At 64.5% G+C, this 52,717-nt stretch carries 46 protein-coding genes and 1 tRNA gene (1 of these 47 only partly in view); 24 read left to right on the top strand and 23 right to left on the bottom strand.

Going from position 1 to position 52,717, the window contains the following annotated elements; translation table 11 throughout:
- Positions 1-23: 23 nt before the first annotated feature.
- Positions 24-254: a hypothetical protein gene (locus tag ABD050_RS05675; protein WP_343888259.1), complete on the bottom strand. Its 231-nt coding sequence runs from the start codon at positions 252-254 to the stop codon at positions 24-26.
- Between ABD050_RS05675 and ABD050_RS05670 the strand changes: the two genes are divergently transcribed.
- A complete protein-coding gene (locus ABD050_RS05670) occupies positions 247-1,008 on the top strand; it encodes a class II aldolase/adducin family protein (RefSeq protein WP_343888257.1) in 762 nt (253 codons plus the stop codon). The two genes, ABD050_RS05675 and ABD050_RS05670, sit on opposite strands and share 8 nt — an antisense overlap.
- Before the next feature lie 33 nt (positions 1,009-1,041).
- Here the strand turns inward: ABD050_RS05670 and ABD050_RS05665 are convergent, their stop codons facing one another.
- A complete protein-coding gene (locus ABD050_RS05665; protein ID WP_343888256.1) occupies positions 1,042-1,842 on the bottom strand; it encodes a DODA-type extradiol aromatic ring-opening family dioxygenase in 801 nt (266 codons plus the stop codon).
- A 92-nt stretch (positions 1,843-1,934) separates the two neighbouring features.
- Between ABD050_RS05665 and ABD050_RS05660 the strand changes: the two genes are divergently transcribed.
- From ABD050_RS05660 to ABD050_RS05630, 7 genes are all read left to right on the top strand, one after another.
- Positions 1,935-2,480: a (2Fe-2S)-binding protein gene (locus ABD050_RS05660; protein ID WP_343888255.1), complete on the top strand. Its 546-nt coding sequence runs from the start codon at positions 1,935-1,937 to the stop codon at positions 2,478-2,480.
- Between the two features lie 113 nt (positions 2,481-2,593).
- Positions 2,594-3,634: an RcnB family protein gene (locus tag ABD050_RS05655; RefSeq protein ID WP_343888254.1), complete on the top strand. Its 1,041-nt coding sequence runs from the start codon at positions 2,594-2,596 to the stop codon at positions 3,632-3,634.
- Between the two features lie 84 nt (positions 3,635-3,718).
- Positions 3,719-4,399 (top strand): prolyl hydroxylase family protein, encoded by a 681-nt coding sequence (locus tag ABD050_RS05650; protein ID WP_343888253.1) that lies wholly within the window; start codon positions 3,719-3,721, stop codon positions 4,397-4,399.
- A gap of 31 nt (positions 4,400-4,430) precedes the next feature.
- Positions 4,431-5,708, top strand: coding sequence for a glycosyltransferase (locus ABD050_RS05645; protein ID WP_343888252.1), 1,278 nt, complete (start codon positions 4,431-4,433; stop codon positions 5,706-5,708).
- A 66-nt stretch (positions 5,709-5,774) separates the two neighbouring features.
- Positions 5,775-7,538, top strand: a complete 1,764-nt coding sequence (gene recJ / locus ABD050_RS05640; RefSeq protein ID WP_343888264.1) for a single-stranded-DNA-specific exonuclease RecJ — start codon at positions 5,775-5,777, stop codon at positions 7,536-7,538.
- A 40-nt stretch (positions 7,539-7,578) separates the two neighbouring features.
- On the top strand, positions 7,579-7,974 hold the full coding sequence (locus ABD050_RS05635; RefSeq protein ID WP_343888251.1) for a VOC family protein: 396 nt from the start codon (positions 7,579-7,581) through the stop codon (positions 7,972-7,974).
- A 54-nt stretch (positions 7,975-8,028) separates the two neighbouring features.
- A tRNA-Glu gene (locus tag ABD050_RS05630) sits at positions 8,029-8,104 on the top strand.
- 203 nt (positions 8,105-8,307) lie between these two features.
- Here ABD050_RS05630 and ABD050_RS05625 read toward each other — a convergent pair.
- The 7 genes from ABD050_RS05625 to ABD050_RS05595 all read right to left on the bottom strand — a co-directional run bounded on the left by ABD050_RS05625 (position 8,308) and on the right by ABD050_RS05595 (position 16,550).
- The gene (locus tag ABD050_RS05625) at positions 8,308-9,501 is read right to left on the bottom strand and encodes an IS256 family transposase (protein WP_343888249.1); all 1,194 of its coding nucleotides are present in this window, start codon (positions 9,499-9,501) and stop codon (positions 8,308-8,310) included.
- Positions 9,502-9,735: 234 nt separating this feature from the next.
- Positions 9,736-10,713 (bottom strand): Csu type fimbrial protein, encoded by a 978-nt coding sequence (locus ABD050_RS05620; protein ID WP_343888248.1) that lies wholly within the window; start codon positions 10,711-10,713, stop codon positions 9,736-9,738.
- 5 nt (positions 10,714-10,718) lie between these two features.
- On the bottom strand, positions 10,719-13,229 hold the full coding sequence (locus ABD050_RS05615) for a fimbria/pilus outer membrane usher protein (RefSeq protein ID WP_343888247.1): 2,511 nt from the start codon (positions 13,227-13,229) through the stop codon (positions 10,719-10,721).
- 44 nt (positions 13,230-13,273) lie between these two features.
- Positions 13,274-14,038, bottom strand: a complete 765-nt coding sequence (locus ABD050_RS05610) for a fimbrial biogenesis chaperone (protein ID WP_343888246.1) — start codon at positions 14,036-14,038, stop codon at positions 13,274-13,276.
- Between the two features lie 132 nt (positions 14,039-14,170).
- Positions 14,171-14,764 carry a hypothetical protein gene (locus ABD050_RS05605; RefSeq protein WP_343888245.1) on the bottom strand — a complete coding sequence of 198 codons (594 nt, stop codon included), beginning with the start codon at positions 14,762-14,764 and terminating at the stop codon, positions 14,171-14,173.
- 56 nt (positions 14,765-14,820) lie between these two features.
- Positions 14,821-15,420 carry a hypothetical protein gene (locus ABD050_RS05600; protein ID WP_343888244.1) on the bottom strand — a complete coding sequence of 200 codons (600 nt, stop codon included), beginning with the start codon at positions 15,418-15,420 and terminating at the stop codon, positions 14,821-14,823.
- A 740-nt stretch (positions 15,421-16,160) separates the two neighbouring features.
- Positions 16,161-16,550, bottom strand: a complete 390-nt coding sequence (locus ABD050_RS05595) for a response regulator (protein WP_343888243.1) — start codon at positions 16,548-16,550, stop codon at positions 16,161-16,163.
- Between the two features lie 211 nt (positions 16,551-16,761).
- On the opposite strand from ABD050_RS05595, the gene ABD050_RS05590 reads away from it, so the two are divergent.
- Positions 16,762-16,950 carry a hypothetical protein gene (locus tag ABD050_RS05590; protein WP_343888242.1) on the top strand — a complete coding sequence of 63 codons (189 nt, stop codon included), beginning with the start codon at positions 16,762-16,764 and terminating at the stop codon, positions 16,948-16,950.
- A gap of 27 nt (positions 16,951-16,977) precedes the next feature.
- Here ABD050_RS05590 and ABD050_RS05585 read toward each other — a convergent pair whose 3' ends face one another.
- On the bottom strand, positions 16,978-19,011 hold the full coding sequence (locus ABD050_RS05585; protein WP_343888241.1) for an elongation factor G: 2,034 nt from the start codon (positions 19,009-19,011) through the stop codon (positions 16,978-16,980).
- 130 nt (positions 19,012-19,141) lie between these two features.
- Positions 19,142-20,185: a rod shape-determining protein gene (locus ABD050_RS05580; RefSeq protein ID WP_343888240.1), complete on the bottom strand. Its 1,044-nt coding sequence runs from the start codon at positions 20,183-20,185 to the stop codon at positions 19,142-19,144.
- Positions 20,186-20,451: 266 nt separating this feature from the next.
- Between ABD050_RS05580 and ABD050_RS05575 the strand changes: the two genes are divergently transcribed.
- Complete coding sequence (locus tag ABD050_RS05575) at positions 20,452-20,856, top strand: hypothetical protein (protein WP_343888239.1); 405 nt, start codon at positions 20,452-20,454, stop codon at positions 20,854-20,856.
- Positions 20,857-20,905: 49 nt separating this feature from the next.
- Here the strand turns inward: ABD050_RS05575 and ABD050_RS05570 are convergent, their stop codons facing one another.
- Positions 20,906-22,963 (bottom strand): M13 family metallopeptidase, encoded by a 2,058-nt coding sequence (locus ABD050_RS05570; protein ID WP_343888238.1) that lies wholly within the window; start codon positions 22,961-22,963, stop codon positions 20,906-20,908.
- A gap of 168 nt (positions 22,964-23,131) precedes the next feature.
- Between ABD050_RS05570 and ABD050_RS05565 the strand changes: the two genes are divergently transcribed.
- The 6 genes from ABD050_RS05565 to ABD050_RS05540 are packed head-to-tail and all read left to right on the top strand — an operon-like array spanning position 23,132 to position 28,902.
- Entirely contained in the window at positions 23,132-24,733 is a 1,602-nt protein-coding gene (locus tag ABD050_RS05565) for a carboxyl transferase domain-containing protein (RefSeq protein ID WP_343888237.1), read from the top strand.
- Positions 24,734-24,771: 38 nt separating this feature from the next.
- The gene (locus tag ABD050_RS05560) at positions 24,772-25,251 is read left to right on the top strand and encodes a nuclear transport factor 2 family protein (protein WP_343888236.1); all 480 of its coding nucleotides are present in this window, start codon (positions 24,772-24,774) and stop codon (positions 25,249-25,251) included.
- Between the two features lies 1 nt (position 25,252).
- A complete protein-coding gene (locus ABD050_RS05555) occupies positions 25,253-27,196 on the top strand; it encodes an acetyl/propionyl/methylcrotonyl-CoA carboxylase subunit alpha (protein ID WP_343888235.1) in 1,944 nt (647 codons plus the stop codon).
- Positions 27,193-27,660 (top strand): GNAT family N-acetyltransferase, encoded by a 468-nt coding sequence (locus ABD050_RS05550; RefSeq protein WP_343888234.1) that lies wholly within the window; start codon positions 27,193-27,195, stop codon positions 27,658-27,660. Before ABD050_RS05555 ends, ABD050_RS05550 begins: the two co-directional genes overlap by 4 nt.
- 10 nt (positions 27,661-27,670) lie before the next feature.
- Positions 27,671-28,450, top strand: a complete 780-nt coding sequence (locus ABD050_RS05545) for an SDR family oxidoreductase (protein WP_343888233.1) — start codon at positions 27,671-27,673, stop codon at positions 28,448-28,450.
- Positions 28,450-28,902 (top strand): MaoC family dehydratase, encoded by a 453-nt coding sequence (locus tag ABD050_RS05540; protein ID WP_343888232.1) that lies wholly within the window; start codon positions 28,450-28,452, stop codon positions 28,900-28,902. The genes ABD050_RS05545 and ABD050_RS05540 overlap by 1 nt, the downstream gene beginning before the upstream one ends.
- A gap of 349 nt (positions 28,903-29,251) precedes the next feature.
- Here the strand turns inward: ABD050_RS05540 and ABD050_RS05535 are convergent, their stop codons facing one another.
- Positions 29,252-29,932, bottom strand: a complete 681-nt coding sequence (locus ABD050_RS05535; protein WP_343888231.1) for a TetR/AcrR family transcriptional regulator — start codon at positions 29,930-29,932, stop codon at positions 29,252-29,254.
- Positions 29,933-30,108: 176 nt separating this feature from the next.
- On the opposite strand from ABD050_RS05535, the gene ABD050_RS05530 reads away from it, so the two are divergent.
- The 4 genes from ABD050_RS05530 to mdlC all read left to right on the top strand — a co-directional run bounded on the left by ABD050_RS05530 (position 30,109) and on the right by mdlC (position 36,475).
- Positions 30,109-31,272: an MFS transporter gene (locus ABD050_RS05530; RefSeq protein ID WP_343888230.1), complete on the top strand. Its 1,164-nt coding sequence runs from the start codon at positions 30,109-30,111 to the stop codon at positions 31,270-31,272.
- 64 nt (positions 31,273-31,336) lie between these two features.
- Complete coding sequence (locus tag ABD050_RS05525) at positions 31,337-33,703, top strand: TonB-dependent receptor (RefSeq protein ID WP_343888229.1); 2,367 nt, start codon at positions 31,337-31,339, stop codon at positions 33,701-33,703.
- Between the two features lie 147 nt (positions 33,704-33,850).
- On the top strand, positions 33,851-34,906 hold the full coding sequence (locus ABD050_RS05520) for an amidohydrolase family protein (RefSeq protein WP_343888228.1): 1,056 nt from the start codon (positions 33,851-33,853) through the stop codon (positions 34,904-34,906).
- 15 nt (positions 34,907-34,921) lie between these two features.
- Entirely contained in the window at positions 34,922-36,475 is a 1,554-nt protein-coding gene (mdlC, locus tag ABD050_RS05515; RefSeq protein ID WP_343888227.1) for a benzoylformate decarboxylase, read from the top strand.
- 227 nt (positions 36,476-36,702) lie between these two features.
- Here the strand turns inward: mdlC and ABD050_RS05510 are convergent, their stop codons facing one another.
- The 8 genes from ABD050_RS05510 to ABD050_RS05475 form a co-directional block, all read right to left on the bottom strand.
- Positions 36,703-37,056 carry a HesB/IscA family protein gene (locus tag ABD050_RS05510; RefSeq protein WP_343888226.1) on the bottom strand — a complete coding sequence of 118 codons (354 nt, stop codon included), beginning with the start codon at positions 37,054-37,056 and terminating at the stop codon, positions 36,703-36,705.
- Complete coding sequence (locus ABD050_RS05505; protein WP_343888225.1) at positions 37,056-37,520, bottom strand: SUF system Fe-S cluster assembly protein; 465 nt, start codon at positions 37,518-37,520, stop codon at positions 37,056-37,058. Before ABD050_RS05505 ends, ABD050_RS05510 begins: the two co-directional genes overlap by 1 nt.
- 8 nt (positions 37,521-37,528) lie before the next feature.
- Positions 37,529-38,743, bottom strand: a complete 1,215-nt coding sequence (locus tag ABD050_RS05500; RefSeq protein WP_343888224.1) for a cysteine desulfurase — start codon at positions 38,741-38,743, stop codon at positions 37,529-37,531.
- Positions 38,740-39,492, bottom strand: coding sequence for a SufD family Fe-S cluster assembly protein (locus tag ABD050_RS05495; protein ID WP_343888263.1), 753 nt, complete (start codon positions 39,490-39,492; stop codon positions 38,740-38,742). The genes ABD050_RS05500 and ABD050_RS05495 overlap by 4 nt, the downstream gene beginning before the upstream one ends.
- 145 nt (positions 39,493-39,637) lie before the next feature.
- Complete coding sequence (gene sufC, locus ABD050_RS05490) at positions 39,638-40,381, bottom strand: Fe-S cluster assembly ATPase SufC (protein WP_343888223.1); 744 nt, start codon at positions 40,379-40,381, stop codon at positions 39,638-39,640.
- Positions 40,382-40,575: 194 nt separating this feature from the next.
- The gene (gene sufB, locus ABD050_RS05485; RefSeq protein ID WP_343888222.1) at positions 40,576-42,039 is read right to left on the bottom strand and encodes a Fe-S cluster assembly protein SufB; all 1,464 of its coding nucleotides are present in this window, start codon (positions 42,037-42,039) and stop codon (positions 40,576-40,578) included.
- A complete protein-coding gene (locus tag ABD050_RS05480) occupies positions 42,039-42,452 on the bottom strand; it encodes an SUF system Fe-S cluster assembly regulator (RefSeq protein WP_343888221.1) in 414 nt (137 codons plus the stop codon). Before ABD050_RS05480 ends, sufB begins: the two co-directional genes overlap by 1 nt.
- A 99-nt stretch (positions 42,453-42,551) precedes the next feature.
- Positions 42,552-43,409, bottom strand: coding sequence for a helix-turn-helix domain-containing protein (locus tag ABD050_RS05475; protein WP_343888220.1), 858 nt, complete (start codon positions 43,407-43,409; stop codon positions 42,552-42,554).
- Positions 43,410-43,658: 249 nt separating this feature from the next.
- On the opposite strand from ABD050_RS05475, the gene ABD050_RS05470 reads away from it, so the two are divergent.
- From ABD050_RS05470 to ABD050_RS05460, 3 genes are read left to right on the top strand one after another with little or no spacing between them, the layout of a single operon-like run.
- On the top strand, positions 43,659-44,705 hold the full coding sequence (locus tag ABD050_RS05470; protein ID WP_343888219.1) for a quinone-dependent dihydroorotate dehydrogenase: 1,047 nt from the start codon (positions 43,659-43,661) through the stop codon (positions 44,703-44,705).
- A 33-nt stretch (positions 44,706-44,738) separates the two neighbouring features.
- The gene (ggt, locus tag ABD050_RS05465) at positions 44,739-46,457 is read left to right on the top strand and encodes a gamma-glutamyltransferase (protein WP_343888218.1); all 1,719 of its coding nucleotides are present in this window, start codon (positions 44,739-44,741) and stop codon (positions 46,455-46,457) included.
- A gap of 52 nt (positions 46,458-46,509) precedes the next feature.
- The gene (locus tag ABD050_RS05460) at positions 46,510-48,291 is read left to right on the top strand and encodes an AMP-dependent synthetase/ligase (protein ID WP_343888217.1); all 1,782 of its coding nucleotides are present in this window, start codon (positions 46,510-46,512) and stop codon (positions 48,289-48,291) included.
- On the opposite strand, the gene ABD050_RS05455 is transcribed toward ABD050_RS05460, so the two are convergent.
- Positions 48,292-51,210 (bottom strand): M16 family metallopeptidase, encoded by a 2,919-nt coding sequence (locus tag ABD050_RS05455; RefSeq protein WP_343888216.1) that lies wholly within the window; start codon positions 51,208-51,210, stop codon positions 48,292-48,294.
- A gap of 212 nt (positions 51,211-51,422) precedes the next feature.
- On the opposite strand from ABD050_RS05455, the gene ABD050_RS05450 reads away from it, so the two are divergent.
- Positions 51,423-52,310: an aspartyl/asparaginyl beta-hydroxylase domain-containing protein gene (locus tag ABD050_RS05450; protein ID WP_343888215.1), complete on the top strand. Its 888-nt coding sequence runs from the start codon at positions 51,423-51,425 to the stop codon at positions 52,308-52,310.
- Between the two features lie 383 nt (positions 52,311-52,693).
- Here ABD050_RS05450 and ABD050_RS05445 read toward each other — a convergent pair whose 3' ends face one another.
- A protein-coding gene (locus ABD050_RS05445) for a hypothetical protein (RefSeq protein WP_343888214.1) crosses the window boundary here: on the bottom strand, positions 52,694-52,717 show its 3' portion. 171 nt of this gene lie beyond the right edge of the window; 24 of the gene's 195 nt are visible here — the last part of the coding sequence; its start codon lies beyond the right edge, outside the window; it ends in the stop codon at positions 52,694-52,696.

Raw genomic sequence — 52,717 nt, 5'->3', positions numbered from 1 at the left:
CGTCCCAACTCTTCCCAGTCTCGTCAAACTCGCATCAGCCTGACGCCCGAGAATCTGCCCCAGTTACGCCAGCACCCAACCAACTGATTGAAAATATTATATAAAATTCGAAATTTTCGCCAATTAACAGCCAGAAAAAAAAGATTCGAAATAACAGCCAGGATCAGCCAGCTTTTCCCCGCCCGGATTGCCTGCCCGGCCACCGCATGCGATATTGGTTGCAAAGAGAAACCCGGAGAGAGCGCCATGGCCACCGCAGTCCTTCGCAACAGCCAGATGTCCGAAGCCGAATGGGAGGCACGCCAGCAGCTCGCGTCCTGCTACCGCGTGTTCGACATGCTCGGCTGGTCCGAGATGATCTACAACCATATCACGCTAAGGACCCCCGGTGAGGAAGGCGCCTTCCTGATCAACCCGTTCGGGCTGCATTTCAGCGAGGTCACTGCCTCGAACCTCGTCAAGATCGATATCGACGGCAACAAGCTCGACGACAGCCCCTATCCGGTCAATCGCGCCGGCTTCGTGCAGCACGCGCTGTTCCACCGCCATCTGCCCGACGCGCATTGCATCATGCACACCCACACGACGGCGGGGATGGCGGTCAGCTCGGTCGAGGGCGGGCTTCGGCCGATCAATTTCTACGCCTGCAATTTCATCGGCCAGATCGCCTATCATGATTTCGAGGGCGTCACCGTCCGCGACGAGGAAGGCACGCGGCTGATGGAGCATCTCGGCGAGAAGCGCATGATGCTGCTCAAGAACCACGGCATCCTGGTGATGGGCCGCACCCTGCCCGAGGCGTTCATCAAGCACTGGGCATTGCAGCGCGCCTGCGAAATCCAGGTCGCGACTCTCGGCATGGGCACACCGATCGAAATTTCGCCCGAGGTGGTGGCGGTCCACCAGCGCGACCTGCACATGGCGCAGGTGCCGGGTGGGCCCGGCAAGGCCGATTTCGAAGCCATGGTGCGGCTGGTCGACAAGATCGACACGAGCTGGCGGAACTAGCCCTGCTCCTCCCCGCCAGGCGGGGGAGGAAAGCTAGCCGAAGCGGTATCCCGACACCGCCCATCCCAGCACATGATCGCGATAGTCGCGCACCGCGCGATCATCGCCCCCCGCTCCGAGCGCGACCATCAGCGGCAGCAGATGCTCGGCCTCGGGATGCGCGAACCGGGCGTGCGGCAACGCCTCCCACCGCGCGACGCGATCGGCCCGCGCCGCCGGATCGGCGTCCGTCACGGAATCGGCGAGCGCCGCATCCCATTCATCCGCAACCGGCGTCACCTGCGGCCCGCGGGCGCGGAGATTGTGGAAGCTCATGCCTGACCCGACGATCAGCACGCCCTCGTCGCGCAACGGCGCGAGTGCCCGCCCGATCGCGATATGCGCTGCCGGATCGAGATCCTTGCGCAGCGACAGCTGCGCGAGCGGGATATCGGCCCCCGGCACCGCGACCATCATCGGGATGAACACCCCATGGTCCCAGCCACGTTCAGCCTCTTCGCGCACGGCAAAGCCGGCGCCGGCGATCAGCTCGGCCGCGCGGCGCGCCACATCGGGCGCGCCGGGCGCGTCCCAGCGCAGTCGGTAGGTGTGCTCGGGAAAGCCGTAATAATCGTAGAGCAAAGGCTGGCCGCTCCCGACATTGACAGTCACCTCCTCCTCTTCCCAATGGCCGGAGACGAGCAGGATCGCCCTTGGGCGCTCGGGCAGCGACTCGATCAGCCCGGCGAGATAGGCCTGCATCGGTCGCCACATCGGATCGGGCGGGCCGCCGGCCGGGTCCATGAAGAAGCAGGGACCGCCGCCATGCGGAATGAAGAGTGTTGGAAGGGTCATGGCGGGAATATCGTGCGCGGCGGTGCGGGTCGCAATCGCGCTGACGGAAACGCGCCGTTTCGAAACGCCGCGCTTTGGCATATGCTCGGGCCATGACCAGCTTCACCGTCAACAACAACCCGGTCCATTACAAGATGGACCCGAACACGCCCCTGCTCTGGGCGCTGCGCGACGCCTCGAACCTGACGGGGGCAAAATATGGCTGCGGCAACGGCGAGTGCGGCGCGTGCACCGTCATGATCGACGGCGAGGCCGTCCGATCCTGCCAGACGACGATCGCTGCGATCGAGGGCACTGACGTCGTCACGATCGAAGGACTGTCGCGCGAACGGACCCATCCGGTCCAGCTCGCCTGGATTGCCAATAACGTGCCGCAATGCGGCTTCTGCATTCCCGGCATGATCATGGCCGCGGCGGTATTGCTGAAGAAGAACCGCAATCCAACCGAGGATGACATCAAGACGGCGCTCACCAATCTGTGCCGCTGCGGCGTCTATCCGCGCATCATCGAGGCAGTGATGCGCGCCGCACGCATCCAGCGCGGCGACGAGACAATCGACGCCGGCCCGTCGCCCGGCATCGACCCCGCCGCAGCCGCAAGACTGGTTCCGGCGCTCACGCCGACGGGCGGCAAGTAAAATGAATCCTTTCGCAACGCTGACAAGCCAATTCAGAAACTCGTCATCGCGAATAAGGCACAACAGGTTCATCGATTGGGCCGATCTCGTGCCCACGAACCGGAAGGACTGAGATGCGTACTTCTTTCATCATCGCGCTTCTGGCGGCGACGGCGATCATACCGGCGGCCGCCTCGGCGCAGGATTGGCACCATGGCGACCGCGGTGGTCGAGGCGAGGGCCGCAGCGAAGCACCCCGCGGCGATGGACAACCGCCGGCCCGGCCGCAGGCGCCGCAGCAACAGGCGCCGCAGGCACAGCCTGCCCAGGTCCAGCCGCGGACCTTCGAGCGTCATGACAATGGCGGTAATGCCCGCGGCGGATGGCAGGGCGGCGGCGCGTGGCAGGGTCGCAACCAGATGCAGCAGCAGCAGTTGCAGGCTCAGATCCAGCAGCAACAGGCTCAGGCCCAGGCTCAGGCTCAGGCCCAGGCCCAGGCCCAGGCTCGAGCCCAGCAGGCCCAGCGAGCCGAGCGTCGTGGCAATGGCGGCCCGGGCTGGCAGCAGCAGGGTGGCGATCGTCGCGACGGCAACTGGCAGCAGCAGGGCGGCGATCGTCGCGGCGGCAACTGGCAGCAGCAGGGTGGCGACCGTCGCGGCGGCAACTGGCAGCAGCAGGACGGCGATCGTCGCGGCGGCAATTGGCAACAGCAGGGCGGCGATCGTCGCGGCGGCAACTGGCAGCAGCAGGGCGGCGACCGTCGCGGCGGCAACTGGCAGGGCCAGCACGGCAATGGCGGTGACTGGCGCAACGATGGTCGGCGCGATGGCGGCTGGCGCGATCGCGACCGCAATCGCGGTGGCAACTGGAACCGCAACTGGCGCCAGGACCATCGCTACGACTGGAGCAGCCGGCGCATCCACAATCGCAATGCCTTCCACCTGCCGCGCTACTATGCGCCTTACGGCTGGGATTATGGCTATCGCCGGTTCGGAATCGGCTTCGAGCTGAGCTCGATCCTGTACGAGCAGAATTACTGGATCGACGATCCGAGCTACTACGGCCTGCCCGATGCCTATGGGCCGTATCGCTGGGTGCGCTACTATAATGATGCGCTGCTCGTCGACATCTATACCGGCCAGGTCGTCGACACGGTCTACGACATCTTCTGGTAAGGCGCGGATCCGAAAGCGAGGGGCTCGGCGATCGCATCGCCGGGCCTCTTGTTTTTTGCGGCCGCGACGGCAGATTGCGCGCGCATGGCCCTGTTCGCAAAGAAACCAGGCGGCGCATCCGCCGCCCGCAAGCTCGTCGGTGAAACCGTCTCGCGCCGGTTCGACGCCAATCCGGCGATCAAGCGCGCCAAGACCGACGCGGCACAGGTCTATTACCATGCCGATTTCCTCAGCCCGACGGCGTGCAACGCGCTGATCAGGCTGATCGACGCGAACCGCAGGCCCTCCTCGCTACTCGTCGACACCTCAGGCCCCAATTTCCGCACCAGCGACAGCTGCGACATGGATCGCTGGTCGCCCGTGGTACGGCCGATCGACGAATCGATCGCCGCACTGCTCGGCATCGATCCGGCGCATGGCGAGACGATGCAGGGTCAGCGCTATGCCCCGGGCCAGCAATTCCGCGCCCATCATGACTTCTTCCATGAGGGCGAGACCTATTGGGAGGCGATGATGGCGTCCGGCGGCCAGCGCACCTGGACCGCGATGGTCTATCTCAACAATGTCGAGGAAGGCGGCGCGACCTGGTTTCCCCAGGCGGGCATCCGCGTCGCGCCGAAGCGCGGCCTGCTGCTTGCCTGGAACAACATGAACCCCGACGGAAGCCCCAACCAGCGCACTCTTCATGAGGGCATGCCAGTGGTGAAGGGTACGAAATACATCGTGACGAAGTGGTTTCGCGAGGGTAGCTGGCTCAAACAATAAGGCGGCGCGAGCCGAGCGTTGACGAGCTTCCATGCGAAAAATCGTTCTCACGACCGTCGGCACCCTGGGAGACTTGCACCCGTTCATCGCCATCGGTCTCGCACTCAAGCGGCGTGGCTATCACCCTGTGCTTGCGGTGGCCGAAGACCATGTCGCCAAGACCCAGGCGGCCGGGCTCGACGCGGTGGCGGTGCTGCCGAGCTTCGACGTGATCTGGCAGCGAATGGGGCTGAGCGAGGATGATGCCGTCAAGCGTGTGATGGCCGACCAGACCTATATGCTCGAACAGGTGCTGCTCCCCTGGCTTGGCTCGAGCACCGACGCGCTGGACGCAGTGGTGGAAGGCGCGAGCGCCCTGGTAGGCTCGCTGTTCGTGTTCGGCGCGCCCATCATCGCCGAGAAGCGCCGGGTGCCGCTCGTCTCGGTGATTCTCCAGCCGATGGCGATCCTCTCGGCGCACACCCCGCCCCAGACACCGGATTTCTGGATGCTGAAGGGCGCGCCGGCTGGCACGATCGGCGTGCGGTGGAACCGCATGGCCTATTCAGTCATGCGCCGGATCATGCGTCGGCGTTACGGGCGCAAGATCGACGATGTGCGAGCCAGCCACGGCCTGGGCGCGGCACGCGACCCCTCGATGTTCGATGTGAGCATGGAGACGGCGCTGACCCTGTGCTGCTATTCCCCGCTCTTCGGGCCGCCGCAAAAGGATGCGCCGCCGCGCAGCGAGATCATCGGCTTTCCGGTCTTCGACAGCCAGAACGGCAATGCCGATGCACCCGACCCCGAGCTTGAGGCGTTCCTGGCCGCGGGCCCGCCGCCTCTTGTCTTCACGCTGGGCTCGTTCGCCGTCTATGCCCCGGGGGATTTCTACGAGGAGGCGGCTGCCGCGGCCAGGAAGCTGGGGCAGCGGGCCGTGCTGCTGACCGGCGAAAAGACCTCGCTTCGCTCGGGCGGAGACCTGTTCGTCCGCGCCTATGCGCCGCATTCGATGCTGTTCCCGCGCGCGGCGGCGATCATCCACCATGGCGGCATCGGCACGACCGGCCAGGCGCTGCGCGCCGGCAAGCCGCAACTCGTCGTGCCGCATATGGGCGACCAGGCGGACAATGCGCATCGGATCAAGAAGATGGGTGTCGGGCGCACCCTCGCCGCGCGGCGGTTCACGGCAGGCCGGGCAGCGCCGATCATCGCGTCCCTGCTGAACGATGGCCGCTACCGCGCCGAGGCGGAGCGGATCGGCGCGGTGATCGTCCATGAGAACGGCGCCGAGGCTGCCGCCGTCGCGATCGAGAAGCTCGTCGGCTGATCTTCCCCAAGGGCCTTGCACCACAACCCCTGTCCCACGACCCCCGAACTGTGCAACAGCCACCGCATGAACCCGGTCCTCAACGTTTCGCGCTCGATCCTCGGCCAGCCCTGGCGCTGGCGAATGCTCGAGGCTGATGCGCGCGATCCGGGGTTCGCGCCCGATGATCTGGTGACTCAATTGCTCCTGGCCCGGGGCTGCCCGCGCGAGGCGCTCGAGGCGCACAAGGCGCCGAGCATCCGGGGCTTCATGCCCGATCCCTCGATCTTCCGCGACATGGACCGCGCCGCCGAGCGGCTTGCCCATGCGGTCCAGGCCGGCGAGCAGGTGACGATCTTCGGCGATTATGATGTCGATGGCGCGACGTCCGCCGCGCTGATGATCCTGTTGCTGCGCGATCTCGGCCTCGAGGCGCGCGCGTACATCCCCGACCGGCTGATGGAGGGATACGGCCCCTCGGGTGCAGCGCTCGTCCGGCTGAAGGAGGAGGGCGCGAACCTCATCGTGACCGTCGATTGCGGGGCGCAGGCATTCGAAGCGCTCGAGATGGCGCGGGTTGCCGGCGTTGACGTGATCGTCGTCGATCATCACAAATGCGCCGCCGCCCTGCCCTATGCCCATGCGCTGGTAAATCCGAACCGGCTCGACGAGACCGAGGGTGCCGAACATGGCCATCTTGCCGCGGTCGGGGTCGCCTTTCTGCTCGGCGCAGCGCTGATCAGGCTGTTGCGCGCCCGGGGCTGGTTCACCGAACGGGCGGAGCCGCGCCTGCTCGACCTGCTCGACATCGTCGCGCTCGGCACGGTCGCTGACGTCGCGCAGCTGAGGGGCCTCAACCGCGCCTTTGTCAGCCAGGGGCTTAAAGTGATGGCGCAGCGCCGCAATATCGGCCTCAACGCGCTGATCTCGGCCTCGCGCCTGACCCGCGCGCCGACCGCGACCGATCTAGGCTTTGCACTCGGTCCGCGGATCAACGCGGGCGGGCGGGTCGGCAAGTCCGATCTCGGCGTTCGCCTGCTTACCACCCGCGACCCTGCCGAGGCCGCGAGCATCGCCGCCGAGCTCGACCGCCTCAACGAGGAACGCCGCGCGATCGAGGCGATCGTTCAGGAGGGAGCCGAGGGCTTCGCGGCCGCCAAGGGCAACCGCGCGGTGATCGTCGTCGCCGGGCGCGGCTGGCATCCCGGCGTGATCGGCATCGTCGCCGGGCGGCTGAAGGAGAAATATGGCCGCCCCGCAATTGTGATCGCGCTGGACGAGGCCGGGATCGGCAAGGGATCTGGCCGGTCTATTTCAGGCGTCGATCTTGGAGCCGCGGTGCTCGCGGCAAAGGATATGGGGCTGCTGGTGGCGGGCGGCGGGCACGCGATGGCGGCAGGCCTCACCATCGGCGAGGATCGGATCGAAGCGTTCGCCGATTTCCTCGAGGAGCGCCTCGATGCGGCCGTCACCCGATCGATCGGCGACCGTGCGTTGTTGCTCGATGCGCTCGTCACCGCGGGGGGCGTCAACCCGGCGCTGGTCGAGGCGATGGACGCCGGCGGGCCTTACGGCATGGGCTGGCCGCAGCCGCGCGTCGTTGCCGGGCCGGTGAGGATCGTGAAGGCCGATATCGTCGGCAACGGCCATGTCCGCGCGATCGTCAGCGGCGATGAAGGCCGCCCGCTCAAGACAGTCGCCTTCCGCCAGGCCGAAACCGCGCTCGGCGCAGCGCTGCTCGGCGCGCCGCCGCACCGACGGCTGTGGCTGGCGGGCCGGGCGCGGATCGACGACTGGGGTGCAAGGCCGGCCGCCGAGCTCCATCTCGACGACGCGGCCTGGGCGGACTAGCCTTGGCAACCAGTGGCGGGGGAACTCGGGAAGTATCGCCATGTTCAGCCATATCACCTTCGGCACCAACGACCTCGAGCGCGCGCGACGCTTCTACGAGCCCGTCATGGCGACGCTCGGCGTCGATCAACCCTTCCAGCTTCCGGGTACGCTCGTCTTCGGCGAACTGGCTGGGCTGAAGCTGTTCATCCTCAGCCCCTTTGACGGCGGCAGCGCCAGACCAGGCAACGGGGCGCACGCCGCGTTTCTCGCGCCTGATCGCAGGGCGGTCGACGCCTTTCATGTGGCAGCGCTGGCCAATGGCGGCAGTGACGAGGGCGCGCCGGGCCTCCGTCCGCAATATCACGCCCATTATTACGGCGCCTATGTCCGCGACCCTGACGGAAACAAGCTTCAGGCGGTCTGCCATCGGCGTTATGACGACGCAGCGGCTTGACCCGCACCCGGCATTTGCCTAACCGGCACCCCCACGCCCGGGGCTTCCCGGGATGGCCCCTTCGTCTAGCGGTCTAGGACGCGGCCCTTTCACGGCTGAAACACGGGTTCGATTCCCGTAGGGGTCACCAGTCAAGCGATTTATCGCATTGATTTGGCCAGTGAAAAAATAATCCGGCCAAATCGACACCGCAGTTCTTCCACCTTTGCTGCGAAATAAGCTGTCTCGAAGGCCAGATTGGTCACGACAGTATCTCTCAGGTCGAATCGTGCCCTCGAAGAACCGCCCGGGTGGTGTGCGGCAAGTCCTGCAAATAGCGGTCAGGGCTTCTGGTCATGCGGCTTGTCGTATGTCGGCTTTCTTCATCTCCTTGAGATCATTCATGTTGAGGTAGCGATTGGCCTCGAGCCAGTTCTCATGGGTCTCGACCGCCAGTGCCGGGATGAGGCGCAGGCAACTGTCTTCGTTGGGGAAGATACGCAGCACGATGGTCCGGCGCTTGATCTCCTCGTTGAAGCGCTCAAGCATGTTGGTGCTCTTCATGTGTTTGTGATGCTGGCGCGGCAGCCGGTAGAAGGTGAACGTCTCCTCGATGGTTTCCTCGGCCCAACCGGTCAGTTTGGGATAGCGCGGCGACCATTTTCTGAGCCACGCGGCAAGGTCGCTCCTGGCCTCGGAGAGCGCGCGGCGATCATAGATCCAGCGCAGTTCCTGAAGGCAGTCGTCGTCGGCCTTGCGGGGCAGATGGTCGAGCGCGTTCCTGAGGAAGTGAACGTAACAGCGCTGGAACCAGGCGTCGGGCAGCACCTCGCGGACTGCGCGCAAGCCCGCATGATCATCGGCAACGACATATTCGACGCCGTGGAGACCGCGATCCCTGAGGCCGACGAGGACGCCCTTCCACGACGAGCGGCTCTCACGGTTGGCGCGCTCGACAGCGAGGATCTGACGCCGCCCCTCCCAGTCGACGCCGAGCGCGACGAGCACCGCGCACGACCGAACCACGCCCGCCTGGCGGACCTTCTCGTACTTGGCATCGATGATCAGATAGGCGAACGGCTCGTCGAGCCGGCGCCGGGCAAAAGCCGTCAGGCTCTCATCCAGTCGCTTGTTGATCGCCGAGATGGTTGAGGCGGAGAAGCTGTGACCACACAGCTCTTCGGTGATCGCCTTCACCTTGCGGGTCGAGACACCCTGGACGTACATCTCCGCCAGCGACGCCACCAGCGCCTGCTCCGAGCGCTGGTAACGCTCGAACAGCTCGGTCGAGAACCGCCCGTCGCGGTCCTGCGGTACCCGTAGCTCGAGCTTGCCAACCCGCGTGATCAGCGTCCGGTTGTAGTGCCCCGAGCGATAGCCGATCCGACCCTCCGATCGCTCGCTCCTCCCGGCGCCGAGCGCCTCCGTCATCTCGCCTTCGAGCATCTCCTGCAGCAAATCCTGCACGATCGCGCGCAACTTATCGTGGTTCGCACCCATCAGCTCTTTGACGGCGGCAATCGATGGCTTACTCTCATTCCTGATCATGGTGGGGCTCCATTGGAGTTGGTGACGTCGAACATCACCAGCCTGCCATGGCCGCTCACATCCTCAACGGATTTTGCAGAACCTCCCGCACACTACGACCGTCCGTCGACTTGCGTGGCTGCGGGCATCCCCAACAGCTGGGCACGGCATTGCGCGTCACGGCATGGGGCGGACCACCGACACAGCCTTTGCGGGTTCGACACCAACTCAGGGTAATTCATTCATTTGGCGCGATCACAGACCCGGGCAGTTCGCGGTTGCTCCGCCGTAGGGCATAGCGAGCGGCGTCACGGTCACCGTCAGCGTGTCCCGATAGCTTGGCGACGACACCTTTGTTGTGCCTCCATCCTGCAATGTCACCGCGATCGGCAGGTTCTGGCCGCCGGTACCGGCACGCTGGCACGCGACCGTGGTGAATGACGGGCTCGCATTGCTTTTCGTCTGCCCGAGGAAATGAGTCGAATATCTTATGGTCTGCGCCGTATCGCCGAGGTTGCCGCCCGAAAAGGTCATCCGATAATTGCTCGCCGAACTCAGACTCACCGTATAGGGCCCCGAGCTCGCCACCCTGATCGCGCCGGTGACGCTGTGCGTGCCGGCCTGCAAATCGCTGACGCTGCCGATCTCGCCGAAATCCAGCGCGGGACCGGCATAGCTTGCCTGCAGCGCGCTGAGGACGTTGATCCTGATCGTCATCGCGTCCGTCAGCGTTGCCGGCGAATGCACATCCTGGACTCCGTTCTCACCGTCGCAGACATAGCGGATGTCGAATACGAGTGGATCGCCGGCGCTCAGATCGAGACCACCCGGAATCGAGACGACGAACTGGTTGGTCTGAGTGTCCGGCGAGAAATATCCCCCGAAATCCAGGAACACGGTGCCGCTCGGTGGTGGAAACGGCACGGAAAGGGTGTGGACGGCCGGCAAGGTATAGAGGACGTTCCAGCCGGAATGGGTGATGGTAAAAGCGGGCGATCCCGACGCCTGCACGAAATAGAAATCCACGTGTCGGGTATAGCCATTGGCCGACCGAAAGCGCGTCAGGTTCATGGTGACCGTCACCTGGTTGATCCCCGACCCGGTAAATGGGTTATAGTTGCCGATCGAGGTCGTGGTGGTTCCGCTGACACCGCACGGGCCCGCCGCCTCGGCGGCCGGGACGATCGCGATCCAGGCGAGCAGCGACAATAGCGCGGTGCCAAGGCGTGCCATGATCCTCATGGACGGCCGTCCGCCTTCTCGGGCCTGATATCCTCCATCTTGAAGACTCCCGTTGTTTTGCCTGGCGGAATGTCGACGGTATAAACGGTGATGGGGTCGGTATGGAACGCTATGCGCCAGTGCCCGGGCTTGAGGCCAGTTACCGCAAACCGCCCATCACTGCTGGTAAACACGGGGAGCGGTTCGCGCTCCGGCGCCGCAAGCTCGGTGGCCAACCCCGAAAGCAGCGCCAGCGGCTTGCCTTCCTCGTCAAGCAGTCGGCCGACCAGGGTGACGGGGTATTCCGATCCTGCCTGCAGTCGGTAACCGCTGCGATAGGGCGGGAACACCCGAAACGCGCCCGGACCCAGATCGAGGTCGGCTGGGGCGCCAGGCGCATCGATCGTGATCGTCCGGTTGTTGTAGGACATGAGATCAGGCTGCGTGGCGGTGCCGAGCGGGGTGGTTCCCGCAGTATAGCCATAGGGGCCCGGCTCCAGCTCCACCCTGGCATGCCTGATATTCTCGCGTCGGCTGACGATCGCGAAGCTGTCGCTGATCGGCCGTCCGATCGATACCGCACCATCGGCGAACGCGATCGACGTGGCGAAGCGCAGATTGGTCCGCGAGTCCGTCGGAGAACCTGCCCCGCCCTCGAAGGAAGTGAGCTGGTCGATGCCGATCTCGCCCGCGCTGGTGATGTAGTTGGCCGAACCGTTGATCCCGACATTGTGCGGCGATCGTTCCAGAGACCCCGACAGGTTGAGCGAGCCGACACCCTGGCCATATTGCGCCTGATAGCTGATCCGCTCGGTCTGATGGCCGGAATCATAATCGGCGATCAGGCTCGCGCCTTTTCCCATCTGCACCGTCAACGACAACAGGAAGGACAAGCCGGCGCGCCGGCTCCGCGTCGCGCCCTCATATACCGTCGTCGCGGTGAAATTCATCCGCGGCACCGGGCGCCAACCGATGGTCATCCGATACGCCGAGCTATCCCAAACGCCCGCCCGTCCCTTGGCGTAATTTACGTCCACACCGGCATAAATTGCCTGGCTGAAGGCGTGCGAATAGCCGCCGCTGAGACGATAGGTGAAGGGGTTCTGACCGAACACATCTCCGCTCGGGGCGAAATTCTTGCTCAACAATTCGGCTGACAGGTCGAGCGCGTCGGACGTCATGTCCTTACGCTGGATCAGGCTCCGGAAGGTGAACAGGGCGGCGCCCCCCGCGCCCCGCCCGTCGATCTGGGAGGCAGCCAGGTTCATGCCGAACGCGCCGATCGGAGTCGCGAGAATCGATTCGACGCCAATCATCCGCGAATGCCGGTCAGCTTGAAGATTACCCCCCAAGGTCAGCCTCTCTGAGAGCCCGCGGCGATAGAAGCCGGTGATCACGGGCTCACTGGAATAGACCGGGCCAGAGCGGCCTGGTGGAGCCTTCACTCCAGCGTAGAGCCCGAATTCGCTCAATCCGGCCGCCAACTGAGACTGGTCCGAGAAGAGGCTGAAATTGAGCGTTTCAACCCGGCCACCGTCGCCGCGGATCGTGATCCGAGCATTGTCGATGCCTTGGGTATAAGGAAAATCACGCAGGTCGTAGCTGCCCGGATCAAGGCGCGTCCGACGGACCAACTGATCATTGACCCAGATCTCAACGGTCGATGGCTGATCGAGGCGGAAGCTCTGTCGGCCGGTCGGGCGCGTGATCGTCTGGGGCTGCAACGCGCTATACGACCGGAGGATCGAAATGCCGGCGATATCGGGTGCGTACTGGAAACCTCTCGCGACCGTTCGTAGATCGCCCGCGGTCCAGCGGATCAACCTATCCTGATCGTCATAGACAAACCGCGATCCCTGCCGCTGAAGTGCCGGGCCATTACCGCCAGGCTGAAATACGCCCTGCGTTTCGAACACGACGCCAGCCAGGCGGGCCGCACCGTCAAGGAACATCGAAGGTGTTCCCAGACCACGATTGGTGCCGGCTTCGACATAATCGACTGCTCCGCGCATCGTAAGATAGGCGCTGAAACCGGCAGGCCGCGCGAAGCCGCCGACCGTTTCGACTCCAAGCGAGGCGACCTGGATGGTACGCTGCGCTTCCAGCTCAGCCGGAATATCGAGCACCAAGGCGATCTTCTGCGGGTCGTAGCGCATCCTGATCCCCAATGGGGCCAATGCATCGAGGCCAATGGTGGCCTGCGCCGCAAGCATGGTGCGCAACTTGGCGGCCAGATCCGGCTTTGCGCTGACAACGACCAGATCGAGCAGCCGCTGCGCGGGCAGCCGGATTTCGTCATCGGGCATGAGCCTGAGCTCGATGTCGCCCATATAGCGCGTTCCATCCAGTACCGGCACCGTCAGGTCGATCGCGCGCCCTGTCGGATTGAGCGGCAGGGTCGCCGCAACCGAGAGCGGCTCGGTTGGACGCGATGATGATGGCTCCCCGGGAAGCGATCCCCGGGGAGCCTCATTATTGGCCGCGTTAGCCACCGCAAGTTTGGCCCCAGGGGCGTCCGCGAGCAGCATCAACCACGCAGCGGCGCAACAAAGGGCGGCCACATTCGTGCCGCTCAGCTATCCGGAGTGAATTTAGCTTCGATCGTTCCCTCCGGGAGCGGCAACACGCCTGCCAGAGTGAATTTGCGCTCCTGTCCGGACGTGATCAGGCCCATACCCAATTGCTGCTCGATTTCCGGGCCTGCCAGCGTCTGGCGAAATACCTCGCGTCCCGACGCGTCCTTTTCGACGACGCGCAACTTGCCGTGCGACAGATACCCGTAAGTGGAGGAGTCATTGGCGACCGTGATAATGGGGACCGGCTTGCCGGCTCCATTCTTGCCGACTCCGACGGACTGGACACGTAGCGCCGGCTTCGCGCCCTGTGGGCCCACGCTGGCGAGCACCTGGAAGCTGAAGACGACCTGCACGGCGGATTCGCCTTCCTTCGGCTTCACTGGGACCTGGGCTACGGTGATGTAATAATGCTTGCTCCTGGTGAGTGCCGGATCCCCGACATATTGGACACGAAACGTCTGGGTCTGGCCGGGCTGGATCAACGCCTGAGGCGGAAACACCACCAGATCGCCCGGATCCTTGCCGGTGCCGTGCGTCTCGCCGGCCTCAACGACAAGCTCCTGCACCGTCAACTGGACCGGCACCGCTATGGCTGAGGTATTTTCCACCGAGACGACCTGGTTCATCCCGCGCCCGCTGGTCTTGAGATCGACCACCAACGGCTTAACCGTAATGGCGTCCGCCTGATAGAGCGGGGCGGCAAGCATCCCGAAAGTGGCAAGAGTCACACCGATGGTGCGGAATCGAGAGAGGGGTCGCATTTTGAATACTCCTTCAAGCTGTGGGAACAGGCGCGGTCGCGACATGCCTTCTGAAGCATTCGACCCAGCTTCGAGATCGCGCCGCGCTTCAAATTCTTGTCACTGGCGTCAGCATTTTGCCGACCGAGCCGATCAGGGTGCCGGTGCAACCAGGATCGAAATCACGCCGTCATAGGCACCCGCCAGCATGATGCTCGCATCGCCATTGTCGGGATGGAGCCCATAGACTCGCACCTGAAAGTTACCCGCCACGGCGGAAACCGCGCCGTTCACCAGCGTCACGCTCGGTGCGGGCAATGTGGCCGCTGTCGTATAGGTCGCAAAGGCAAACCCGCCTTCGGCAAGCGCAATCTTCGACTCGGCAGTATAATCAATGGTCGCGCTACCCGGAGGAGCTGGCACAGAGGCGGGGTTGACCAGCCGGGTTGCGCTCATCGTGACGTTGAAGCGGAGTGACGAGCATCCGACGAAGAAGTCCGCCACGCCGGCCGGCGAATTGGTGTTCGAGGTCGGGAGACCCGGCAATATCGCTCCATTCGACCCGGTGAGTTCACCCAGATTGATCGTACCGGCGAAGGTCGTGTCCCCGTTGAAGGTCGAACCACAGCGCGGCGCGACCGTCCCATGGAGATTGACTGTGCCCGTCACGCTTTGCGCCGAGGCCTGGGTTGCCGTCAGCGCGGATAGCGCGAGGACGGCGGAAGCTGCGAGATATCTGAATTTCATTTTACGGTTCCTTCCTGCTTGAAATGTCGTGAGTTGAAATTGGTCGAGGTGGTTCATCAGATCGTCGGGCTCACTGTGACGGTCAGCGTGTCGGCATAAGTGGTTGACGCAATGAGCGTTTCGGATCCGGCATAGACAGGCGCACTGACCCGCAGATAGGATCCTGAGGCGCCGCTGGACGCACCGCCCAGCCTAAGGCCCTGGTTCGACGCCGCCGGCCCTCGGAAAATGCATGGCGCCCCCGCGGTGCTGGTCAGCGTGGCCGCAACACAGACCGCCGTGGCGGTGGGGACGCCCGAATTGCCGACGAGGCTCAGCGCCACGTCGTACGGCGCCAGCCTGCTGTATCCGAGCGGCGGCGTCGCGATTGCCGCCAGCAATCCTCCATTTGCGGACACAACGGCGACTCGAACCGCGGTGCTGCACTGCAACGCCATGCTGAAATCATGCGTGAAGCCCGAGGTGATCTCCGGAACGTCATAGGTGCCGCTGACCGAAAAACTGCAGCGGGTCGCGACTGAAGCGGTAACCGGTATCGTCAGCGTGATGTTGGCGGGGCTTCCCCCCGCCACGGCGGTGGTTTGAGCCTGCACGCTCACCGGCCAGATCAGCGCGCCGATAGCGAATGCAGCGAATACATTATGCGCAGGCGGCATTGAACCGCCTTTCTCTATCTGACCCAATCTCATCGCCGGCCCCGCCAATCGCGCGACATCCAACCCGGTTGCGCGCAATGAACTCGCGCCGCCGTCTACCGACCGGGGTCGGCCCAACATTTCTTTCCAAGCGGCTAAAATCAAATCGATTCTAGTCATTTGACACGATAAAGCGCGCTCAGGAAGACAGTTATCTCCACCCCCAAAGTATGAATTCAATATCGCAAGCGACACCTAGCATCCTCTCAATGCCAAATATTTCCTACGTTAGGCAAACTATTCCCGATCCAGATGATTGACTATCAGTATATGTACTGATGGGATCATGTCGGCGCATTGCGATCGGTGATAAGTAGGCACGCGACGTCCGACGCGCGGCGTTGGGCATCTTAGCGATCATTTCCGCTTCAATGTACGAATCGGTTCGAATGAAAACTGGTGGGCGCGTGGGCGGCCCCTCTCTTCTTCTCCCCTTCTGCGTCGGGAGGGGCGCGGGGCCTGTGCTCCCGTCCTCCACGAACGGCACCCATGGCGGTGAGCGTGAACGCACCCCCAACCAGTTTCAGGTGAATGACGGGCCGCATCGTTGAGGTGAGGCTCGGAGCCTGACGGACCTGAAACTCGCAAGCGGGATCACCTTATGGCGCAACCGCCGCGTAGGGTGCCCCGCCGGCGTCCGCTCGACCTGTCCCCTCGTCTCTTCGAGCCACAGCGCGCCGCGCGGGAAATCAATAACGACCCTATTCCGGCTGAGGCACGGCCTTGTTCAGCAAAGTGGAGATTGCCGTCAGCATCTGGGCGGAGGCGAAGGGCTTTTGCAGGATCAAACTGTCCGGCACCCCTTGCGCGCTGTAATCAGCAGCGCTGTCGCCGGTCATGTAGACGACCGCGATCGTCGGGTTGGCCTGCCGCGCCATTCTGGCGATCTCCCAGCCGTCCATCGTGCCGCCGAGTCGTATGTCAGTAATCAGACCCGAAAGCTCGGCAGCCCCCACGGCGAGGCGCGAAAGCGCATCTTCGCCGGTTGAGGCCACCGATACCGCATAGCCGCCATCGACAAGGGCATCTTCAAGCGTAAGCGCGATCACCTGCTCGTCTTCGGCCAGAAGGATCCGTATCTCGTTTTCCACGATATTCTTGATCCCCCTGCCAGCTATTTGCCTGGACATTGGTTTTTCCGGCCAGGATCAGCCGCTCGCAGGATAACAAAGCACTGACGCGCATGTTCCGGTCCGCTGCACGCGCATATTTGCGACGATCCGTGCCGGATTGTGTGATTGAAAGAGCTCCTGCGCATTTTTGGACATTGATCTGGCCGGGATGGCCCCGATATGGGGCGGCATGACATTGATCGAGACATATCGGGCGAACGCGGCCGCCCAGCGTGCCGCCGCAGAGAAAACGAACCTGCCGAATCGGCGCGAGATGCACGAGCGATCGGCACGGACCTGGGAAACCATGGCTGAAAGCGCTGAAGATACCGCCGGCCGTGCCTTGACCAATCTTGCCGCCAAGGCCGAACGCGCCTGACACCAGTCCGCGCGGTGCCTGTGCGGGTCAGGCGGGCTGGTGCAGCTGCTGGACGATCTCGCCGGCAAGCTTGGCGGTGACTTCGGCAAGGTGATCGAAACGCGCTTCGTAGCGCGCCATGCCCTGGCTGAGGGCGCGGAGCTCGGCGTCAAGGCCGTGAAGCTCAGCCTCGGGCAACAGCGCCTCGATCCCGTCCCAGCGCGACCAGCCGTCGCGCGGCGTCACGCCGAGCATCTGGCCCCGCCTGGCAGCTACCGCCGAATTGATTCGCGACGTTGCGCTGCCGGGTGCGTGAATGGTCACGTGCGAGATCGGTTCAAGCAGATAGGGCGTGGCCGCGGCAAGCGCCTCCGCCATGGCGATTCGGCCCGCGGTTCGGAACGCCAGCTCCGAGCTGTCGACGGAATGGAAGGACCCATCGACCAGCGCGACGGCCACATCGACGACCTGCACGCCGAGCGGCCCTTTCAGCATCGCGTCGCGCACGCCTTGCTCGACTGCGGGAATCCACTGCCGGGGTATTGCGCCGCCGGTGATCCGGTCCTCGAAGCGAAAGCCCTCGCCTCGCTGCAGCGGCCGGATTTCGATGACGACGTCGCCGAACTGGCCGTGGCCGCCCGACTGTTTTTTGTGGCGGCCGCGTTGCGTGGCGCCTTTGCGCACCGTTTCCTGATAGGCCACAGACGGTGGGCGCACGGAAACCGCAACGCCGTAACGCCGCTTCAGCCGGTCGAGCGCGACGGTGAGATGCTCTTCGTTGATGCCGTGGATCAGCGTCTCGCGAGAGGCTTCGTCCTGGCCCCAGCGCAGGCCGGGGTCCTCCTCGACAAGCCGGTTGAGCGCGGTCGACAGGCGAACCTCGTCCTTGTGGTCGCTGACCGCGATCGCCAGCGCATAGTTCGCAATCGGCCAGGTGTTGGGCGTCGCAACGCTGTTGGCGCGCGCCACGATTCCGAGCAGATCGCCAGCCCGCGTCGTCTCGACCTTGGCGATCCCGACGATATCGCCCGGCTCGACCCGTTGGGTTCGCACCGTGGCGGCGCCTTGCACCGTGAACAATGCACCCGCTCGGGATGATTCGCCGCCCGCGCCAGTCAATTCAGCGCCTTCCGTGAGCGGCCCGCCGAACACCCGGGCAAGCGCGAGGCGGCCGATCGTGTTGCCGTGCGAGATCTTGAAGACCTGAACCACCTGACCCTCTACGCCCAGCCGGGCTGCGGTCTGGGCCGCGGTCGGCGTGTCGTGGCGCAGCATCTTGAGCAGGCGGCGGATGCCGAATCCGTTGAGCGCCGAGCCGAACAGCACCGGTACCACCAGCCCGGCCGCCGTCTCGCGAGCGAGATCGCCGAAGATGGTTGAAAGGCTCGGCACCTCGTCAGTCAGGAGTTGTTCGAGCAGGACGTCGTCGTGATCGGCCAGCTGCTCGAGCATGTGGAAGCGCGCCGCTGTCTCATCCTCGCGGAGATGGGCTGCGAGCGGCACCTGCTGCGACCGTTTTCCGGGCTGATAATGATAGGCCCGCTCAAGCGCGAGATCGACGAAGCCGGCGGTGCGCTCGCCGGCACGGATCGGGATCTGACGCGCGACCAGCGCGGCGGCGCTCATCGGCTGCAGGGCGGCAAGCAGATCTTCGATACTGCCCCGTGCCTGGTCGATCTTGTTGACGAACAGCGCGTGGGGAATCCCGAGCGCCTCGAGCCGCCTCAGGGTCGGCTCGACGAGCGGTGCGCGCGCTGGATCGGGATCGATCACGACCAGGGCCAGATCGGCCACGCTCAGCGCCATTTCCATGTCGGTCGCGAAGGCGGGGCTGCCGGGCGCGTCTAGCACCAGATAGCGATCGTCCATCCAGTCGAAGCGAAGCAGGTTGAGCTCAGTCGATCCGCCGCGCGTTCGGGCCTGCGGGCTGGCGTCGCCCACGCTGCTGCCCGAATCGACCGAACCCAATCGGGGTATCGCGCCTGCCGCGAACAGCAGCGCCTCCGCCAGGCTCGTCTTGCCCGCGCCGGCTGGTCCAACAAGCGCGACGGCTCTGGCGCCCTTGCGACTCTCGTCCACCATCGATCTTCTCCTGCTCGCTCCACCTCTCGTGCCGGAGGCGGTCCGCTGGAGTCGCGAGGGTCGGCCTATAGGCGCGAGAACGCAAGACCGTTGAGCGGAGCGGCGAAATTCGGGCCGGAGGACGAGACCGTCAGGCTTCCATCATCACACCCTGGAAGACCGGATCCTCCAGGGCGCGCCCGGCGCCCATGGCGACGCAAGTGAGGGCATTATCCGCGACGATCACCGGCAGACCAGTCGCCTCGGACAGGACCTGGTTGAGACCTGACAACAGGCTTCCGCCGCCGGTCATGACGATGCCCTGATCATAGATATCGGCGGCGAGTTCGGGCTCGGTCTTTTCGAGCGCCGACAGCACCGTCTCGACGACCTGGCCCACGAGATCGGCGAGTGCGGTGGCGACTTCCGCCTGGCTCACTTCGATTTCGGAGGGGATGCCGTTGACGAGATTGCGGCCCTTCACGCGCATGACCGCGCCGACCCCTTCGTCCGGCACCACGGCCGTACCGATCTCGACCTTGATCCGTTCGGCGGTCGACTCGCCGATCATCAGATTGTGCTTGCGCCGGATGCTCGACGCGATCGCTTCATCCATTCGGTCGCCGCCGACCCGAACCGAGGTGCTGTAGGCAAGCCCGCGAAGCGAGAGAATCGCGACCTCGGTCGTCCCGCCGCCGATATCGACGACCATCGCTCCGATCGGTTCAGTGACCGGCAACCCGGCACCGATCGCCGCCGCCATCGATTCCTCGATCAGATAGACCTTGCGGGCGCCCGCATTGGTCGCTGCCTGCTGAATGGCGCGCCGCTCGACCGGCGTCGCGCCTGATGGAATGCAGATCGCGATATCCGGGCGGCGCGGCAAGCGGCTCGGGCCGCCATGCGCCTTGTCGATGAAGTGCTTGATCATCTGCTCGGCGACATCGATGTCGGCGATGACCCCGTCGCGCATCGGCCGGATGGTGCGAATGGTGTCGGGCGTCTTCCCCAGCATCAGCTTCGCCTCGGCGCCGATAGCCCGCACGCGCGACACCCCGTCAAGGGTCTCGAGGGCGACGACCGAAGGTTCGTTCAGGACGATTCCCCGATCGCGCAGATAGACGACGGTGTTCACCGTGCCGAGGTCGATCGCCATGTCGTTCGAGGCGCGGGAGAAGAGGCGGGAGAATCGCATGGGTTTTCAATCTTTTTTGGGCTTCGACACTCTCCGCGGAAGGGTTGAGCCGGCGGCGCGAGTGCGGGCGGGTGGGCGCTCCCCGGTTACAGGTCAAGCGCTCCTGCGCCCGGCCGGGCGGTGCGGGCGGTGACCGGCATGTTATGCCTGCGCTGGTACGGCCGAGGCCTTCGGACCAGCCTTTGCTACCAGCCTTCGCCGTCGCCCTGGACCCTTATGCTGAAATTGATCGCGACAAATCAGCGCCGGCTTCCTAGAGGGCCGTCATGACCAAATCAGCAACTGACCTGATGCAGGAAATCATCTTCTCAGCCGTCATCGATTCGATCGGCGCGCTCAAGGCTGCCTCGAAGGGCGTACCGAACACGCTCCTGCGCGACCTGAACGCGGTCCACGCGAACACGACGTTGCCCGATCTTCCGCCGGAATTGCAGGCGGCGATCGCGGCCAATGTCCGTTCAGCGTTCACGCGGTTGCTGCGGGAGGGCTATTCAGTTGCGCCCGCCGGCGCGTCCGCGCCGAGGGTCGCGTCACCGCCACGCGACCTGGCTGACCGCGCCCAACAGCAGCGCAGGCGGCCGCCGCCGCCCAAGCCCGGCTCGACCGATCCCAGGAAGCCGCGCGGCGGTGGCCGGCCGAACCGGCCGCCGCCCAAGCCGCGGGGCAGCTGAAGCGGTTGGATCATGGCGCCCGGTCGACACCATGATCCAGCCGATTCTCCTACCAGACGTGCACCCGCTTGTCGGGCGCGAGATACAGTTTCTGACCCGGCTGAACGTTGAACGCCGGATACCAGGCATCGAGGTTGCGCACTGTCTGAGCGCGAAGATTGCCGGGCGAGTGGCCGTCAGTCGCGACCTGGGCGCGGATCGCCTTCTCGCGGGTCTTCTCGCGCCAGCTCTGCGCGAAGGCGAGGAAGAAACGCTGATCGCCGGTAAGGCCGCCTATGACCGGCGCCTCCTTGCCGCCGAGCGAGGCGTGATAGGCCTCGTAGGACGCAGTCAAGCCGGCGACATCGGCGATATTCTCGCCAAGGGTTTGCTCGCCGTTCAGGTGTAGCCCGGGCAGTGCCTCATAGGCGCTGTACTGCGCGACCAGCGTCGCGCTCTGCGCCTTGAAGTGTGCGAAGTCGGCCGGCGTCCACCAGTTGCGCAGCCTGCCTGCCGAATCGAAGCCAGCGCCGGTATTGTCGAAGCTGTGGCTGATCTCATGGCCGATCACCGCGCCGATCGACCCGTAATTCGCCGCCGCATCGGCCTTGGGATCGTAGAAGGGCGCCTCGAGGATAGCGGCCGGAAAGTTGAGCGCATTCTGCAGCGGCAGGTTGACCGCGTTGACTGTCTGCGGGGTCATCCACCATTCGCCCTTGTCGGGCGCCTTGCCGATCTTGCCGAGCTGATGTTTGTATTCGGCGAGCCGCGCCCGTTCGAGATTGCCGAGCGCATCGTCGGGCTTGATCTCGAGCGATCCGTAATCGCGCCATGTCTCGGGATAGCCGATACCGACCTTCATGGTCGCGATCTTCTTGCGCGCCTCCTCCTTGGTCGCCGGCGCCATCCAGGTGAGGTTGGCGACTCGCTTGTCGAAAGCGGCGAGGATGTTCTTCACCATCCCCTGGATGTCCTGCTTGGACGAGGCCGGGAAAAATTTGCCGGCATAGATGCGGCCGACCGCATCGCCGAGATTGGCATTGACCGAACCGATTGCCCGCTTGTCGCGCGGGCGGGCCGTCTGAGTACCGCTGAGGGTCTTGCCGTAGAAATCGAACGAGGCGTCATCGAACGCCTTGGGCAGAACCGGCGTCACGGTGTTGAGATGATGGAAGGCAAGCCAGTCCTGCCATGCCTGGAGCGGCTCGCTTGCAACTAGCGCGGAAAGCTTTGCGGTCGCATCAGGCTGCCAGACAATGAAATCCTGCTGGCCGGAAAGACCGGCGGCGGCGAAAAAGGCGTTCCAGTCGAGCCCCGGCGCCTTCTTCGCGAAATCGGACTGCTTCCAGGGATTGTCTGCCTTGTGCACGTCCTGGCTGGTGACATTGTCGAGATGCGCAGTGGCGATCTTCATCTCGAGCGCCATCACCCGATCTGCGCGGGCGGCGGGATCGCTCATCCCGGCAAGCGTGAAGACCTTGGTGAGATAGGCCTTATAGGCGGTGCGAATCTCGGCCATCTGTGGCGAGGCCGACAGGTAATAATCGCGCTCGGGCAGGCCGAGGCCGCCCTGGAGCAAATAGGGCACTTCCTTCGAGGGGTCATCGAACGCCTGAGTCACGAACAGGCCAAACAGATGCTCGGTGTGGAAGTTGGTCGCGTTGAGCGGATCGACATCGGCGCGCAGGTCGGCACCGAGCGCCTTGGCCAGCGCCGGCTTGTCGGCGATCGCGGCGATCGCGTCGAGCTCGGGCTTGATCGGGGCGAGGCCATGCTTCTCGATCGTGGCTGTGTCGAGATAGGCGTTGTAATAATCGGCGATCTTGCGCTGGTCGCTGCCGGCCGCAGCATTGGCCTTGACGGCATCCGCGATGAGCTGGGCATTGCGCTGCTCGGCAAGGTTGAACACCTGGAGGAAGATACCGGTGCTAGAGCGATCGGCCGGAATCTCGGTCTTCGCGCGCCAGGCGCCATTGGCATATTCGTCGAAATCGTCACCGGGCTTCACGGTTTTGTCGATACCCGCCAGATCAACGCCGATTTCCGTGCCGGCGACATGCGTCGGGGCGCTCGACGTACAGGCGGTGGTGGCGAGCAAGGCAGCGAGCAAAATCGTGGAACGCTTCATGTGATAACCTCTCGAAGGTGTATGGCGCGTGGGATACACCTGCGTTTTTGGTAACGCCAGATACCTCCCTGCCCCTTTGAGCATCGCCCAGGCGAAGCCGAAGAACTGCAGCGTCGCTTCCCATTCGCCCCGGCGCTGGCTAGGCAGTGCCGACATGAGGATGCAATCATGAGCGCGCCCGTGCTCGACACCAGACTATCGCCCGAGAGCGACACCTTCCGCGCCAACGCCGAGCATAATCGCGCGCTGGCTGAACGGCTGCGCGCCGACGTCGCGAAGGCAGCCTTGGGCGGCACCGAGAAAAGTCGTGAGCGGCACGTTTCGCGCAACAAACTGCTTCCGCGCGACCGGGTGGAGCGGCTGCTCGACCCGGGCTCGCCCTTTCTCGAGATCGGTCAGCTCGCTGCATTCGACCTGTATCACGGCGAGATCCCCGGCGCCGGGATGATCGCCGGCATCGGCCGCGTATCGGGCCGTCAATGCATGATCGTGTGCAACGATGCGACGGTGAAAGGCGGCACTTACTATCCGCTGACCGTGAAGAAGCATCTGCGCGCGCAGGAGATCGCCGAGGCGAACCATCTGCCCTGCATTTACCTCGTCGATTCGGGCGGCGCGAACCTGCCTCACCAGGACGAGGTCTTTCCCGATCGTGACCATTTCGGGCGGATCTTCTTCAACCAAGCCAATATGTCGGCCAAGGGCATTCCGCAGATCGCCTGCGTGATGGGGAGTTGCACCGCTGGCGGTGCCTATGTGCCGGCGATGTCCGACGAGAGCGTGATCGTGCGCAACCAGGGCACGATCTTCCTTGCCGGGCCGCCGCTGGTGAAGGCAGCGACCGGCGAGGTGATCTCGGCCGAGGAGCTTGGCGGGGCGGATACGCATGCCCGAAAATCCGGCGTGGTCGATCATGTTGCCGAGAATGACGAGCACGCTCTGACGATCGTCCGCGATATCGTCTCGACACTGCCGCCGCAGGTGATGGCTGACGTGAACCTGAAGGAGCCGCGCCCGCCGAAATTCGATGCCGAGGATCTGTACGGCATCGTGCCGAGCGATGTTCGGGCGCCGTATGATGTCCATGAGGTGATTGCGCGGCTGGTCGACGGCAGCGAGTTCCATGAGTTCAAGGCGCTGTACGGATCGAGCCTGGTGTGCGGCTTTGCGCATATCTGGGGCATTCCGGTCGCGATCCTCGCCAATAATGGTGTGCTGTTCTCGGAGAGCGCCGTGAAGGGCGCGCATTTCATCGAGCTGGCCTGCCAGCGTCGTATCCCGCTGCTGTTCCTGCAGAATATCTCGGGCTTCATGGTCGGCGGCCGCTACGAGGCTGAAGGCATCGCCAAGCATGGCGCCAAGTTGGTCACCGCGGTCGCGACCGCGAGCGTGCCCAAGATTACCGTGCTGATCGGCGGCAGTTTCGGCGCCGGCAATTACGGCATGTGCGGCCGCGCCTATAGCCCGCGCTTCCTCTTCTCCTGGCCCAACAGCCGGATCAGCGTGATGGGCGGCGAGCAGGCGGCCTCGGTGCTCGCCACCGTCCACCGCGATGCGGAGAGCTGGACCGAGGAACAGGCCGAAGCCTTCAAGGCGCCGATCCGCCAGAAATATGAGGATGAGGGCAATCCCTGGCACGCGACCGCGCGGCTGTGGGACGACGGGATCATCGACCCTGCGCAGACGCGGGATGTGCTCGGGCTGGCCTTTGCCGCGACACTCAATGCGCCGATGCCGGAACGGCCGCAGTTCGGCGTGTTCCGGATGTGATGCAGTTCGTTGCTCAACAGTTCCTGCGGAGACACTGAATGCCCCTAATCCTTTCTCTCCTCCTCGCTGCGCAGATCACCCCGATGCAGCCGATGCCAAAGGGCACCGGCCTCCCGCTTGCTGATGCCGATACAGCGGCGGTCATGGCGCCGGTCGACCGGTTGTTCGCTGGCATGACGGCGCGTGATCCGCAGGCGTTGCTCGCGCAACTTCGCCCCGAGGGAGGCGCGACGGTGGCGATCGAGCAGGCGGACGGCACGCGCGCGGTCAGCCATATGAGCTGGACCGAATTCGCGACCCACCTGAAGCCCGGCCCCGAACGCTATGAGGAGCGGCTGACCGATCCCGCGATCGAGGTGGATGGCGACATCGCGATGGTCTGGAGCCCCTACACCTTCCTCGTCGACGGCAAGGTTCATCACTGCGGCGTCGACCATTTCGACCTCGTCCGCGAGAATGGCAGCTGGAAGATCCTGAACATTACCTGGTCGCAGCGGACCACCGGTTGCGGAGCCTGACTTGCTGAAATCCCTCCTCATCGCCAATCGCGGCGAGATCGCGTGCCGGATCATCCGGACCGCGCGCAAGCTCGGCATCCGTACTGTCGCGGTTTATTCGGACGCTGACGCCAAAGCGCTTCATGTCCGCCAGGCAGATGAGGCGGTGCATATCGGTCCGAGCCCGGCGCGCGAAAGCTATCTGGTGGGCGAGAAGATCATCGCCGCCGCCACGGCAACCGGCGCGGAGGCGATCCATCCCGGTTATGGTTTCCTCTCCGAGAATGCCGATTTCGCCCAGGCGGTGATCGATGCCGGTCTCCTCTGGGTCGGACCCAACCCTTCGAGCATCCGCGCAATGGGGCTGAAGGATGCTGCCAAGGAACGGATGATCGCCGCCGGGGTCCCGGTGACCCCGGGCTATCTCGGCGAGGACCAGGCGCCCGAGCGCCTCGCCGCCGAGGCCGCCAAAGTCGGCTATCCGGTGCTGATCAAGGCGGTCGCGGGCGGCGGCGGCAAGGGGATGCGGCGGGTCGACGACCCAGCCGACTTCGCGGATGCCTTGCTCTCCTGCCAGCGCGAAGCGACCTCGTCGTTCGGCAATAGCCAGGTGCTGATCGAGAAATACATCCTCTCGCCGCGCCATATCGAGGTGCAGGTCTTCGGCGACACCCATGGCAATGTCGTCCATCTGTTCGAACGCGACTGCTCGCTCCAGCGCCGCCACCAGAAGGTGATCGAGGAAGCCCCTGCCCCCGGCATGGACGAGGCCACCCGCGAGGCGATCTGCGCGGCGGCGGTGAAGGCGGCGAAGGCGGTCGACTATGTCGGCGCGGGCACGATCGAGTTCATCGCCGATGCCAGCGAGGGCCTGCGTGCCGACCGCATCTGGTTCATGGAGATGAACACCCGGCTCCAGGTCGAGCATCCGGTGACCGAGGAGATTACCGGGCAGGATCTGGTCGAATGGCAGTTGCGGGTGGCCTCAGGCGAGCCGCTGCCGAGGCAGCAGGACGAGCTGTGGATCAGGGGCTGGGCGATGGAAGCACGGCTCTACGCGGAGGACCCGGCTGCGGGATTTCTGCCGTCGATCGGCAAACTCGAATCCTTCTCTTTGCCGTACAATCTGCGCATTGAAACTGGTGTCGACGAGGGAGCGGCGATCAGCCCCTTCTACGATCCGATGATCGCGAAAATCATCGCGCACGGTGCTACACGCGAAGGCGCGCGGGATGCACTCGCCACCGGTTGCACCGAAGTCAAAGTTCGCCCCGTGAAAACCAACGCGGAATTCCTGGCGCGCATATTGGCGATGCCCGCATTCGCCGAAGTCAGGCTGGATACGGGTTTCATCGATCGATATCTCGATTCGCTCGTAACGCGAGGGGAGCCCGATGCTCGCCTGCTTTCGGCCGGGGCCATCGCGATTCTCGCGCACCCCGATAACAGCCTAATGGAGCAGCCATTGCTGTCCGGAGCCGGCCGACGTGAATGGATCGCCCAGTCGTCGACCCAATGGAATCCTTTGTTCGGCTTTCGTCTGAACCGCCCCGCCAAACGAATCGTCCGGTTGGCGGTTGACGATCAGCCGACTGACATCGACCTGGATCAAACCGGTCCCGTCGAACCTGAGATTTATGAGTTCGAGGGCGGCGGAATCTGGGTGCAGGCCCGTTCCGGCCTCGCGCCGCGTTTTGTGAGCCGTCTCGTCTCGACTGGGCCTCGCGCAGCCGGCGCAGCAGCCGATGGCGCTATCCTCTCGCCGATGCCCGGCCGCATCATCGCGGTCGAGGTCAGCGCTGGTGACAGCGTCACCAAGGGCCAGAAGCTCGTCACGCTCGAGGCGATGAAGATGGAACACAGCCTCATCGCGCCGTTCGACGGGACCGTTGCCGAGCTCAATGCCGAGACCGGGGGCCAGGTCAGCGAAGGTACTGTCCTCGCGAGGATCGAACGGGCCGAATGAGCGAGGTCGTCTTCCGCACCGCGACAGCCGCCGATCTGCCCGCCATCGTCGCGCTGCTCGATGACGATGATCTCAGCCGGGGCCGCGAGGATGCGAGCCTGCCGCTCGATCCGCGCTATCTCGCCGCCTTCGAGGCGATCACCGCCGATCCCAACCAGATGCAGGTCGTCGCCGATCTCGACGGGCGGGTCGTCGGCACGATGCAGCTCAGCTTTCTTGCCGGCATCGCCTTTCGCGGCGGCTGGCGCGGGCAGATCGAAGCCGTGCGGATCGCGAGCGACCTGCGCGGCCAGGGGCTTGGCCAACAGATGATCGAATGGGCAGTCGATCGATGCCGCGAGCGCGGCTGCCGGATGGCGCAGCTGACCTCGAAGCTCGATCGCGTCGACGCGCATCGTTTCTATGAGCGGATGGGCTGGAAGAAGAGCCATGCCGGGTTCAAGCTGCAGCTCGAACAAGCATAAGGAGAGGGCAATGGCCGACGGCTTCGATTTCACCGGCAAGACCGTGATGGTCTTTGGCGGCACCAGCGGCATCAATCTCGGCATCGCCAAATCCTTCGCGCGGCGCGGCGCCAAGCTCGCCGTCGCCAGCCGCAGCCAGGACAAGGTCGATGCTGCTGTCGCTGCACTGTCGGGCGATACGCCGGCGCTCGGCTACAGCCTTGATGTCCGCGACTATGATGCGGTGAAGGCGGCGATCGACGATTTCCGCAAGCAGCGAGGCACGATCGACGTGCTGGTATCGGGCGCGGCGGGTAACTTCCCGGTTCCCGCCGCGATGCTCAGTTCGAACGGTTTCAAGGCAGTCACCGAGATCGACACGCTCGGCACCTTCCATGTCATGCGCGCCGCCTATGAGCATCTGACCAAGCCGGGTGCGAGCATCATCAACATTTCGGCGCCGCAAGCCTTCATCGCCACGGCAATGCAGGTCCATGTCTGCGCAGCCAAAGCAGGCGTCGACATGATCACCAAGACGCTGGCGATCGAATGGGGGCCGGAAGGGGTGCGGGTGAACTCGGTCTCGCCCGGACCGATCGAGGGGACCGAAGGCATGGAGCGGCTCGCACCGACCCCCGAGGCCAAGGCGCGGTCGGCCAAGGCAGTACCGCTCGGGCGGATGGGCACGGTCGACGATGTCGCCGATGTCTGCCTGTTCCTCGCCTCACCCTATGCGCGCTATGTATCGGGCGTCGTGCTGCCCGCCGACGGCGGCTGGACAGCGGGCCGCAGCCTGGGCGGAATCGGCTGATGGCCGGCCGCTATTATGACGAGTGGCTGGTCGGCGACCGGATCGTCCATATCCTCCGCCGGACGGTGACCGAGACCGACAATCTGATGATGTCGGCCCTCACCCACAATCCGCAGCCGCTGCATCTCGACGCTGAATATGCCGCCGGCACCGAGTTCGGCCGGATCGTCGTCAATGGCACTTTCACTTTCGCGCTGATGGTCGGCATCTCGGTCGGCGACACGACGCTCGGCACGCTGGTCGCGAACCTCGGTTATGACAAGCTCGTGATGCCCAAGCCGGTCTTCATCGGCGATACGCTGCGCGGCGAGACCGAGGTGACGGAGTTGCGCGACAGCAAGTCGCGTCCCGATGCCGGACTGGTGACCTTCCGGCACCGGATGTTCAACCAGCGCGACGAGGAAGTGTGTTCGTTCCTGCGGACGGCGTTGCTGAAGAAGCGGCCGCGATAAGGGCGCCGCGGGCAAGGCGAATTCCCTGTTCCGGGCCGATAACAGGGAATTAACAGGGAATTTTTTATTTTTTTGAACCACGAATCGGCCCTTTTTGAAGAAATTTATCAATATTTACAGGGCATTGGCGCTAAATAACCTGTTGCGGAACAGGGAAATCTTCCGCGGAACAGGGAAATTCCGGCACCAGGCGTGAGAAAGAGCGTGCACCGTGCCAAAGGGCACCGTGCGAGATCATCCTGCTCTCCTCTCGCTTCGGTTTGAATCGACCGTCGGAACCGCCCTTTAGGGGATGCGTGGGAAATGTCTGGCTTACGAGCCAGCAGAATGCTTCGTCCTTGAGAGCTGATCACGCACCGCCAATGGGGGAAGCGTCAGACGGCAAAGCCCGGTCGATCAATTGCCGGAAATTGCGGATTGTCTCATCCTCAAACGATTGTTCCGGGACTGTATAGCCATGCAGGGTATTCAGCCTGAGCGTACGATAGGCAAGCAAGCCATAAAGCCAGACGAACGCGAAATTGATGCGCTCGGCCTCATCAGCGTCGAGCGGCCGCCCGAGTGTGTCCGAGACCCGGTCCAGATAGCCTTTGACGATCCTGCGCGACATCATGCTGATGCGGTTCCAGCAATCGTCACCTGCTATGTGTCGCCGAATCGCCGAACGCAAAAGACCAGCGTGAGCCCGAAAGTTGGTCATCGCGCTGCGCGCGAGCAATTCGGGAAGAGCGTCAAAAGGAATCGTCTGATCGGATAACTGCGCGATCGCACCACGTTCGCGCCGCTCAAGCATGTCATCGATCAGATAGTTGAAAAAATGCTCTTTGGTACCGAAGCGATGATAGAAACTTCCGTTCGATGTTCCAGCTTCGCAGACGATATCGCGCACTGAAATCTGGTCGATATCGCGCGTTTCCAGCAAGCGCAGAGCAACATCCACCATCTGTCGATGGCTGGCCAGACTGCGCTGCTGAACAGGAGGTTTTGGCGATTGGCCAGCGGCTTCCGATCCCATGACCCCATAGCCCATCCGCGTTCTCGCCCGTCAAGCCGGACTCGAAAAAATAGCGCTTGCGCCAAAACTAGATCATGTGCTCTAGTTTGAGAAATCAACAAAGACGACCATCAGGAGAGATGCAGATGGCCCCCCCGGAGCCCACAGCCGGTAATCATGTGCGCCATCGATCGCTCGGACTTGCGCTCGTTGTGCTTGCGCTGATGGTGGAAGGCTTCGATCTGCAGACCGCCAATCTCGCCGGACCTTCGATCATGGCCCAGTTCGGGATCAGCAGGGCGCAACTGGGCCCGCTCCTGAGCGCAAGCCTGGTCGGTATCCTGATCGGCTCAACGCTGGTGGCGCCACTGGGAGACCGCTTCGGTCGCAAGCGGGTCGTGGTCATCGCCAGCGCCGCCTATGGTATCCTTTCGCTGGTCGCAGCTTTTGCCTGGTCTGCCGAGCAACTGGCCATATTGCGTTTTCTCATCGGCATAGGGCTTGGCGCCGTCATGCCCAACGGGCTGGCGATGGCTGGTGCGATGTACGATGCGCGCAGGCACGCCAGCGCCACGGCTTTCGCCGGTATCGGCATTACGCTGGGTGGCGTGGTGGCCGGCATGACAGCGTCCAAGGTTCTCCCGGCCTATCATTGGCAGGGCCTGTTTGTCGTGGGCGGCGTGCTGCCGCTGATAATCGCGGCCATCATCGCGCTGGCGTTGCGCGATGTCCGCGACCCCACGGAGTCCGCCGCGGCCGATGTCCCGCGAGGTTCGATCGCCGCGATCCTCGCCCCATCGATCCGCACGACGACCATCATGGTGTGGCTCATGTTCATGTGCGTCGCGCTTAACGTGCATCTCCTGGCAAGCTGGATCCCGTTGCTCATGAAAGGTTCCGGCCTTTCGACCGCGAACGCGGCGCTGGTTACGGCGGGTTATCATGGGGGCGGTGTGCTGGGTGGGGTTGCCGCCAGCCTGCTGCTGCGCCGTGCAGGCTGGTATATTGTCGCGATCTTCGCCGCGGGGGCCGCGCTGACGATGCTGACCCTGGCACTGCTTCCGGCAAGCTCAGCCATGACAATCCTGCTCATCGCCTGCGCCGGCTTTTTCGTGACCGGCATCCAGAACGGCGTGAACGGCGCAGCGAGTGACCTCTACCCCGCGAGTTCCCGATCCACTGGCCTTGGGTGGGCACTCGGAGTTGCCCGGATCGGTGCAATCATGGGGCCAATGGTAGGCACGTTGGCGGCGATCGCCGGTATCGACCACGACCAGCGCTTCTTCATGATCCCGGCAGCACCGCTCGCATTGGTGCTGGTGTTGGCGATCGTCGTCTCGCGCAGAGTCGGACACGGGGTGGCCCAACGGGCCTGACGCCCCCTCAAAGCGATCAAAATAAAGTGGATTCTCAACCATATAAACAAGGGAGTGGGGTAGCATGAAAAAGGCATCTTCGATTTTGCTGAAAACGTCGGCCTTGGCGGCCATCGCCGTTGCGGTCGCACCATCGGCCTGGGCACAGGACGCCGTAGCCAAGGACCAGGCGAACGACGCGCCAAATGAGGCGAAGGTCGAAGACATCGTCGTCACCGCGCAGTTCCGCAGACAGAACCTCCAGGAAACCCCCATCGCGATCACCGCTGTTTCCGGCGCGATGATGGAAGCGCGCAGCCAGGTAACGATCGCGGATGTCGCCGCTCAGGCGCCATCGGTGACGCTGAAGCCCAATTCGGCGAATCACGGTTCGTCGCTCGCGGCCAACATCCGCGGCGTCGGTCAGTTCGATTTCCACCCGGCGCTCGAGCCCGGCGTGGGCGTTTATGTCGATGATGTCTATTACTCGACCCTGACGGGATCGATCCTAGACTTGCTCGATCTCGACCGCGTCGAAATACTGCGCGGCCCTCAGGGAACGCTGGCGGGCAAGAATTCGATCGGCGGCGCGATCAAACTCTATTCGAAGCGTCCTACAGGCGACAATTCGGGCTATGGCTCGATTACGCTGGGCAGCCGCAATCGGGTTGACCTGCGGGGCGCGGTCGATCTGGGGCTGGCGCCGGATCTCTCGTTGCGGGTGACAGGCGTCAGCCGTTCACAGGATGGCTATATCAGCCGGCTCGACTATGGCTGCGTTCATCCGGGGCAAGGGATTCCTGCCCTGCGCGACGCACCCGATTGCCTGCTCTCGAAGCAGGGCGAGGTCGGTTACTGGGCGACCCGCGGCAACCTGCGCTATGTTCCCTCCAGCAATCTCGAAATCAACATCATCGGGGACTACACCCATGAAAAGCACGAGATCGCTGGCGGTGTGCTGACCTATGCCAAATATACCGGCGCAGGTGACGTCAATCCGTTTCCGACACCGATCCCCTATGACTCTCGCTTCATCTGCGGCCGTTATTGCAACTATTCGAGCTACGTCTCGCCCGCTGACGGAGCGCTCGGCGAATCAAGCATTCCCGGCAAGCTGTTCTACACCGGTTGGGGCGTATCCGGTCAAATCGAGTGGAAGATCGCAGACGGACTGCGGCTCGTCGGCATCACCGCTTACCGCAAATACAACGAGACGTTCTCCAATGAGGACGATCTTTCACCGATGGCGGTCACGCTGGGCGGGCCCAACAACGTGGATTTCCACGCCTGGAGCAACGAGCTTCGGCTGACGGGCGATGCTTTCGGCAAGCTGCATTACACCATCGGCGGGTACATGATCGACCAGCGCAGCTTCTATGTCTCGCGTCAGGATATCCGCTATGCGAACCCTGCCCTTGTCTTCGTGTCCGGCGACCCGGTCCCCGCGCACAGCCGCGCGGTATTCGCCCACGCCGCCTACGACCTCACGGAGTCGCTGATCGTGACCGGCGGCATCCGCTATACCAAGGAAGACAAGAACTATACGTTCCGGCGCCGCGACCGGTACGGCAACCTGCTCGGTGGTCAATATACCGCTCTCGACGGAAAGACGGGCAACTACAGCGGCGACAACATCGACTACCGTGCCAATATAGCTTACAAGATCACCGGGAATATCAATGCCTACGCGCAATATTCGACGGGTTTCAAGGGCGGCGGCGTAAACCCCCGACCCTATTCCGCGTCGCAGGTCCAGTCGTTCAATCCCGAAAAGCTGGCGACCTGGGAAATCGGCCTCAAGAGCGATCTGTTCGATCGCCGAGTCCGGTTGAACCTGGCGGCCTACACATCGCGCTACAAGGACATTCAGCTGACGCTCAACAGCTGCCCGCAGTTCAATCCGGTGGGCGTGGCCACCTTCCCCTGCGCAATGCCGGCTAATGTCGGCACTGCGCGGATCAGGGGTTTCGAGGCGGAAACCTCGGTCCGTCTCGTGGAAGGCATGATGTTCGACGCGGCGCTCAGCCACACCGACTTCCGCTATACATATATTGCGCCGCAAGCTGGTGGCGCGACCAACCCGAACGGCGTCCAATATGGCATGATGCCGCCCTACACGCCGCGCTGGAAGTGGAGCGCAGGCCTGCAATATGAGATCAGCACAGGCAAAATCGGTTCGCTCACGCCGCGCATCGACGTGGCTTATCAGTCGACGGCCTGGGGTGCCGCGGTCAATTCGGCACGGACCGAAATCGCGGGTTACACGCTGGCCAATGCCCGCCTGACCTGGCGCAACCACCGCCGTGATCTCGAAGCCTCGTTCGAAGTCACCAACCTGTTCAACAAATACTATTACCTCACCACCTCGGAAATCTCGGTCACGACCGGCGTTGCCAATGCGCAGCCCGGCCGACCGCGCGAATGGGGCGTGACGCTCAAGAAAAACTTCTGACGCGGGAATGGAGCAGGCGCCGTCGTTTCGCGACGCGGCGGCGCCTCATCAGCTTTTCGCGTACGGTCCGGGCGCCCCGCCGGGCTGCTGCTTCTCCCTTTGCTTATCCCTGCTCCCTTTGCTTATCCCTGAAGGAACGATCCTGCGATGACTCACCCACTCAATACCGGCGGCGACCGCGGCTATCTGCGCATCGCTACCGAGGAGACCTTCGCCACGCAGGAACAGGTCGATGTGTATCTGCGCATGGTGCGCGACGGCACCGCCGACAAGGGCATGACGTCGCTCTGGGGCTTCTATGCCCAATCTCCCTCCGAGCGGACGGTTCAGGTGATGGAGCGCCTGCTCGACATGGGTGAGCGGCGCCTGGCCGACATGGACGCCCATGGCATCGATAAGGCGGTGTTGGCGCTGACGTCGCCGGGCGTGCAGCCGTTGCTCGATGTGGCGGAAGCCAAAGGCATCGCCACGCGCGCCAATGATTACCTGGCCGACCGCTGCGCCGCGCATCCCGACCGCTTCATCGGCCTGACCACCGTGGCGCCGCAGGACCCGGAATGGTCCGCCGCCGAAATCCGGCGGGGCGCGGTCGAACTCGGCTTCAAGGGGATACAGATCAACAGCCACACGCAGGGCGAATATCTCGACGATCCGAAGTTCGACCCGATCTTCCGCGCGCTCGCCGATACCGGCCAGCCGCTCTACATACACCCCGCCACGCCGCCGGACGCGATGATCGACCCGATGCTCGAAGCCGGGCTCGACGGCGCGATCTTCGGCTTCGGGGTCGACACCGGCATGCATCTCCTGCGGCTCATCACCATCGGCATCTTCGATCGCTATCCGGACCTGCAGATCATGGTGGGCCATATGGGCGAGGCGCTGCCCTATTGGCTCTATCGCCTCGACTATATGCATCAGGCCGGAGTCCGCTCGAAGCGCTGGGAGCGGATGAAGCCGCTCAACAAGACCATCACGGAATATATGCGCTCGAACGTGCTGGTGACCAATTCGGGCGTGGCATGGGAGCCGGCGGTCCGGTTCGCGCAGCAGGTCCTGGGCGAGGACCGCGTCATGTACGCGATGGACTATCCCTATCAGGTCGAGGCGCAGGAGGTCCGCGACATGGACAACATGGATATCACGCCCGAACTCAAGAAGAAGTTCTTCCAGACCAACGCCGAACGCTGGTTCGGACTGTAAGCGAGCGACTGTACCATGCCCATAGTCCGCGATGCCGCTTATGCGGTTTTCCAGCATTTTGGCGTCGATGCGCTGTTCGGCAATCCCGGCTCGACCGAACTGCCGATGCTGCAAGCGATGCCGTCCGACATCGCCTACGTCCTTGGTCTCAACGAGGCGGTGGTGGTGGCCATGGCGGACGGCTACGCACAGGCGACCGGCCGCCCGGCGCTGGTCAACCTGCATTCGGCGGCGGGCACGGGCAATGGACTGGGAAGTCTGTTTACCGCTTATCGCGGCGGCGCGCCGCTGGTGATCACGGCGGGCCAGCAGGCACGATCGTTATTGCCCCGCGATCCGTTTCTGGGGGCGGAACGCGCCACGGAATTTCCGCGCCCCTATGTGAAATGGGCGGCCGAACCCTTGCGCGCGCAGGATGTACCCGCAGCGTTGATCCGCGCCTTTCATATCGCGCTGACCCCACCGACCGGACCGGTTTTCGTATCGATCCCGGTCGATGACTGGGACCGCGATTGCCCCATGCCGACACTGCCTTTCCTGTCGCTGACTTCCTTTCCGGACCCGGCGGGGATCACGAAGATCGCGGGAATGCTGGACAACGCGACGCGGCCGGCGCTCGTCCTTGGTGCGGGGATCGCGCGCTGCGGCGCGTGGGATCAGGCGATCGCACTGGCGGAAAAGACCGGTGCGGACGTGTGGGTGGCGCCGTTGACGGGAAGAGAAGTCTTTCCGGAGAATCATGCCCGGTTCGCCGGTTTTCTTCCCGGCTATGAAGAGCGGCTGGTGGCGCTGCTCAATGGGTATGATATGGTCCTGGTCGCCGGCGCGCCGGCCTTTACCTGGCATGCCGAAGGACGGGCCAGTGCCTGGCCCCAGGGCACGGCAATGGCCCTGCTCAGCGACGACCCGCAACACCTTGCCATCCTTCCCCGCGGAACCGGCGTGCTTGGCGACGTGCGTGGGGGGCTTCTGGCCCTGGTCGAGCAAGTGCGTCAACGCGAAGGGCCTGTCTCGACCGCGCGCCATCCGATCCCGCTGCCGGCGCGGGCACTGAGCCCCGCCCATGTGATGGCGCGCGTCGCGGCATTACGGCCAGACAGGGCGATCATCGTCGAAGAAGCGCCCACCGCACGCGATGCGATGCACGATCACTTGCCGGTGACGCAGGTTGGCGGTTTTTATACGACCCCGGCGGGTGGTCTTGGCTATGGCCTGCCCGCCGCAATTGGCATCGCGCGCGCTCGCCCGGGGAACAAGGTCATCTGCCTGCTCGGCGACGGCTCCTCGATGTATACCAGCCAGGGCCTTTGGAGCGCCGCCGACCAGCAGGCCGACGTCAGTTTCATTATCCTGAACAACGGAGGATATGCCGCCCTCAACAACTTCGCACGGCGTTTCGGGTTGAACGAACTGCCCGGAACCACCATCGCGGGTATCGACTTCCTCGCTCTGGCAGAAAGTCATGGCGTACCGGGCCGACGCGTTGTCGCGGTGGAAGAACTGGATCCGGCTCTCGCATGGTCGTTCCAGACCAGCGGCCCCACGCTTCTCGAAGTTCGGGTCATCTGAGTCAGACAGCTCCCGAACATTGCTGGCAGGATGCCATCCACCTGAAGCGTCCGCGCGCCAGGTCCTGATCTACTGAATCCAACTGGGAAGGTGGACGGCACCGATCGGGCTCCGGGGCTTGGCCGGGCAAGCCCCGGAGCCGCCGGCCGCCTCGTTGGTCAGCTCGTTATCCGCAACAGCGACGCTTCAGGCCTCGTCGCCGAACCCGCGTGATTTTCAACAGCCGGTTAGACGGTGAAGCTCTCACCGCAGCCGCATTCGCCCTTGGCATTGGGGTTCTGAAAGACGAAGCCGGCGGCGAAATCATCCTCGACCCAGTTCATCGTCGATCCGATCAGGTAGAGGATCGAGCCGCCATCGACATAGAGGACTCCGCCCGGGGTTTCGATCTTCTCGTCGAAGGGTTTGGCTTCGGTGACATAGTCGACTGAATAGGCCAGCCCCGAACAGCCGCGCCGCGGCGTCGACAGCTTCACGCCGATCGCGCCCTCGGGCGCCTTCGCCATCAGGTCAGCGATCCGCGCCTCGGCGGTCGGGGTCAGGATCAGCGCGGCTGGCCGCGCGCGTACGGAGGTCGCCATTACAACATCCCCAGCTCGAGCTTGGCATCGTCGCTCATCTTCTGCGGGTCCCATGGCGGATCCCAGACCAGATTGACGTCCGCCGTCCCGACGCCAGGCACCGCGCCCACCCGAAGCTCGACCTCGGCCGGCATCGATTCCGCCACCGGGCAATGCGGCGTGGTGAGCGTCATCGTCACCACCGCATGGCCCTCGTCGGTCACTTCGACGCCGTAGATCAGGCCGAGATCATAGATGTTCACCGGAATCTCGGGATCGTAGATTTCCTTCAGCGCCTCGACCACCGCTTCGTACAAGGCGCCGCCCGGCTCACCGCTCGCCTCGGGCTGCGGCTTTTGCGCGAGAAAGCCTTCCAGATAGTCGCGCTTGCGCTCGAACGTCTCGGCTGGCCCCTCGACGCGCGCCCTGGGCGGTGCCTCGACCGACTCGACTTCTTCCACAATGATCTTCCGTTCTTCGTTCATGCCGAACCCTACCCGAAAATTCTGGTGACGCGTTCTATGCCCCGAACCAGCGCGTCCACATCCGCCGCGCCATTATAGACTCCGAAGCTCGCCCGCGCCGTCGCCGGTACGCCGAGCGACTCCATCAGCGGCTGTGCGCAATGATGGCCGGCGCGGATCGCGACCCGTTCCTCATCCAAGATCGTGCCGATGTCGTGTGGATGCACCCCCTCGATCGTGAAGGAGACGATGCCGGCGGAATCCTCGGGGCCGTAGAGCGTGACCGAATTGATCTGCGACAGCGCCTCGCGGGTCTTCGCAACCAGCGCGGTCTCATGGGCATGGATGCGGTCGAGCCCGATCCGTTCGACATAATCGATCGCTGCATGCAGCCCGAGCGCGCCGACGATATGCGGTGTGCCCGCCTCGAACCGTCCCGGCGGCGGGGCGTAGGTGGTCTTTGCGAAAGTAACGCGGTCGATCATCGATCCGCCGCCCTGATAAGGCGGCATCGCTTCGAGCAGTTCGGGCCGCGCCCAGAGCACGCCGATCCCGGTCGGGCCATAGAGCTTGTGGCCGGAAAAGACGTAGAAGTCGCAATCGAGCGCTGTGACATCGACTGCCATGCGCGGCACTGCCTGGCAGCCGTCGAGCAGGATTTTCGCGCCGACTGAATGGGCGATATCCGCGGCGCGTTTCGCGTCGAGAACCGAGCCAAGCACGTTCGAGACATGGGCGAGGGCGACCAGCTTGTGCGCCGGGGTGATCATCGCCGTCATGGCGTCGAGATCGATGCGATGGTCGGCAGTCAGCGGGATGACATCGATCATGGCGCCGACACGTTCGGCGGCCATCTGCCAGGGCACGATGTTCGAATGATGCTCCAGCGTCGACAGCAGGATCCGATCGCCGGCTTTCAACTGCTCCCTGGCCCAGCATTGCGCGACGAGGTTGATCCCCTCGGTCGCGCCGCGCACGAAGACGATCTCGTCAGCCGATCCGGCGCCGATGAAGCGCGCGACACGTTTGCGGGCGGCTTCATAGGCGAGCGTCATGTCGGCCGAACGCTGGTACACGCCACGATGCACGGTGGCATAGGTCTCGGCATAGCCGCGGTTGACCGCGTCGATCACCGGCTGCGGTTTCTGCGCGGTCGCCGCGGTGTCGAGATAGGCCCAGCCCTCAGGGATCGCTGGAAAATCGGCGACGACGTCGAGCGGGCGGGTGTCGACCAATGTGCTCACAGCATCCGCTCCAACGCTGCCTGTGCCGCAGCTTCGACCGCCTCGCGCTCGCCGCCATCAGCGACATCGTCGAAGACGGAGCCGATGAACGCCCGCAACAGCAGCGCCTTGGCTTCGGCCGGAGCAATGCCGCGACTGGCGAGGTAGAAGAGCGCCATCGCATCGAGCTCGCCGACCGTCGCTCCGTGCGCGCATTTCACGTCGTCAGCGTAGATTTCCAGTTCGGGCTTGGCGTTGGCGGTCGCGGTGCGGGTCAGCAGCATCGCCTTGACCGACTGGCTCGCATCCGTCTTCTGCGCATCGCGCGCGACAGCGACCTTGCCGAGATAGCTGCCGGTAGCGCGGCCGCCGAGCACCAAGCGCACGACCTGGTTGCTGGTCGCGCCGGGCTCGATGTGGCGCATTGTGGTCACGATCTCGAGCGTCTGCTCGCCACCACCGAGGATCGCCCCGCCAAGCTCGAAATGCGCGCCTTCGTGGAGCGTGACGTCGATCGTGACGCGGCCGAGCTTGCCGCCGGTGTTGAGGACGTGGAACGTCGCCTGTGCGTTCGCTTCAAGGATGACGGCATAGTCGCGGATCGCGACTTCATCGGTTGCTGCGTCCTGCACGATGACGCGCGCGATCTCCTCGTCGGCCGCGACGTGGATCGTCTCGGGTCCAGCGATCGGCCAGACGCTCGCGACTGCGTCGAGGTCGCTATAGCGCCAAGCCTCGTCGTGGCGGGTGGGGAGAGCGAGCGTGGCCACAGTCATTCCCCGTCACCCCGGACTTGTTCCGGGGTCCACTCCTCCGCGGAAGTGAAGGATCCGATGGCGCGCACCGTGTCAGCGCGCAGAGACTGCAGCCCGGTGGATGCCGGAACAAGTCCGGCATGACGGAGAACGAAAGAAGTCACGCCGCCATCGCTCCATAGCCCTCGGCTTCGAGCTCGAGCGCCAGCTCGGCACCGCCCGAGCGGACGATCCGCCCGTCAGCCAGCACATGCACGAAATCGGGCCGCACATAATCGAGCAGCCGCTGATAGTGGGTGATCAGCAGCACCGCCTTGTCGGGCGCGCGCATGATGCGGTTGATGCCGTCGCCGACGACGCGCAGCGCATCGATGTCGAGGCCGGAATCGGTCTCGTCGAGGATCGCGAGCTTGGGGCCGATGATGCCCATCTGCACCATCTCGTTGCGCTTCTTCTCGCCGCCGGAGAAGCCGACATTGACCGGGCGTTTGAGCATCTCCTGGTCCATCGCCAGCAGATCGGCCTGGGTGCGCGCCAGCTTGAGGAACTCGCCGCCCGAGAGCGGTGCCTCGCCACGGGCCTTGCGCTGCGCATTGAGCGCCTCGCGCAGGAACTGGACGTTGGAGACGCCGGGGATCTCGACCGGGTACTGGAAGCCGAGGAAAAGGCCCGCGGCTGCGCGCTCGTGCGGCGCCATCTCCAGCAGGTCCTGGCCCTCAAAGCTGACCGAGCCGGAGGTCACTTCGTAACCTGGCCGTCCGCCGAGCACATAGCCGAGCGTCGACTTGCCCGCGCCGTTAGGGCCCATGATCGCATGGACCTCGCCGGCGTTTACTTCGAGCGAGAGACCCTTGAGGATTTCCTTGCCGTCGATCTCGGCGTGGAGATTTTCGATCTTCAACATCTATCTGGGTTCGCTTCCGCTTACTTTGGATTTGTCGAGAATCGCCGCGCGGTTGATCTCAACACCATTCACGACAGGAAGAACGGGCCTAGGCGCTTCGACATAGGTTCCTGCCTCAGCCGGCCCGGCGACCGGCACGGCACAGACATCGTGGTGCCCGCCGCACACGCCACCATCACCACCGTGACCATCACTCATCCAACCGATCCTTCAAGCGAGATCCCCAGCAGCTTCTGCGCCTCGACCGCGAACTCCATCGGCAGCTGCTGCAACACCTCTTTCGCGAAACCATTGACGATCAGCGCCACCGCCGCCTCTTGATCCAGCCCGCGCTGCATCGCGTAGAACATCTGGTCTTCGCTGATCTTCGAAGTGGTCGCCTCATGCTCGATCTGCGCCGAGGGGTTGCGCACTTCGATATAGGGCACGGTGTGTGCGCCGCACTCGCTGCCGAGCAGCAGCGAATCGCACTGGGTGAAATTGCGCACGCCCTCCGCCGTCGGCGCGACGCGTACCAGCCCGCGATAGGTGTTGTTCGAGCGGCCGGCGCTGATCCCCTTCGACACGATCGTCGAGCGGCTGCCCTTGCCGAGATGGATCATCTTGGTGCCGGTATCGGCCTGTTGCCGGTTGTTGGTCACCGCGACTGAATAGAATTCGCCGACGCTGTTTTCGCCCGCCAGCACGCAGCTCGGATATTTCCAGGTGATCGCGCTGCCCGTCTCGACCTGAGTCCAGCTGACCTTGCTGTTCTTCCCCTGGCAGAGCGCGCGCTTGGTGACGAAATTGTAGATGCCGCCCTTGCCCTCGGCGTCGCCGGGGTACCAGTTCTGCACGGTCGAATATTTGATCTCGGCGTCGTCCAAGGCGACCAGCTCGACCACGGCGGCGTGGAGCTGGTTCTCGTCGCGCATCGGCGCAGTGCAACCTTCGAGATAGCTCACATAGGAGCCCTTGTCAGCGACGATCAACGTACGTTCGAATTGGCCGGTATTCTCGGCATTGATGCGGAAATAGGTGCTCAGTTCCATCGGGCAGCGCACACCCTCCGGGATGTAGACGAAGGTCCCGTCCGAGAAGACAGCGCAGTTGAGGGCGGCAAAATAGTTATCGTGCTGCGGCACCACCTTGCCGAGCCATTTGCGGACGAGATCGGGATATTCGCGGATCGCCTCGCTGATCGAGCGGAAGATCACGCCCGCCGCTTCCAGCTCCGCACGAAAGGTGGTTGCGACCGAAACGCTGTCGAACACCGCATCGACCGCGACCTTGCGCGCACCCTCGACGCCGGCGAGCATCTTCTGCTCGGCAATCGGGATGCCGAGCTTTTCATAGACGCGCAGGATTTCGGGATCGACCTCGTCAAGGCTGCCGAGCTTCGGCTTGGCCTTGGGCTCGGCGTAGTAATAGGCGTCCTGGTAATCGATCGGCGGGACGTCGAGCTTGGCCCAGTCGGGCGGCGTCATCGTCAGCCACAGGCGATAGGCCTTGAGGCGCCAGTCGAGCATCCATTCCGGTTCGTTCTTCTTCGCCGAGATGAAGCGGACCGTGTCCTCGCTCAGACCCTTGGGCGCGAATTCCTGCTCGATGTCCGAATGGAAACCCCATTCGTACGTCTTGTTCACGGCGGCATGCGCCTCGGCATTCTTCGTGGCCATTATGCCGGCACTCCCGAAAGACTGGCGAGCGAAACGCCCGCAAGCGCGCCCTTGACCGCGCCGTTGACGGCATTCCAGTGCGGCTTCACCCGGCAATTCTCCTCTATGCAGCAATCATGGCGCCCGCCATCGACACAGGATGTCATGCCGATCGGGCCCTCGATCGCTTCGACGATATCGGCGAGGCTGATCGCGGCGGCCGGCCGCGACAGGCGAAAACCGCCGCCGGTGCCGCGCGCGCTCTCGATCAGGCCGGCGGCCGAGAGCCGACTCACCAGCTTCTGGACGGTCGGCAAGGGCAACCCGGTCTCCTCGGCGAGCGAGGTCGCATTGAGCCGCGCCACGCCGCCGCAATGGCGCGCGGCGGCGGACATCATCACGACCGCGTAATCGGCAAGGCTGGAAAGCCGCATGAGCTCCAATCGGATTGATTCGTTCCGATTGTGCATGTGGGAGGGGGATGTGCTGAGGTCAACACCTTATTCCTCCCCAAGCCGGGGAGAAAAAATAGATCAGGTATCGCTGATCAGCGGATGCACGATCCCGCCCAGCGCAGTCCGGCGCTCGATCGTCAGCTGCGACAGCAGCGAGGGCTCGGCCTTGATCTGGCGCGGGGTGTGGCCGGTAAATTGCTTCACCTCGCGGATCAGGTGCGACTGATCGTAGAAGCCGCGCGCGATCAGGTCATCGACCGACTCGCTTTCGGAAACCAGCGCCACCGCCGCCCTGAGCGCGCGATATTTACGGGCGAGCAGCTTCGGCGGAGCGCCGTACAAGGTCTTGCATTTGCGTTCGACCTGACGGCGCGAGAGATGTGTCTCGGCAACCAGCCTCTCCATATCCGGCGAGGGACTGCCGGCGAGCCAGGCATCGACCTTGTGCACAAAGGCAGTCGCGCCCCGGTCGCCACCACCGATCAGGTCGCGCATCAGCTCCTCGGCGATCGCGACACGTGCCGGGTTATCCTCGGCTTCGCGTAATGCGGCCGTCGCGGCGCGCAGCCGTGGGAGGCCGAACATGCCGCTCGCATCGATCACCCGATTGAGCATGCTCGACGCGTCGATGCCGAGCAGGGCAGCCCAGCCCGACGGAGTCAGCCCCATGCCGAACACCTCGACCGGCCCTTCGCAGCGCACGCGCATCGCGCCGCTGGTTGGGCCGATAATGTGATTCTCACCGGCCGGCTGCAGGCTGCCGTCGGGAAAGCGATAGTCCGAATTGCCCGGCGACAGGCGGAAACGGAACTGGGCGTGATCGGCCCGTTCCGTATCCTCGAACATGGGTACGTCGGCGCGGAAGTGGTAGAAGAGCGTGATATACTCGCTCAGGTCCGTCGCCGGGACTGCATAGTCCAGCTGGATATCCGCCAATGTTTGCGCCCCTGTTATTTTTTCGGAACGACAAGGGGATAAACCGCTATCGTAACAAATAAAAGAGGCCCGGGCGGCAAGCCGCCCGGGCCCTGAGTGAAAGAGTCCCCTGTAAGGAGCTCTTCGGGTCGCGAGGAGCCTTACAGCATTCCGCGCGCCGAGTGTATTGGACGAAAGCGCCAGATTGGGCCGTTTTGGACATAAGCTGGAAATTTTGACGGCTGGCCGCGCCGATGCCAAAGCACGGCGATGCTTTTCCCGCTCCTTCGTGCCGCCCTTTTCGCCACCGAGGCGGAGCGCGCGCATGAATTGACGATCGCCGTGCTGGGGAAATGGGGACGCGCCGGTGCCCCTTTTGCAGCCGCCATGGGCGATCCGCGGCTGCGCACCGGCGTCGCCGGTCTGGATTTCGCCAATCCGGTCGGGCTGGCCGCCGGCCTCGACAAGGACGGCCGTGCAATCCAGGGCCTGTTCGGCCTGGGCTTCGGCAGTGTCGAGATCGGAACGCTCACGCCGCTGCCGCAGGCCGGCAATCCCCGGCCACGCCTGTTTCGCCTCGTCGAGGACCGCGCGGTGATCAACCGGATGGGCTTCAACAATGGCGGGCTCGAGGCCGCCCTGCCCCGCGCGATCGCTGCGAAACGGCGAGGCGTGCTCGGCATCAACGTCGGCGCGAACAAGGACGCGGCCGATCGAATCGCCGATTATGCGCATGGCGTCCGCGAGGCGGCTGACGTCGCGGACTATATCACGATCAACATCAGCTCGCCCAACACACCGGGCCTGCGCGATCTCCAGCATGGCAGCGCGCTCGCCGACCTGCTCGCCGCCGCTGACGAGGCGCGGCGGGCGCCGATCATTCGTCCTCCCCTGTTCCTGAAGGTGGCGCCCGATCTCGAGGCGGACGATATCGATGCGATCGCCCGGGCCGCGATCGAGGCACATGTCGGCGCGCTGATCGTCAGCAATACGACGATCTCCCGACCCGTATTGCGGTCGGGCCATGCGCAGGAGGCCGGCGGCCTTTCAGGGGCGCCGCTCGCCCCCCTCGCCCGCCAGCGCCTCGCCGATTTCAGGCGCGCGACCGGCGGAGCGCTTCCACTTGTATCGGTGGGCGGGATCGACAGCGCGGAGGAAGCCTATGCCCGTATCCGCGCGGGCGCGAGCCTCGTCCAGCTCTACACGGCGATGGTCTATGAGGGGCCGGGCCTGCCGCGCCGGATCACCCGGGGCCTTGGCCGATTGCTGAAGCGCGACGGCTTCGCGCATGTCGCCGATGCCGTCGGCAGCGGTTGACGTAGCGTCCGCCACCGCTACCCTCTCTGCCATATGAAAAAGCTGTTCCTCGCGCTCATCTTCCTGTGTTCGCCAGCAATCGCCAGCGCTCAGGGGATGGTTTCCGCTGCCGACCCTCGCGCCGCCGCAGCAGGCGTCGAAATTCTCCGCGCCGGCGGCAGCGCCACCGATGCGGCAATCGCGACGACGCTGGCGCTGAACGTCGTCGAGCCGCAGAATTCCGGTATCGGCGGCGGCAGCTTCCTGGTGCATCACGACGCGAGGACCGGCCGCACCACCAGTTACGACGGGCGCGAGGCGGCACCGGCAGCCGCTGACCCCAAATGGTTCTACGCACCCGACGGCACCCCGCTCAGCCACTTCGCCGCGGTGCCCGGTGGGCGCAGCGTCGGCGTCCCCGGCAGCCTTCGCCTGATGGCGCTGGCGCACCGGCGTTATGGCCGCCTGCCCTGGTCGAAATTGTTCCAGCCGGCGATCCGGCTCGCGCGCGACGGCTTCACGGTATCTCAGCGTCTCCATAACGGGCTCGCCAATGGCGGCGGCCATATCGATGCCGCCGCGCGCGCGCATTTCTTCGGTGCCGACGGCACGCCGGTCGCCACCGGCACCTTGCTGAAGAGCCCTGAACAGGCGGCGCTTCTGGAACGGATCGCGCGGCGTGGCCCCGATGCTTTCTATGTCGGCCCGACCGCGCGAAAGCTGGTGACGACGGTGAACACCGCAGCGCGCAATCCCTCGAAAATGACCACGGGCGATCTCGCGCGCTATGCCGCCAAGGAGCGCGCGCCGATCTGCGGCACCTATCGCGTGTATCGCATCTGCGGCATGGGCCCGCCCTCGTCGGGCGGCGTCGCCGTGCTGACGATCCTGAAGCAGCTCGAACGCTTCGACATGACGAAGCTCGGCAAGGACAGCCCGGTCGCCTGGCATCTCTTCGCTGAATCAGAGCGGCTCGCCTATGCCGATCGCGACATGTACCTGGGCGACGCCGATTATGTGAAAGTGCCCGTCCAGGGCCTGCTCGACCCGCGCTATCTCGCGTCGCGCTCGGCATTGATCTCGGCCGACCATAGCATGGCGACGGTCGCGCCGGGAGTGCCGCCGGGCGCGCCGGCTCGGGTCCGGGCACCGGTGAGCGAGGTCCCGGGCACCAGCGACCTGGTCGCGGTCGATGCCGCCGGCAATGTCGCTGAAGTCACCACCACCATCGAGGGCTATTTCGGATCGGGTCTCTCCGTCGAGGGCAACATGCTCAACAACGAGCTGACCGACTTCGACATCGTGCCCGTTTCTGACGGCCATCTCGTCGCCAACCGGGTGCAGGGTGGCAAAAGGCCGCGCAGCTCGATGTCGCCGACCATCGTCTACGACGCGAAGGGCCGGGTCAGGATCGCGCTCGGCGCGGCGGGTGGATCGACGATCATCGCTCAGGTCGCGAAGACGCTGGTCGCGGTGCTCGATTGGCATATGTCGGCACAGGATGGTATCGCGCTTGGCCTGCTCTACGCGCCCGGGCGTGTCGCCGCGGCGGAAAAGGGAACTCAGCTCGAGGCGATGGTGCCCGCGCTCAAGGCCCTTGGCGAGCAGGTCCAGGTGATGCCGCTCGGCCTGAAGGCGAACGCGATCGAGCGCGTGGGCGGTCGCTGGGTGGGCGCCGCCGACCCACGTAGCGAAGGCGTGGCGATGGGCCAGGACGGCAGCGTCACGCAGATTGTGCGCGCGGGCGCGATACCGAACCGGCCACCCGAATAAAGACGACGTAGCAGCCGCGCAGCCGAACACGGCGCGTGCACCGGGAGAGACAATGCGAACGCTCGAACATTTCCCCGATCTGGTCACCATGTTCTTCACGCGAGCGCGCGAGAAGGGTGACAAGCCATTCCTGTGGCACAAGGAGGATGGCCGCTGGGTCTCGCTCAGCTGGCATGACACTGCGATCAAGGTCGCGAGCCTCGCGACCGGGCTGAAGGCGATCGGCCTCGAGCCCGGCGACCGGGTAATGCTGGTCGCGGAGAATCGCCCCGAATGGTGCATCAGCGACCTTGCGATCATGGCCGCGGGCTGCATCACCGTGCCTACCTACATCACCAATACCGAGCGCGACCACGCCCATATCATCGAGAATTCGGGCGCGAAGGCAGTGATCGTCTCGTCGGCCAAGCTCGCCCGAACGCTGCTGCCCGCAGCTATCCGCGCTGATGCCGCGAAGATCATCATCGGCATCGAGGATATCCGCACGAGCCAGGGACCGCTCGACTTCTACAGCTGGGGCAAGCTGATCGCCGACCACGCGACCGACCCCGCCGAGCTGGTCATCACCGCGACGCGTGAGGACACCGCCTGCATCATCTACACCAGCGGCACCGGCGGCGCGCCGCGCGGGGTGATGCAGCATCATGGCGCGATCCTCCACAATGTCGATGGCTGCTGCACCATCATCAGCGAGGATTTCGGCTGGGAGGACGAGGTGTTCCTGTCCTTCCTGCCCTTGAGCCACGCCTATGAGCATAGCGGCGGCCAGCATTTCCCGATCGGGCTCGGCGCCGAGATCTATTATGCCGAAGGGCTGGACAAGCTCGCCTCGAATATCGAGGAGGTGCGGCCGACGATCATGGTCGTGGTGCCCCGGCTGTTCGAGGTGTTGCGGACGCGCATCTCCAAGGCGATCGAGAAGCAGGGCAAATTCTCGACCTATCTGCTCAACCGCAGCCAGCAGATCGGCGCGCGCGAGTATGAGAGGAAGCTCAGGCTGATCGACCAGCCGATGAACCTGTTCCTGAAGGCAACGCTCAAGCCGAAGATCCAGCAACGCTTCGGCGGGCGGATGAAGGCGATGGTATCCGGCGGCGCGCCGCTGACGCCCGAGGTCGGCATCTTCTTCCAGTCGCTCGGACTGACCTTCCTGCAGGGCTATGGGCAGACCGAGGCAGCGCCGGTCATCTCGTGCAACCGCCCTTCGGTCGGCCTCAGGATGGACACGGTCGGGCCGCCGCTCAAGAACACCGAGGTGCGGATTGCGGAGGATGGCGAGATACTGGTGCGCGGCGAACTCGTCATGCACGGCTATTGGCGCAACGATGCCGAGACGGCGCGGGTGCTGAAGGACGGCTGGCTGCATACCGGCGATATCGGGCTGATCGACGACAAGGGCCGGATCAAGATCACCGATCGCAAGAAGGACATCATCGTCAACGACAAGGGCGACAATGTCGCGCCGCAAAAGGTCGAGGGGATGCTGACGCTGCAGCCCGAGATCGTGCAGGCAATGATCTATGGCGACCGCAAGCCCTATATGGTCGCCGTGCTGGTGCCCGACCCCGAATGGACCAAGGAATGGTGCGCTGCGAATGGCGATGCCTGCGATTTCGCGCGGCTCGAGCAGAACAGCGAATATCGCACCGCGATCGGCGCTGCGGTCGAGCGGGTGAACAGGGACCTGTCGGTGGTCGAGCGCGTCAGGCGCTTCATCCTCGCCGATGAGCCCTTCGCGATCGAGAACGAGCAGCTCACGCCCTCGCTCAAGATCCGCCGGCACGTGCTGAAGGCAGCCTATGGGCCGAGGCTGGACGCGCTCTACAAGGGATAGTTACCGCGCCGCCGCGATCGTGCTCGCGACCGATTTCGGGACCACTTCCATTGTCCAGTCCCGGTCGGGGCGGAGATATTTCTGCGCTGTCTCCTGGAGCTGGGCGGCGGTCACATTGGTGACATCGGCCAGCACGCGGCGGAACGCATCGAGGCGGCGCGGATCATAGGTCGCGCCGCGGAGCTGGACCATCCAGAACTGATTGCTGGTCGACTGGCGGATCAGCGACTGAGTCATCGGCCCGACAGTGCGCTTGAGCTCGTCGTCGCTGATCGGGTTGGCGACCAGATCAGCGGCGATCTCGCGCGCCAGCTTGAAGAACAACGGCACATTGGCCGGCGCGACCTGACCCACCGCGACGATCCGGCCGCCGCTCGGCAGGCCGATCGGCCAGCTGCTCGAAACATTCGGGCTGTAACTCGCCTTGGCCTCCATCCGCAGGCGATCGAACAGCCGGTTTGAGAAGACCGCCGCGAGGACGTCGAGGCGTCGCGAGTCGGCGATACCGTCGACGCCGCCGCCGGTCGGCCAGGCGATGACCGCCGCGGCCTGACTGTCCGGCCCGTCATGCGTGCGGACCAGCGGAGTCGTGTCATGCGCCGGGAAGCGCACCGGCGGCGCCGGCGGCAAATCGATCCCGCGGGGTTTCAGGGCGCCGATCGTGCGGGTGACCGCCTTGATCGCCTCATCGGCATTGACGTCGCCGAACACCTGGACCTCGATCGGGCCGGCGGCGAGCAGCGGCGCCCACAGAGCGCGGAAGCTGTCCGGGGTGGTGCCGTTGATCTGCTCGGGGCTCGGCGTCTGCCAGCGCGGATCGCCCGAGTGAAGCAGCCCGTCGAGATCGCGCGACAGCACGCCATCGGGCGACGCGCTCATCCCCGCATAATTGGTGAGCACCAGCGACTTGGCGCGCGCGAGCGGCGCCGGATCCCAGGCAGGCGCCTCGAGCTTGGCGGCGATCAGCTTCAGCTGATCAGCGAGATCGCGCCGCGAGGTGAGTGCGCTGAACTGGAACGCGTCATCGTCAACGCCGAAATCGAGCCCGATCTGGCGCCCGGCGGTCATCTGATCGAGGTCGCCCTGGTTGAGCTTGCCGATTCCGCCGGCGACCAGCGCCATATCGGCGGCCCAGACCGGCGCGTCGTGATCAGCCGGAAGCGCATTATAGCCGCCGCCGAAACGCACGCGGACATAGACGCGGTCGGTTTCGGTGGTCGTCGAATAGACCAGCATCCTCACGCCGTTGGAGAGCACGACGCGATCGATGCCGAACGGGGCGACCTTGTCGCGGCTGACGATCGTCGCCGGCGGGCCGAGCCTGGGAAGCTTCGAGAAATCGACCGCCGCCTGCGCCGTGCGGGCGCCGGCCATTCCCTTCACGTCGGCGCCGAGCGCAGCGGCGAGCCGGACCTGCGCGCCGCTGTCCGGCTTGGGCGTGGTGACGATCGCGCGGGTTGCGTCGCCGGTGAAGACCCGCCGGGTCGCCGCGAGAACGCGCGCCGGCGTGAACATCTTCTTGCGCCGGGCATCGAGAAAGGCGTCGCGGATCACCACCGAGCTGGTCGTCGTCTCGCGGATGTTGACTGCCTCGACCAGCGAATCCGCCAGCTTGTTGCCCGGATCGGCCGGCATGGTTTCGACCATCGTCTTCATCGCGACGTCCTGGTCGGCGAGCTCGCGGTCGATCTCGGCCTGGGACGGCGGATTGGCCTGGGCGTCAGCGATCACAGCGCGCACATCCTTGAGCGCTGCTTCCCAATCATCGCCGATCGGCGCGATCCGCACCTGGGTGACATTGGCCGATCGCGCCAGATCGTCATTGGCGACCCCGGCCGCGACATAGCTGCCGCCGGCGCGGGCCCGCGCCTCGAGCCGGCGATTGATGACCGCGACCGCGATCGTATCGACCATCCGCTCCTGATTCATGATCAGCGTGTCGTTCTTGAAGTGCCAGGGCCGCACCACCGACATCACGACGGTCGTGGGAAGGCCGGGCTCGACGATCGCGGCGGTGGCCGGCTTGGTCGGGTCGGGCTTGCCGAAATCGGGCTCGACCGGTGCCGGGCCGACGCCGCGCCACGCGCCGAAATATTTGGCGACGAGCCGCTCGAACAAGGCGGGATCGAGATCGCCGGCGATCGAGACGACCACGCGCTCGGGCCGATACCAGCGGTCATGAAAGGCCTGGACGGCTGCCGGGGTTGCCGCCTCGAGCGTTTCCAGCTTGCCGATCACGGCGCGGTCGCCGCGGCGCTGCCCGGCATAGAAAAGCGCGTCGGACGCATCGGCGAACCGGGACTGCGGGCCCAGTCCCTCGCGCCGCTCTGCCAGCACGGCGGGCCGCTCGCCATCGAGCGCCGCCTGGGTGATGCGGGGTTTCGCGACCATGCCGGCGAGGATCTTCATGCTTTCGTCGAGGCTCGCCTCGGTCGCGCTCGGCAGATCGAGCTTGTAGACGGTCTCGGTCGCGTTGGTCTCGGCATTGCTGTCCGAGCCGAAAGTGACGCCGAGGCGCTGCCAGACGCGGATCGTGTCCCCGTCAGGCACATATTCGGAGCCGCGGAAGGAGAGATGCTCGATCAGATGCGCATAGCCGCGCTCGCTATCCTCCTCCATCAGTGAGCCCGCGTCGATCCGCACCCTGATCGAGACCTGGCCGGGCGGGACGCCATTCTTGCGGACCGCGTAGCGCAGGCCGTTGGTCAGGGTGCCGAAGCGCCATGCCGGATCGTGCGCGATGTCGCTGCCGACATAGAGCCAGGCACTGCGATCGGCGATATTGCGGCTGGGCGCCGAAACCTCGGCCGACGGCGCGACGCTCTGCCCGCTTGCGACGGGGGACAGCCCGAACAGCGGCAGGCCGACAAGAAGGGAAGCGATGAGCGAAAGGCGCAGGCCGCGCTGGAAAGCATACATGCCGACCATAGTAGCGATCAAATCCCGCCGCCGCCAGCATTGCCGTTCAGGACCGCCCCCGCCCCGAAACAACGATGCCGTCGCCATGATTTGGCCCCGGATTGCCGATAGCCGATCCTTTGCCCTGCTGGGAGAAGGGGCATATTCGCCACGGCGCACCAAGGCTCGAGCAGCCCGTCGCCCCGGGGGTTCGTATATAAGCGGAGTGACATGTGCGCGTGAAGACCAGGCAGGCCGAGCCGATATTGTGGCATGATTTGGGCATCGGCACCGATGGGCCCGAACCAGGCCCGGAGCAGCAGCGCGGCGGCCGCGTTCCCGACCTCAGCGTGATCTCGGGCGCGCCGCTGGCGGGCGCTGAGATGAAGGCGGAGCCCAACCGGCCGTTCATCATTCGCGTCGGCAAGCATTTTCGCGGCTTTTTCGACCGGCTGATCGCCTCCTCCTCGCTGGTCGCGAACGATCCGGTGCTCGATGTGCGCGATTTCGCCTGGACGGCGGTGCTGCGCGCCAACTGGCAGGCGATCCGCAGCGAGGCGATCGAGGTCGCGCTGCGCGGGGCGGCATCGCCGAGCCTCGCGACGATCTCGCCCGACCACCGGGCGATCGCCGAGATCGACAAATGGCGCTCCTTCTTCCTGTGGGGCTACAGCTTCCCGATCGAGGAGAATCTGGAGCGCTGCCCCAAGACCGCCGCGATCGTCGAGCAGATCCCGGGGCTGAACAGCGCCTTCTTCTCGATCCTCGCGCCGGGCACGCACATCCCGGCGCATCGCGGCGTGACCAAGGGGCTGGTGACCTGCCATCTCGGCCTGATCGTGCCGCGCGACGGCGATGTGCGGATGCGTGTCAGCGACCGCGTGGTGCGCTGGGCCGAGGGCGAGACCCTGGTGTTCGACGACACCTATGACCATGAGGTATGGAACGACACGAGCGGAACCCGGGTGGTGCTGCTGATCCAGTTCGAACGGCCGCTGCGCCGGCCGGGCAAATGGATTGCGGACGCCTTTCTGAAGGTCGTGCGGCGCTCCGCCTTTGTTCAGGAGGCGCGGGCCAATATCCATATCTGGAACCGGGCCATTCAGCAGATGGATGTCTGATCGCCGCTGACGGGCCGGCGTTTCAGCCACGACCCGTGCGGCGACAGGATTTGGTCCGGGCTTGAAGACGGTGGGACGGATCCGTGCCATGCGCCATGGGATAATGGCGTTCTTGCAGCGGTTGAATCGGCATGCCGGACGCGACGGCGCGCGTGTGTTGGGAATGTCATGAGGGTCGCTGACATTCCCAACAATGCCGGTTCGGCCGGATCTTCCTGAAGCGCATTAAGTCAATGATATTAAATGATTTTGTTGCCAGTGGCGCAACGGCGAAATCGTCTTCTCAGCCCGTTCCGAGCTGACAAAAAATATAGCGGAGTGCGCCCCTGTGTTGAGACACAGCTAGGCCAGGGCAGCGCGCAGGCCGTCGGGATCGCACGGCATCATGATCGGGCGAACATGGTTGG

The organism is Sphingomonas oligophenolica, from assembly GCF_039522915.1.
In the GTDB taxonomy this organism is placed as follows: Bacteria; Pseudomonadota; Alphaproteobacteria; order Sphingomonadales; family Sphingomonadaceae; genus Sphingomonas; species Sphingomonas oligophenolica.
The sequence above is the reverse complement of the archived record's forward strand: the minus strand, read 5'-3'. Positions and strand labels throughout refer to the sequence as shown.

Excerpts from the sequence above, each read along its gene's own strand:
- ABD050_RS05535 (WP_343888231.1), bottom strand. The coding sequence starts at position 29,932 with ATGGGCTATGGGGTCATGGGATCGGAAGCCGCTGGCCAATCGCCAAAA.
- ABD050_RS05650 (WP_343888253.1), top strand. The coding sequence starts at position 3,719 with ATGGCCCTGTTCGCAAAGAAACCAGGCGGCGCATCCGCCGCCCGCAAG.
- recJ (WP_343888264.1), top strand. The coding sequence starts at position 5,775 with ATGAACCCGGTCCTCAACGTTTCGCGCTCGATCCTCGGCCAGCCCTGG.
- ABD050_RS05480 (WP_343888221.1), bottom strand. The coding sequence starts at position 42,452 with ATGCGGCTTTCCAGCCTTGCCGATTACGCGGTCGTGATGATGTCCGCC.
- ABD050_RS05635 (WP_343888251.1), top strand. The coding sequence starts at position 7,579 with ATGTTCAGCCATATCACCTTCGGCACCAACGACCTCGAGCGCGCGCGA.
- ABD050_RS05600 (WP_343888244.1), bottom strand. The coding sequence starts at position 15,420 with ATGCCGCCTGCGCATAATGTATTCGCTGCATTCGCTATCGGCGCGCTG.
- sufC (WP_343888223.1), bottom strand. The coding sequence starts at position 40,381 with ATGTTGAAGATCGAAAATCTCCACGCCGAGATCGACGGCAAGGAAATC.
- ABD050_RS05540 (WP_343888232.1), top strand. The coding sequence starts at position 28,450 with ATGGCCGGCCGCTATTATGACGAGTGGCTGGTCGGCGACCGGATCGTC.
- ABD050_RS05455 (WP_343888216.1), bottom strand. The coding sequence starts at position 51,210 with ATGTATGCTTTCCAGCGCGGCCTGCGCCTTTCGCTCATCGCTTCCCTT.
- ABD050_RS05615 (WP_343888247.1), bottom strand. The coding sequence starts at position 13,229 with ATGCTGCTCGCGGACGCCCCTGGGGCCAAACTTGCGGTGGCTAACGCG.
- mdlC (WP_343888227.1), top strand. The coding sequence starts at position 34,922 with ATGCCCATAGTCCGCGATGCCGCTTATGCGGTTTTCCAGCATTTTGGC.
- ABD050_RS05570 (WP_343888238.1), bottom strand. The coding sequence starts at position 22,963 with ATGAAGCGTTCCACGATTTTGCTCGCTGCCTTGCTCGCCACCACCGCC.
- ABD050_RS05585 (WP_343888241.1), bottom strand. The coding sequence starts at position 19,011 with ATGGTGGACGAGAGTCGCAAGGGCGCCAGAGCCGTCGCGCTTGTTGGA.
- sufB (WP_343888222.1), bottom strand. The coding sequence starts at position 42,039 with ATGGCCACGAAGAATGCCGAGGCGCATGCCGCCGTGAACAAGACGTAC.
- ABD050_RS05520 (WP_343888228.1), top strand. The coding sequence starts at position 33,851 with ATGACTCACCCACTCAATACCGGCGGCGACCGCGGCTATCTGCGCATC.
- ABD050_RS05625 (WP_343888249.1), bottom strand. The coding sequence starts at position 9,501 with ATGATCAGGAATGAGAGTAAGCCATCGATTGCCGCCGTCAAAGAGCTG.
- ABD050_RS05505 (WP_343888225.1), bottom strand. The coding sequence starts at position 37,520 with ATGAACGAAGAACGGAAGATCATTGTGGAAGAAGTCGAGTCGGTCGAG.
- ABD050_RS05560 (WP_343888236.1), top strand. The coding sequence starts at position 24,772 with ATGCCCCTAATCCTTTCTCTCCTCCTCGCTGCGCAGATCACCCCGATG.
- ABD050_RS05460 (WP_343888217.1), top strand. The coding sequence starts at position 46,510 with ATGCGAACGCTCGAACATTTCCCCGATCTGGTCACCATGTTCTTCACG.
- ABD050_RS05565 (WP_343888237.1), top strand. The coding sequence starts at position 23,132 with ATGAGCGCGCCCGTGCTCGACACCAGACTATCGCCCGAGAGCGACACC.
- ABD050_RS05620 (WP_343888248.1), bottom strand. The coding sequence starts at position 10,713 with ATGGCACGCCTTGGCACCGCGCTATTGTCGCTGCTCGCCTGGATCGCG.
- ABD050_RS05525 (WP_343888229.1), top strand. The coding sequence starts at position 31,337 with ATGAAAAAGGCATCTTCGATTTTGCTGAAAACGTCGGCCTTGGCGGCC.
- ggt (WP_343888218.1), top strand. The coding sequence starts at position 44,739 with ATGAAAAAGCTGTTCCTCGCGCTCATCTTCCTGTGTTCGCCAGCAATC.
- ABD050_RS05610 (WP_343888246.1), bottom strand. The coding sequence starts at position 14,038 with ATGCGACCCCTCTCTCGATTCCGCACCATCGGTGTGACTCTTGCCACT.
- ABD050_RS05470 (WP_343888219.1), top strand. The coding sequence starts at position 43,659 with ATGCTTTTCCCGCTCCTTCGTGCCGCCCTTTTCGCCACCGAGGCGGAG.
- ABD050_RS05645 (WP_343888252.1), top strand. The coding sequence starts at position 4,431 with ATGCGAAAAATCGTTCTCACGACCGTCGGCACCCTGGGAGACTTGCAC.
- ABD050_RS05670 (WP_343888257.1), top strand. The coding sequence starts at position 247 with ATGGCCACCGCAGTCCTTCGCAACAGCCAGATGTCCGAAGCCGAATGG.
- ABD050_RS05545 (WP_343888233.1), top strand. The coding sequence starts at position 27,671 with ATGGCCGACGGCTTCGATTTCACCGGCAAGACCGTGATGGTCTTTGGC.
- ABD050_RS05590 (WP_343888242.1), top strand. The coding sequence starts at position 16,762 with ATGACATTGATCGAGACATATCGGGCGAACGCGGCCGCCCAGCGTGCC.
- ABD050_RS05665 (WP_343888256.1), bottom strand. The coding sequence starts at position 1,842 with ATGACCCTTCCAACACTCTTCATTCCGCATGGCGGCGGTCCCTGCTTC.
- ABD050_RS05655 (WP_343888254.1), top strand. The coding sequence starts at position 2,594 with ATGCGTACTTCTTTCATCATCGCGCTTCTGGCGGCGACGGCGATCATA.
- ABD050_RS05660 (WP_343888255.1), top strand. The coding sequence starts at position 1,935 with ATGACCAGCTTCACCGTCAACAACAACCCGGTCCATTACAAGATGGAC.
- ABD050_RS05605 (WP_343888245.1), bottom strand. The coding sequence starts at position 14,764 with ATGAAATTCAGATATCTCGCAGCTTCCGCCGTCCTCGCGCTATCCGCG.
- ABD050_RS05575 (WP_343888239.1), top strand. The coding sequence starts at position 20,452 with ATGACCAAATCAGCAACTGACCTGATGCAGGAAATCATCTTCTCAGCC.
- ABD050_RS05550 (WP_343888234.1), top strand. The coding sequence starts at position 27,193 with ATGAGCGAGGTCGTCTTCCGCACCGCGACAGCCGCCGATCTGCCCGCC.
- ABD050_RS05580 (WP_343888240.1), bottom strand. The coding sequence starts at position 20,185 with ATGCGATTCTCCCGCCTCTTCTCCCGCGCCTCGAACGACATGGCGATC.
- ABD050_RS05510 (WP_343888226.1), bottom strand. The coding sequence starts at position 37,056 with ATGGCGACCTCCGTACGCGCGCGGCCAGCCGCGCTGATCCTGACCCCG.